Here is a 57,671-nt window from a genome sequence, read left to right as displayed (position 1 = left end):
GGCCTCGACCAGGTGCGGCGCGCAGGCTTCGCCCGCCACCACCAGGTGAGTCAGGCCGGGCAAGGCATCCGGCGACATCACGCTGAGCGCAGAGGGTGGCAGCGTGACGTGCGTAACGCCTTGCTTGGTAATCAGTTCGACCAGGGCGTCGCCGGGCAGCAACTGCTCTTTCGGCGCGAGCACCAGCGTGGCGCCGGCCAGCAGCGCCATGCAGCATTCGGAAAACGCCGCATCAAAGCTGAGCGAGGCAAATTGCAACACGCGGCTGTCGGGCTGCACTTCAAAGCGCTCGATCTGGCCACCTGCTAGGCTGGCGATGCCAGTATGGGTCACCACCACACCCTTGGGTCGCCCGGTGGAGCCAGAGGTATAGATCACGTAGGCTGCGTGCCCGGTGTACAGGTGGCGACGGCGTTGCGCTTGCTGCACATTGGCGGACGGCTGCGCCGCCATGGCTTGGGCTGTCTGCGCCGTATCCATCAGCAAGGCCGGCACATTGTGCTCGGGCAGTTGCTGCAGCGTGGGCTGGTCGGTGATCAACAATTCCGGCTGCGCGTCCTCGAGCATGTAGGCCAGCCGATCCGCCGGATAGGCCGGATCGAGCGGCACATAGGCGGCGCCGGCCTTGAGGATGCCGAGCAACGCCACCGGCATGTCCAGCGAACGCGGCAAGGCCAGCGCAACGCGGTCTTCCGGGCCGATGCCTTGCTCGATCAGCTGATGCGCCAGGCGATTGGCACGCGCATTGAGTTGCGCGTAGGTGAGACTGGTGTCGCCGAAGCGTACTGCCGTGGCAGTTGGCGTGGCGGCGACCTGCTGCTCGAACAGTTCGGGCAACGTGGCCTGGGCATAGTCGCAAGCACTGAGATTCCAGTCCTGCAGTTGCCGCCGCTCATCGGCATCGAGCAGATCGATTTCGCCGATGCGCAGGCTGGGCGTCGTCGTGCAGGCATCGAGCATGGCCACCCAGCGCCGCAACAAGGTTTCCACCGTATCCGCGTCGAACAGGTCGGTGGCGTATTCGATAAAGCCTTTCAAGCCCTGCGGTGTGCCGTCTTCGGCATGGGCGTCGATGATGTTGAACAGCAGGTCGAGCTTGGCGGTAAGGAAGTCGGACGGTTCGGCCGACAGTTTCAAGCCAGGTAGTTCCAGTCGCGCCTGCTCGGTGTTCTGCAGCACGATGCCGACCTGGAACAGCGGATGATGCGCGGTGGAGCGGGTGGGATTGAGCAACTCCACCAGGCGCTCGAACGGCGCATCCTGGTGTGCGTAGGCGGCCAATGCGGTTTCGCGGACCTGTTGCAGCAGGTCGGTAAAGCTTGGATTGCCGGAAGTGTCGGTGCGCAACACCAGCGTGTTGACGAAAAAGCCGATCAGCTCGTCCAGCGCCTGGTCCGTGCGCCCGGCGATGCCGCCGCCGATGGCGATGTCGTTGCCGGCGCCAAGCCGGGTGAACAGGGCGGCCAGGCTGGCATGCAGCAGCATGAACAGGGTGGCCTGGTGCTGCCGGGCAAGTTTCAGCAGGCGATCGTGCAGCGCTGCATCGATTTGCACCGCCACCTGGCGGCCCTGGTAACTGGCCACTGCGGGACGCGGGCGATCAGTGGGCAGGGCGATGCATTCGGGCAGGCCGTCGAGTGCCTGTTTCCAGTACTTAAATTGCGCACGCAGCAGGCTAGCCGGATCGTCTTCGCTACCAAGCAAGGCGTGCTGCCACAAGGTGTAGTCCGCATATTGCACCGGCAGTGGCAACCACTCTGGCGCGCGACCTTCAAGTCGTGACGCATAGGCTTGCGCCACATCGCGCGCCATCGGTGCGAACGAGCCACCGTCGCCGGCGATGTGATGCAGCACCAGCATCAGCACGTGTTCCTGCGCGCCAAGGCGGAACAGGCGGGCGCGCAGCGGAATCTCGTGCGAAAGGTCGAAGCCGTAGCCGGCCGCTTCGGCCAGGGCGGTGGGCAATTGTTCGGCGTCCAGGCTTTCCACTTCGAGCGCCAGACTGACGTCGTGGGCGTCGAGAATCTTCTGCGCAGGTACTCCATCGATCTGCACGAACACCGTGCGCAGGCTTTCGTGACGTTCGATCAGGTCGTGCAACGCCTGCCGCAGGCTGGCCGGATCCAGCGTGCCCGACAGGCGCAGCGGCATGGGAATGTTGTAGGTGGCGCTGCGCCCTTCGAACTGATGGATAAACCACAGCCGGCGCTGGGCATGCGAGAGCGGCAACACGTCCGGGCGTTGTTGCCGGCAAAGTGTGGGGCGTGTCGTCGTGTGCGACAGGCGTGGCGAAAGTTCGGCTACCGTGGGTGATTCGAACAGGGTGCGAATGGCCACTTCCACGCCAAGCCTCGCGCGGATGCGACTGGCCAGTTGGGTGGCCAGCAGCGAGTGGCCGCCCAGTTCGAAGAAGTTGTCATCGATGCCCGCGCAACCGATGCCCAGCACATCGGCGAACAGGGTGCACAGCAGCGCCTCCTGCGCATTGCGCGGTTCGCGCATGGCGCGTGCGGACAGGTCCGGCGCCGGCAGGGCCTTGCGATCCAGCTTGCCATTGGGTGTGAGCGGCAACGCCTCCAGCATCACGAAGGCGTTGGGAAGCATGTAATCGGGCAAGCGTTGGGCGAGTTGTGTGCGCAGCGTGGCGGCATCCAAATCCACGCCCACCACGTACGCCACTAGTTGCTTGTGCCCACGATCCTCACGCACCACCACCGCACGGCGTGGCACGCCGATGGCGCCGAGCGCCGCTTCGATTTCGCCCAGTTCGATGCGGAAGCCGCGCAGCTTCACCTGGTTGTCGACGCGACCCAGGTAATCGAGCGTGCCGTCCTTGCGCCAGCGCACCAGGTCACCGGTGCGGTACATGCGCTCGCCGTATTCGAACGGATGGGCAACGAAACGCTCCGCGCTGAGTGCGGGGCGGCCAAGGTAGCCTCGCGCCAGGCCGGCGCCGGCGATATACAGCTCGCCAGGCACGCCGGTTGGCACCGGTTGCAGGCCGGCGTCCAGGACGTAGATGCGCGTGTTGTCCAGCGGTGCGCCGATGGTGATCGCATCATGACGCTCCACGCGGGCAAGCAATGACCACACTGTGGTTTCGGTCGGCCCGTACATGTTCCACAACTCAGCGGCCGAGGCGTGCAAGTCGGCGGCCAGATCGGGCGGCAGCGCTTCACCACCGCTCAGGATCCGCAACGTCGGCGACGGACGCCAGCCGGAAGCACACAGCATCTGCCAGGTGGCCGGCGTGGCCTGAATCAAGTTGGGTGACACTTCTTCAATGCGTGCACGCAGGAGTTGTGCATCCGTCGCAACGTCGCGAGCCACCAGCTGTACGCAGCCCCCTTGCAGCAGCGGCAAGTACAGCTCAAGTGCCGCGATGTCGAACGAGATCGGCGTCAACGCCAGCAATACGTCGCCGGCAGCCAGGCCAGGCTTGTTGGCCATCGACTGCAGGAAGTTCTCCAGCGCGCGATGCTCGATCGTGACGCCCTTGGGCCGTCCGGTAGAACCGGAGGTATAGATCACGTAGGCCGGATGCTGGGGCCGCAGCAGGCGGCGCCGGTCTTCGTAGTCCGGATTGTGCGCAGGCGCGATGGCGAGGCCATCCTGCCAGGCTTGCGTGTCGATGACGATGCAGCTTTTTGCGGCACCGAAGTTGCGTCCTTGCCACAGCGCTTCTTGCGATGCCAGGGAAATCAACGCGGCCGGCCGCGCATCGTCCAGCATGTAGTGCAGGCGATCGATCGGATAGTCCAGGTCCAGCGGCAGATAGGCCGCGCCAGCCTTCAGCACCCCAAGCAAAGCCACCAGCATGTCGGTCGAACGCGGCAGCGCCACCGCCACACGATCTTCCGGCCCGATGCCACGGGCGATCAGCAAGTGCGCAAAGCGATTGGCGCGCTCGTTCAATTGCGCATAGCTCAGGCGCTGCTGTTCGACCACCAGGGCGATGGCATCCGGCGTAGATGCAACTTGCTGCTCGAATCGCCGCGGCAAGTTGGGGCCTTCCAGCGGGTATTCGGTGTCGTTGCGCTCGCTGAGCAACAGGCTGCGTTCGTCCTGCGTGAGCAGGTCGATGCGGGCGAGCAATTGCATCGGGTCGGCCGCGACGGCTTCCAGCAGTCGCAGCAAGCGTTCGCCCAGCGTTTCGATGCTGGCTCGCTCGAACAGGTCGGTGGCGTAACCGAGACGCCCGTCGATCCCGGCTGCTGCGCCGTCCTGCGCTTGCTGTTCAACGAAGTCGAGGGTGAGATCGAACTTGGCGACCGGCAAGCTCAGCGGGTATTCGCGCGCCTCGATTCCCGCCAGGCGCAGTTGCGGCGTATCGGTGTTATGCAGAGCGAACAGCACCTGGTACAGCGGATGGTGCGAAAGCGAACGGGCCGGGTTGAGTGCTTCCACCAGCTGCTCGAACGGGAGGTCCTGCTGTGCGTAGGCCTGCAAGTTGTTCTCGCGCACGCGCGCCAGCAGTTCGGTAAAGCTTGGCCGTCCTGACAGGTCGGTGCGCAACACCAGGGTGTTGAGGAATAGACCCACCATGCCGTCGAGAGCGGCATCGTTGCGAGCCGCCACCGGCGTGCCTAGCACGATGTCGTCGCCGGCGCCGAGCCGATGCAGCAAGGCGGCCAGTGCGGCATGCAACAGCATATGCAGGCTCGCCCGGTGCTGGCCGGCGAGCTGCTTGAGGCGAGCATGCAACTTGGCCGGGATGCGCAGGGTGACACTGTCGCCGCGCTGGCTGGCCACCGCGGGACGCGGGCGGTCAAGCGGTAGCGCGATTTGCTCGGGAATGCCGGCCAGTCGTTCGCGCCAGTAGGCGATCTGTTGATGCGCGAGGCTGTGCGGATCGGCATCGTTGCCCAGCACCTGATGTTGCCACAAGGTGTAGTCGGCGTATTGCAGCTGGTCGCCCGTCCACTGTGGTGACTGGCCATTGGCGCGCACTGCATACGCGTTAGCCAGATCATCGAGCAGCGGAGCCAGCGAAGCGCCGTCGGCAGCAATGTGATGCAGCAACAGCAACAGCACGTGTTCGTCGTCGCCGAGGCGGAACCACTCTGCGCGTAGCGGCAATTCGTGCGTCAGATCAAAGGCGTGCTGGGCGGCGTTGCGTAGGCTTGTATCCAGCATTACTGCGCTGGTGTCGTGGCGGATCAGCGGCACGTATGCCTTGTCTACGGGCAGCACGTGCTGCGAAGGATTTTCCAGATCTGGGAAGACCGTGCGCAGGCTTTCATGCCGGGTCACCAGATCGTCCAGCGCGGCTTGCAGCGCATCGGCATCCAGCTTTCCATGCAGCCAGGCGGCCGCCGGAATGTTGTAGGTGGCGCTGGGGCCTTCCAGCCGATGCAGGAACAGCAAGCGCCGCTGCGGGTAGGAAAGAGGCAGCTGCACGGGGCGCGGCATGATTCCAAGCGTGGGGCGGACTGCGATGGTTGGTGCCAGGCGTTCTGCCAGCGCCGCGACCGTGCGCGCTTCGAACAGGCTGCGTATCGGCAGTTCGATTTTCAGCCTGGCGCGAAGGCGGCCAGCCAGCCGTGCCGCCAGCAGGGAATGGCCGCCCAGTTCGAAGAAGTCATCATCGATGCCAATGCGTGGCAGGCCGAGCACCTCGGCGAACTGTTCGCACAGTAACGCTTCCTGTGGTGTGCGTGGCTCGCGCTTGCTGGCGGAGGTGAACTCGGGCGCGGGCAAGGCCTTGCGGTCGAGCTTGCCGTTGAGGCTTAGCGGCAGGCTGTCCAGGGCCATGAAGACCGAGGGCAGCATGTAGTCGGGCAAGCGTTCGGCCAGTTGTTCGCGAAGCTTCGCGGTATCCAGCTGCGTTGCGGCGACGTAGGCCACTAGCTGCATCTGGCCATGATGGTCGTTGCGCGCCAGCACGGCGTTCTGCACATAACCCAACTGTGCCAACGCGTGCTCGATTTCACCCAGCTCGATGCGCTGGCCGCGCAGCTTCACTTGGGTGTCGACGCGTCCCAGGTATTCAAGCTGTCCGTCCGCGCGCCAGCGGGCGAGATCGCCGGTGCGATACATGCGCCGGCCGCTATCGAAAGGATTGGCGACGAAGCGTTCGGCGGTCAATCCGGGACGGTGCAAATAGCCGCGCGCCAGTCCGGTTCCGGCCAGATACAGCTCGCCGGTCACCCCGCTGGGCAGGGGACGCAGTGCGGCATCCAGTACATAAGTCTGCGTGTTCCAGATCGGCGCACCGATCGGCACGTTGCTGGCTTGTTCGTCATCGCGGCAGGCCCACGCGGTGACGTCGATCGCCGCCTCGGTGGGGCCGTAGAGATTGTGCAATGGACGATTCAGGCTTGCTTGTGCGCGGCGGCGCAGCTCGCCCGATAGCGCTTCGCCGCTGCACAGAATTCGACGCAGGCTGGTGCAGGCCGCGCTGGCCGGCTCATGCAGGAAGGCCTCCAGCATCGACGGCACGAAGTGCAGCGTGGTGACGCCTTGCTGCTGGATCAGTTTGGCCAAGTAGGCCGGATCGCGATGACCTTCAGGCTTGGCCAGCACCAGTCGCGCGCCTGCCAGCAGCGGCCAGAAGAATTCCCACACCGACACGTCGAAGCTGGCCGGCGTTTTCTGCAGCACCACGTCGTCGGCTTGCAGTCCGTAGGCATGCTGCATCCACTGCAGGCGATTGACGATGCCTTGTTGGGTATTGGGAACACCCTTGGGCTTGCCAGTGGAGCCGGAAGTGTAGATCACGTACGCCGGATGCAGTGCGCGCAACGTTTGATGTCGTTGGGCATCGCTGGGGTTGTGCAGGGCGCTTTGTCCCAGCTGCGCCTGCACACCGATATCGTCCAGCTGCAGTGCCGGTGTTCCTGGCGGCAGCGTGCTCAGCACATCGCTGCGGCTGATCACGCTGGCCGGTTGCGCATCCTCCAGCATGAAGGCGAGGCGTTCGGCCGGATAATCGGTATCCAGCGGCAGGTACGCGGCGCCGGTCTTCAGCACGGCAAGCAGGGCGACGATCAGTTCAAGCGAGCGAGGCAGCGCGACGGCTACCACGCGCTCCGGACCGGCGCCATCGGCGATCAACGAATGCGCCAGGCGATTGGCCTGCTCGTTGAGTTCGGCGTAACGCAGCGATTGTTGCTCGAAGACGGCGGCAATGGCATCGGGTGTGCGCGCCACTTGCTGCTCGATCAGTGCGGGCAGGGTGGTGTCCGGTACCGGATGCGCGGTGGCATTCCAGGCGCGCCATTGTTCGTGCTCGGCCTTGGCCAGCCAATCCATGCGCGCGACCGGACGGGACAGGTCGACCGCCAGCGCTTCGAGTATGCGTTCGTAACGCTCGGCCATCGCCTGGATCTGCGTGGCGACAAACACCTCGGCAAGATAGCCCATGCGCATTTGCAGGTGCTCGCCGGGTACGAACACCAGGCTCAGCGGATAGTGCGTCATGTCGCCGCCATGATGGTCGGCCATGGCAACGCGCAGCCCTTGCTGCTCGTCGAGGACACGGCGATCGGCCGGGTCGAACGGATAGTTCTCGAACACCAGCAAGGTATCGAACAGTTCGCGCTGGCCGCTGGCCGCGAGGATTTCGGTAAGGCCCAGGTGCTGCGCACGGATCAGTGTGGCTTGTTCGTCCTGCAGCTGCGCCAGTAGCGCGCCGAGGCCGACGCGGTGATCGATGCGCAGGCGCAGCGGCACCGTATTGATGAACAGGCCGACCATACGTTCCACGCCGGACAATTCTGGCGGACGTCCGGACACAGTGACGCCAAAGCAGACGTCGGCGTTGCCGGTGGCCTGGCTCAGCAGCAGCGCCCACGCGCCCTGCAACAGCGTATTTAGCGTAAGCCCGTGCCGGCGCGCCTGGTTTTCCAGGGCGCGGCTCAGCTCGTTGGAGAATTCGTGCTGATGCACCAGTGGCATCGACGGCTGGGCGGGCGCCTGCGGCGCAAGCAAGCAGGGTTGCTCCATGCCGTCCAGCGCGTTGCGCCATAGCGCACGCATCTCATCTCGGTCTTGTCTCGCCAGCCAGGCAAGGTAGTCGCGATAGGGGCGTACGTACGGCAGGGCCTGATCGCCGCCCATGTGGTAAATGGCGAACAACTCAGGCAGCAGGATCGGCATCGACCAGCCGTCGAGCAGTACGTGGTGATAGGTGAAAACCAGCCGGTAGCGTTGCGGCGAAAGCTGGATCAGGGTGAAGCGCAACGAGATTTCGGCGGGATCGAAACGATCTTGCCGATCACGTCGCAGATGTTGCTGCAAGGCCGCTTCGCGTCGCGTCTTGGGCAATTCGCTCAGGTCGATGAATTGCCAGCAATCGGGCGTTGCCTGGGGAATCAGTTGCAGGAATTGCTGGCTGTCTTCCTGCTGGACGAAGGCGGCGCATAGCTGCGGGTGTCGCGCCAGCAGGCTGCGCACGGCCGCGTGCAGTCCATCGGGACGCCATCGTCCTTCCAGCGCAAACACCATCTGGGTGAGATAGGCATCGGGGGCGTGGGTGTCGTACAGCGCATGGAACAGCAGGCCTTCCTGCAACGGCGCCAGTGGCAGCACATCGGCCAGCGGACGCGTGTGTTCCAGTTGCTCGATGGCGTGCTGGTCCAGTTGCACCAGCGGCAGATCGGAGGGCGTGAGGCCGCCGGCCGCGTGCAGTGCGAGCGTTTGCAGCAGCGCGAACCAGTGGCGGCCAAGTTGTTCGATCTCGGCCTGTTCGAACAACTGCCCGGCGTAGGACCATTCGGCGCCCAGCTCCGGTCCGCCGGCATGATCCAGCACGGCCGCGTTGAGCGTAATCGCGTGCGATAGCGCGCGCTCTGCCGCGTCGCCGCCGCCCAGTGCTTGCAGGCCACTTTGCGCGGAGACGGTAAAGCGACCCAGGTAATTGAAGGCGACCTGCGAGGCCGGATACGTCTGCAAAGCCGTGCGACCGGTGTCATCCAGATAACGCAGCACGCCATAGCCGAGGCCGTGGTCCGGAATCGCGCGCAGCTGTTCCTTGATGCGTTTGAGTGCACGGCCGAGATGGTCGCCGCTCACATCTTGCTTGAACTCGACGGAGCCCGGATCGAGCGCCACCGGATAGAGGCTGGTGAACCAGCCGACCGTGCGCGATAGATCCACGCCATCGAAGACATCTTCGCGGCCGTGGCCTTCGACGTCGAAGCGCACGACAGCTGAAGCCTGGGCGTCGCGCTGCTTACGCCACGTCGCCAACGCCACGGCAAACGCCGTAAGCAGTACATCCTGGATGCCGGTATGAAAGGCTGCCGGCACGTCCCCCAACAGGCGAGCGGTGATCTCGCTCGGCAGCTGCATGCGTAGTCGCCGCTGTGTCTGCACCGTGTCATGGGCGGCATCGAGTGAGCGAGCCCCCAGTAGTGGATCGGGCGTGGCGGCTATCTCGCGCCATCGCTCAAGTTCCTGCTGACGACGAGGTGCGCGCGCATCCCGTTGTAGCTGTTGCGCCCAACGGCGCAGCGAGGTGACAGGTGGATCCAGTGCGATGGCTTGCCCCTGCGCGGCCGATTCCCACGCCAGTTGCAGGTCGGGCAACAGGATGCGCCACGACACGCCGTCGACGGCGAGATGGTGGATCAGCAACACCAGGCAGCTCGGCTGCTCGGTGCCGCAGTCCCCCCAGATCGCCTGCACCAGCAGGCCGGCGTGCGGATCGAGCCGGGCCAGCGCCGCCTCGGCGGCTTCATCGAGCCGTTGCTGCCGTTCCGCGAGTTCGGCATCCAGCAGGTCGATACGAGTGATACACGCTGCGGCAGAGACCGTGCCGGGCGGCGGAATCGTCGCGACGATCTCGCCCTGTCTGCCGGTCAAGCGCATGCGCAAAGCGTCGTGGCGGTCGAGCAGGGCCTGCAAGGCATCCAGCATGATGCGTTGGGTAGTGCCGGCTGGAACGCTCAGTTGTTGCGATTGATACAGCCGCGACAGCGGGCCGCCGTGCTCGACGAAGGCGCGCATGATCGGCAGCAGCGGCAGTTCACCGGTAGCGTCATCGTTGACCGGCGCCGACGCCGGTGGCGTAACCTGGAAGTTGGCATTGGCTGCCAGCGCTTCCACGCTCGGAAATTTGAAGACATCGCGTGGCGCGATCAGCAGGCCGTGCTTGCGCGCTCGGCTGACCAGGCGAATCGCACCGATGCTGTCGCCGCCGAGCTGGAAGAAACTGTCGTCGATGCCGACCGTCTGCAAACCCAGTACTTCGGCGAACAGTTCGCACAGCAATTGTTCCTGCGCGTTACGCGGTTCGCGCATGCTACCCGCACTGAAATCCGGTGCAGGCAGCGCTCGGCGGTCCAGCTTGCCGTTGGTGGTAAGCGGGAGCGCCGGCAGCGCAACGAACGCAACGGGAATCATGTAGTCGGGCAAGCGCTTGGCGATTTCCCCGCGCAGCGCTGCGGCATCCACGCTATCTGCAACGAAGTAGGCGACCAGTTGCTTCTGTCCTGCATGGTCTTCGCGTGCGATGACGGCGTTCTGCGGCATGCCCAGTTGCGCGAGTGCCGCTTCGATCTCGCCGAGTTCGATGCGGTAGCCGCGGATCTTCACCTGGGTGTCGATGCGGCCTAGGTATTCCAGCTGGCCGTCGGCACGCCATCGCGCCAGGTCACCGGTGCGATACATGCGTTCGCCGTCCACGAACGGATCGGCCACGAAGCGTTCGGCGCTGAGGGCTGGGCGATGCAGATAGCCGCGCGCCAGGCCGCTGCCGGCGATATACAGTTCGCCGGCCACGCCGGTCGGTTGCGGCTGCAATTGCGCGTCGAGCACGTACAGCCGGGTATTCCAGATCGGCCGGCCGATGGCGACGCTGCTGGCTTCGTGCATGTCCTCGACTATTTCATGCGTGCAGCAACCGACCGTAGCTTCGGTGGGGCCGTATTCGTTGATGAGCCGCACGTGCGGGTAGCGTTGCTGCCAAAATGCGAGATCAGCCGGCACCAGGGCTTCGCCACCCAATAGCAAGGTTTCGGCGGGCGCCGGCGCGTCGGCTTCGAGTTGCGCGTTGAGCAGCTTCAAATGCGCTGGCGTGAGCTTGAGCATGTCGTAGCTGCCGGACGGCATGCCGGCGACCAGGCGCGAGAAATCGCCGCCGACTTCAAGCAGGGCAAGCGGCTGTCCCGCGAGCAGGGGGCCGAACAGGGTGGTGGCGCTGCCGTCGAAGGTGGCCGACAAGGTGGTGGCCGAACCGTTGCCGTCCGGGTGGAAGTAGGCGTGTCGACTCCAGGCGAAGTAGTGCGCCACGGAGCGATGCGTCACCACCACGCCCTTGGGCTTGCCGGTGGAGCCGGAGGTGTAGATCACGTAGGCCGGATGCGCCAGGCTTAGTGGCTGACGCCGGTCGGCATCGGTCGGGTTGTCTTGGCGGCTTTGCTCAAGATGCTCCCGTAGCTGCGCATCGTCCAGCAGGCAGCAGGATGCCTCGGCGGGAAATTGTGCGCGGAAGGTTTGCAGCGTGATTACCTGCAACGGCTTGGCGTCGTCAAGCATCAGCGCCAAGCGTTCCGGCGGATAGCCCAGATCGAGCGGCAAATAGGCGGCGCCGCTCTTCAGTACAGCCAGCAGCGCAACAATCAGGTCCAGCGAGGGCGGTAACGCAATGGCGAGCACGCACTCGGGGCCGGCGCCTTGCTCGATCAACCGATGCGCAAGCCGGTTCGCCTGTTGGTTGAGCTGGTCGAAGTCGAGCTGTTGCGCGCCGCAGATGGCGGCGATTGCCGTCGGCGTGCGCGTCACTTGCGCCTCGAACAGGGCGGGAAGTGTGGTTTCGACTACCGCATGCTGCGTGGCATTCCAGCCCTGCAGCAGCTGTTGCCGCTCCGCTGCATCGATCAATGCGATGCTGCCGATCGGTTGGCTGGCATCGTCGGCAACGGCATGCAGCAAGCGCACGAAGCGCTGCGCGACCGCCTCTATCGTCGTCGCATCGAACAAGTCAGTGGCGTATTCTACGAAACCATGCAAGCCGGCCGGGCGGCCATCGTCATGCACGTGCTCGGCAAGCTCGACACTAAGGTCGAACTTGGCGGTGGGTAGCTCGAACAACTGCTCGCTGGCATGCAGATGGGCCAGTTGCAGCGACTTTCCGGCCGCTTTCTGCAATACCAGCATCACTTGATACAGCGGGTGATGCGACAGCGAGCGTTCGGGGCTTAAGGCATCGACCAGATGCTCGAACGGCAGATACTGATGTTCGAAGGCGGCCAGGCCGGTCTGGCGCACGCGCGCCAGCAAGGTGTCGAAGCGCGGATTGCCCGAGGTGTCTGCGCGCAGCACCAGGGTGTTGAGACAAAAGCCGATCAGATCGTCCAGCGCACGCTCTTCGCGTCCCGCCACGGAGCTGCCGATCGGAATGTCGGTGCCCGCGCCGAGGCGGGTGAGCAAGGCTGCCAGCGCGGCATGCAGCATCATGAATAGCGTACAGTCATGCTGCTGCGCCAGGGCCAGCAGGCGGCCATGCAACTCCGCGTCGATATGGAACAGCAGGTGCTGGCCGCGGTAGCTCATGGCGGCGGGACGCGGGCGATCGTACGGCAGGCTCAGTTGTTCGGGTAAATCGGCCAGCGCTTGCCGCCAATAGCCCAGTTCGCGCGCGTGCAGGCTTTGCGGGTCAGCGGGATCACCGAGCAGTGCTTGCTGCCACAAGGTGTAGTCGGCGTATTGCACGGGCAGCGGCAACCAAGCCGGTGCCCGCTGTTGAAGCCGCGCGGCGTAGGCTTGGGCAAGATCGCGTGCCAGGGGAATCAGTGACGCGCCATCTGCGGCGATGTGATGCAGCAAAAGCAGCAACACGTGACGGTCGCGGTCGACGCGGAACAAGCTCGCGCGCAACGGAAGTTCGCGGCTGAGGTCGAAGGCATGCGCTACCGCGGCGTCGAGCGATGCTTGCAAGGTGTCTGCATTGACGTCGAGCACCGTAAGTTCGAGGTCGGCCTGTTCAAGCACCTGCTGGTAAGCCGTATCGCCGCCCGGGAACAGTGTGCGAAGACTGTCGTGGCGACCAACAAGATCGTTCAATGCGGCCCCCAGGGCCGCCACATCCAGCGGGCCATCGAGGCGACTAGCCAAGGGAATGTTGTAGGTGGCGCTAGGTCCCTCCAATTGGTGCATGAACCACAATCGCCGCTGCGCATAGGACAACGGCAGGCGCGCGGGACGCGGCATGGCCGTAAGAATGGGGAGCTGGTTATTGCCCTTCCGCAACTTCTGGGCTAGCAGGGCAACGCTGCGTGCCTCGAACACGTCGCGAATCGATACCTCCGCCCGCATCTGTTCACGGATGCGCGATATCAATCGCGTCGCCAGCAGCGAATGCCCGCCGAGTTCGAAGAAGTTGTCGTCAATGCCGACGCGCTCCATGCCCAGCACTTCGGCAAACAGTTGCGCCAGCACGGTTTCTTCCGGTGTGCGCGGCTCGCGCTGCGTGACAGGCGTGAAGTCGGGCGCAGGCAGGGCCTTGCGATCGAGCTTGCCATTGGGATTGAGCGGCATGGCATCCAGCGCGACGAAAGCGGCCGGCACCATGTAGTCGGGCAGTCGCTTGGCGAGTTGCGCGCGCAGCTGCGCTGCGTCCACTGCTGACGCCACCATGTAGGCAACCAGTTGCAAGGCTTCACCGTGGTCGGCTCGCGCTACGACGACGTTCTGCGTCATGCCCACCTGTGCCAGTACGGACTCGATCTCGCCCAGCTCGATGCGCAGGCCGCGCAGCTTCACCTGATGATCGGTACGGCCCAGGTATTCCAGTTGGCCATCCGCCCGCCAGCGCACGCTGTCGCCGGTGCGATACATGCGCGTGCCCGGTGTGAACGGGTTGGCGATGAAACGCCCGGCGGTAAGGCCGGCGCGATGCAGGTAGCCACGTGCCAGGCCGGCGCCGGCCAGATACAGCTCGCCTGGCGCGCCGATCGGCGTTGGCTGCAAGCTGTCGTCCAAGACGTAGGTTTGCGTGTTCCAGATCGGTGCGCCGATCGGGACTGACTGGCCGGCGGTCTCGTCGCGGCAGGTCCAGGCTGTGACGTCGATGGCAGCTTCGGTCGGGCCATACAGATTATGCAGTGGCCGATTCAGTTGCTGGCGCCAGCGGTCGCGCAAGGCGCCGCTGAGTGCTTCGCCACTGCAGATCACGCGGCGCACGCTGCGACAATGGACGCTGCTCGGCTCCTGCAGGAAGGCTTCCAGCATGGACGGCACGAAGTGCAGGGTGGTGACGCCATGCCAGCGGATGATTTGCGCCAGGTAGGCCGGATCGCGATGGCCGCCCGGCTTGGCGAGCACCAGGCGTGCGCCGTACAGCAGAGGCCAAAAAAATTCCCACACCGATACATCGAAGCTGAAGGGCGTCTTCTGCAGCACCACGTCATCGGACTGCAGGGCGTAGGCATGCTGCATCCAGGCCAGGCGATTGACCAGGCCGGCGTGAGTGTTCGGTGCGCCCTTGGGCTTGCCGGTGGATCCGGAGGTATAGATGACGTAGGCCGGGTGCCGCGGATCGAGGTCTATAACTGGATTGTGCGCAGGTGCATTCGCAAGCGCTGTCTGCACTGAGGCTGCATCCAAATCCATGCGCGGCACGTCACCCGCCGGCACCTCGATATCGCTGCGAGTGATCAGGCGCCGCGGCTTGGCATCGGCGAGCATGAAGGCCATGCGTTCGGCGGGATAGTCGGTATCCAGCGGCAAATAGGCGGCACCGGCTTTGAGTACGGCCAGCAGCGCAACCACCAGTTCGAGCGAACGCGGCAGCGCGATGGCGACGATGCTTTCCGGTCCTGCGCCGTCTTTGATGAGCCGATGGGCGAGGCGATTGGAGCGCGTGTTCAGTTCGGCGTAGCTGAGCGTCTCATCTTCAAAGACAGTGGCGATGGCATCGGGGGTCTGCGCGACTTGCTGCGAGAACAGCGCGTGGACGGTGGCGTCGGCAACAGCATGTCGAGTGGCGTTCCAGTCGTGTACGACCTGCCGGCGTTCCTCCGCATCCAATAATGCGATCTCGCCAATCGGCCGCGACGGATCGGCAATCGCCTGCTCGATGAAGTGCAGCAGACGCCGGGCGTGCAGGGTGACGTCAGCGCTCTCGTAGAGTTCGCGGTTGGCGTCTACGTGCAGTTCGCAGGCGGCTGTGCCGAGTCGGCCTTGCAGCGTAACCGCCAGGTCATGCGTCAGGCCGTTATTGAGCGAATGCGAAGTGATCGGCGTGCCGTCGATGGCGCAGTCATCATCGAAGCCGACGATGTTGATGCGCGGCCCGAAAGTGTGCGAGGCCGCGGCACCGCGCAGTTGCTGGATATCCTTGCCACGGAAATGCTGGTGCTTGAGGTGGCGCAGGATTTCGCTGCCGGCGCGCCGGGCCAGTTCGGTAATGCTCTCGCTGGAGGATATCGCCAGGTTGAACGGCAGTACGTTGGCCAACATGCCGGGGACGTCGCGCGTTTCCTTGCTGCGAGCGGCGACCGGAAAGTCGAACACGCTGATGCGTCCATCGCTGACGCGGAACATGTAGGCCGCCACCATGGCGGTAAGCAACTGCGGCCATTTACCGTTGGTCCGCTCCGCAGCCAGGAAGCGTGCGGCGAGTTCGGCAGGAAAACGCGAGCTATGGCGCCGATAAGCGCTGCTGGTGCTGGGTGGACGGCCGCTGATGCCTTCGGCTTCGCCGAGCTTGCGCACATAGTCCTGCCAGTAGGTGCGGTCGCTGTGATAGCGCGCAGATGCGCGGTAAGCGATGTCGCTTTCGAGCAGCAGGCTGATCGGTGCGCTCGTTGCGGACGGTACCGGCTCGTTGCGCAGTAGCGCAGTGTAAATGGTCGCCACACGACGCGTGGCATGCGGAATGCTGGCGCCATCCATCGCAATGTGGTGATAGCGCTTGTACCACCAATAGCGCTGCGGGCCGAGCTTGAGCAGCGCATAGTGGAAGAGCTTGTCGCCGAGCAGATCGTAGACGCGACTGCCTTCATCGGCCATGGTCGCGTGCGCTGCGGCATGGGGATCCGCTTGATCTGATACATCGATGACCTCAAGCGAGAACGACGAGGCGTCGGCGACAAATTGTCGCGGCCCGTCGTGCGTATCCACGAAGCGCAGGCGCAAGGTTTCTGTTTCGCCAATAAACAGCTTGAGCGCTTGTTCGAATAGGGCTGCATCCAGTGCAACTGGCATATCGACGTAGCCGCGGCTGTCATAAAGCGGATTGTGTGGATCCAGCTGCTGCGCAAACCACATTTCAAGCTGTGGCGCAGACAACGCATGCAAGGCGGCTTTGGCTTCGCACATGGTGATATCCCGTTATTAGGCGCAAGAACCCCTATCCGGCGCCGCGCAACGGCGTCGGATCGATGCTTCGCAAGGAGCGCGAAAGTTTGCTGCTTACTCAGTGCCTATCGGAACGAACGACACGATCGACATGGTGGGGAAAGATCTTGGCGCAAGCGAATTCAGCATGGTGATACATCCAAAATTTGAGTCGATGCCGCAAGGTGAATCGTTCAATCTGGAATCTGCACACAGTGCCCGGATCGGCCTTCTTCTTTTTCCAGGGCGCACGAATCCTCGGCGCTCCATTGGAACGATTAAAACAGGCTTACTTGCTGGAGTGACGCAAAGATATCGCGAACAAAATGACGGGGATGCTTCAATGCTGCAAAAAGGCTGTTGCAGTAACGCAGTGACGGCGCGAGTAGATGGCTCGTCAATTTGCGCACGGAAGGATACAAACCGCATGTGAATTCTTTGTGTGCTTGTCTTGATCGATGTCACTGCAACCTGCGTGACATGAAGTTTTGTGATTGAGTTCGCACGTGCGTATGCGTATGTCATGAGCGCGTACATGTGCGATGTTGATGCGTGCATGCATGACGCAAGTTTTTGCTTGCATCGAGCTTGTATCAACAATGTCACGTGCGTGATGCATGCTTTACGCACACACGAAAGTTTTGCGACACTGATATGTAGCTATGACGTGCAAGACGCGTCATGTCCCGACAACAAGGATCAGTGCTACTCATGAATAGTGGTAACTTGTTGCGTCACTCTGGATTCCTGCGGCTGCTTGCCGGTACCACCGCGACACTGTTGGGCGATCAGTTCACCATGATCGCCATACCCTGGCTGGTTCTTCGACTTACGCACGACAGCATGGTGCTTGGCACGGTGATGGCCTGCGTGGGCTTTCCCAGGGTGTTGCTGCTGATGGTGGCTGGCGTGTTGGTGGATCGCTATTCGCCGCGCAGCAGCTTGATCGCTTCATCTGTGGTCGGATCGGGGGTGCTGATTACTTTCGGCAGCCTGGTGCTGGCCGGTGCGATGAGCTTGCACCTGATGTACGCCTTTGCCGTGGTGATGGGTGTGGTGGGTTCCTTCGCCATTCCCGCGCGCATGTCGATCCTGCCCAGGCTGGTAGAGCCCGCGCAGTTGCAGGCGGCCAATTCCATGATGATGGCCGCCAGTCAGGGCGCCATTCTGCTCGGGCCCATTCTTGCCGGTCTGTTGAGTTCCACCCCCAAGGGTCTGGCGATCGCCTTTCTGGTCGACGGCAGCTGCTTCCTGATCGCTGCCTTCAACGTGCCCCGCCTGACGCTGCCCGCAAAGGCGGAGCAAGAGGCGGATACGCATCTGCTTGCTTCAATTTTCGATGGCATCAAATGGCTGTTCGGCGATCGCACCTTGCGTACGCTGACCTGCTATTGGGCGACCGCGGCGCTGATTGCAAGCGGCCCCGTGCAAGTCGGCTTGCCGGTGCTGGTGCAACAGCAGCTAGGCATGGGCAGCGCGGCATTCGGCATCTTGATTTCGGTGAACGGGTTCGGCCAGCTGGCCGGCGTGGTGATATCCGGGTTGAAGTGGCTCAAAGCCATACCGCTTGGCATCGCCGTGTGCCTGATCGACCTGGCGGCCGGGCTCGCCATGTTCGGCATGGGCGTTAACCACCTGCTGGCAGTGAGTATTGCACTGATGCTCACGCTTGGCGTTGGCATGGGCTTCGTGCAGGTGAGCCTGTACACATGGATCCAGAATCGCATTCCCAAACACCTGCTTGGCCGCATCATCAGCATTCTGACCCTGATCATGACCGGCATCTCGCCTTTGTCCGCCTTGCTCACCGGTGTGCTGACCCATTACATCTCGATGCCGCAGTTGTTTGTGCTCGGCGGCATGCTTTTGTCCAGCTTTGCGCTGGTGTCGGTATTGACCAGCAGGACCATCCGAAGCGTACAGGCGGTGTCATAGCGGGGCAGGGAACAGGGTACTGTTGCATGCTCATCCATCTTAAGAGGACTCGCCGATGAGTGCCTATAAAAATCCGTGGTTCCAGCTAAGGTCGCCGGCGCCGAACGCCGCGCTGCGATTGTTCTGCTTTCCCTACGCCGGCGGCAGCGCCAGCGTCTTCCACGATTGGCCGGAACTGCTCTCGCACGATGTCGAGGTGATTGCGGTGCAGTATCCGGGGCGCGGCTACCGTTTCGGCGAACCCCTGATCGCCAGTTGCGCCAACATGGTGGCGGCCATGGTCCCCAGCATCGTGCCCTGGCTGAGCAAGCCTTATGCGTTTTTCGGGCACAGTAACGGCGGACTGCTCAGTTTCGAACTCGCGCTGACCCTGCAGCGCATGGGTCATCCCGGGCCGGTGCACCATTTCATCTCCGGCAAGTCGCCGGTGCATTTGCCGCGCAGGAGAAAGCCGCTGCACAACCTGACGGAGGAAGCATTCATTCACGAGTTGCGTAACCTCGGTGGCACGCCCAGGGAATTCATCGACGACCCGGAACTGATGCGCTTGTTCCTACCTATCCTGCGCGCCGATTTCGCGCTGGGCGAAACCTATTCCTATGCCTGGCGAGGCAAGCGCCTGAAGACTGCGGTGAGCTATCTCTATGGCAGGCAGGATGAGTCCTACGCTGAGGGCGATGAAGCGGCCTGGTCCGAACTGATCGACGGCGCGGTCGATAGCGTCGGCTACGATGGCGGACATTTCTTCATTCACAGCCATAAGCAAGACGTGATCCGCTATGTCGATGGCAAATTGAGAGGTTGCATCACGGCGGAAAAAGGCCGGCTACGTTACGCCTGAGCGTGTAGGCTGGGATGACAATCCCAGCATTGGGATGCCGTGTGGAAAGCTGGGATTGGCATCCCAGCCTACGCGCTGGCAAAAAACGTGGGGATACTTCAGCCACGGAAGTCGGCTGAATCCGATTCGTGGGGTCGCTGCATCTAAGGGATCAACACCGCCATTTCGGCCGGTGACCCAGAGAGCATCCTCCATGATCGACCGCAGCTCCCTCGTCAGGGCCACGATCCGCGCACTCCGGATCGTTCCCTTGTGCGCCTCCATCCCGCTGTTTTTCGCCACTACCTCGGCCATGGCCACTACGCCCGCGCACACGCAGCTGCCCGATACCCCGTTGGGCCGGCTCGCCGGCGAGCTGATCCGTCATGCCAATGTCGACGGTCCCGCGCGAATCCGGCAATGGGCGCCCACCGTCCTGTCGGCATCCGTCGCTGCCGACGACAAGGCGGCGTTTGTCACGGGCCTGGCCTCGGCGGCACGCGACAGCGGTGGACTGGATGTGTTCGATGTACAAACCGATCCGCACCAGCCGGGCGTGCTTGAAGTCGCGGTCAAAGGGCGGCGTAATGCGCGAGCCGCGCTGTTCTGGTTGACCGCCGACCCGGCACATCCGGACCAGCTCGCGCAGGCGGCGCTGGTCCCGATGGACAATCCGCTTTTTGACCATTGGCCCAAAGGGCCGGTGTCGCATGCGGAACTGGGAAAGCAGATCCGGGCCGTACTGGATCGACTGGTAAGCGGGTCCGACTTCTCCGGTTGCGTGAGCGTTTTCGACGGCGGCCAGACCGTGTTCGACGAGTGCCGTGGCCTGGCCGAACGTAGCTTCCATGTGCCGGTCGATCACCAGACAAAGTTCCACATCGCTTCGGTCGGCAAGATATTCACGGCGGTCGCCATCGCGCAACTGGTCGAGGCCGGCAAGCTGTCGTGGAACGACACGTTGGCGAAGCTGGTTCCGGAATATCCCGACCAGGCGACGGCGAAGAAGATCACCGTGTGGGAACTTCTGCACCATACCTCGGGCCTGGGCGATTTCATGGTGCCGGACTATTTCGAGCACGCCGAACGCTACCTCAACCCGGTGGACTATCTGGGGCTGATCGCCCGCCAGCCCAAGCTGGGCGAGCCGGGCAAAGGCTTGAGCTACAGCAACGCCGGCTACATCCTGCTCGGTCGCATCATCGAGAATGCATCCGGCGAAAGCTACTTCGACTATATCCAGCACCACATCTTCGAACCTGCACGGATGACATCCAGCGGCTTCGACAGTGAGGATGAAATCGTGCCCGGGCTAGCGGTCGGCTACTACCCCGACGATGGGGTGTTCTCCCGAGCGTGGAAGGCCAACTGGGTGCAGGGCATCTACAAGGGCAGCCCCGCGGGCGGCGGTTATTCCACCAATGCCGACCTGTTGCGGTTCGCCGAGGCCTTGCACGGAGGCAAGCTGATCAACGCCGCAACGCTGGCGAAGATGTTCGACGGCGAAGTGCCTAACAACGGCCCTGGTGCCATTGGTGCCGGCATCGACGAACGGGTCTCGCACGGTCGCCACATCCGTGGCCATCAGGGGGGCATCGAAGGCACCACGGCAGACCTGGAAATGGTTTGGGAAACCGGTGCGGCCGTCGTCCTGACCAGCAACGAAGGGCAGTCGGAACACTGGTTGCTCGCCGAGCAGATTGCCGACTTGCTTGCCGCCGAGGGCGCGAAGCGTTGAGCTAGTGCATCGCGCTGCCCCATCATCCTCACCCTGCAAGCTTTCCGCCCCGATACATCATCTGGAACAACACCATGGACTATATTTTCATTCCCCTCATCGTCATGCTGGCACCCGTAAGCATGGTGCTGATCGTGCTGCGCTACCGCGCCCAGCAGACGCAGGCGCGTTACCAAACCTTGTTGCAATTGGCCGACAAGGGCGTGGAGCTGCCGTCCCAACTGCTACTGGAACCGAAGGTGGCCTATTGCGAGCGGCGACGGGGCTTGGTGCTGGTCGGCGTTGGCCTGGGACTGATCGGCATGTTCCTGGCCTTGCCAGGCCACTTCGACGACGGCCTGGGCATCGACCGGTTGTGGGGTATCGGCTTGTTGCCGCTGATGACGGGCTTGGGTTACCTCGCCAGTTGGTGGTTGAACCGGCGAGGCGACATGCGTGGCTGACAGCGCCGCCGAGGCACGCATCGACCAGGCCTTGGTGACGCGCGTACGGCTGGACGGCGACCGTCGTGCATTCGAGCAACTGGTGCGCCGGCACCAAGGCATGGTACGTGCGCAATTGCGCCGGCTGCTGCGCGGCGACGAGGCCGCGGCGGACGATCTGGCGCAGGAAACCTTCATGCTGGCTTGGCGCAAGCTGGACCAGTTCCGCGGCGAGGCACGGTTTTCCAGCTGGCTTTACCGCATTGCCTATACCTGTTTCCTGCAGGCGCACCGCGCTCCCGCGCGACACGAAGGGGTCGATGACGAGACGATGGAGCAGTTGCCGGCACAAGCGCGCGCGATCGATCTTCAACTCGACCTCGATCGCGCCATGCAACGCTTGTCCGCCGCTGAGCAGACAGTATTGCTGCATTGTGTGCAGCTGGGCCTCAGTCATGAGGAAGCCGCTTATGTGCTGGCGATGCCGCTCGGCACTGTGAAGACCCACGCGACGCGCGGCAAGGCAAAATTGAAAACCTGGCTGGCGGAATGGCGCGATGCCGGCACGGAGGAAACATCATGAACCCATCGCACGACGACAGCATCGAAGCACTATTGCGCCGGCAATTCGAGGGGCCGGTTGCCGATAATGGATTCAGCGACCAGGTGATGCAGCGTTTGCCAACGCGTCGGCGCCGCGCGACATGGCCGCTGTGGGTGGGTGTGCTGACCGGGGCTGCGGCATGCTGGATCTGCATGGCCAGCGTGCCGCTGCTTCATGCCGGTTGGCGGGACTGGCGGGCAGGAGAGCCGTCCATGGCGGCCATCGGCATGTGGGTGGCGATGCTTGCGATGTCACTGCTGGCTTTGGTGTGGAGCCTGGCGGAGAGCAGGGAGCGCTGAAAAGGCCCGCTGCATCATCCGGACGCTGATAGCGCGTAGGCTGGGATGGCAATCCCAGCTTTCCACGTAGCGTGTCGAAGCTGGGATTGCCATCCCAGCCTGCGCACTAGTTCCTCTCAGCTTCGCTGAGCAACCAATCGCGAAACGCCATCAGCCTTGGCAAGGTCGATGCCTCGCTGCGGTAGACCATGTAGTAAGCGAATGGCGATGCGAAATCGACTTTCGGGAACAAGCGGACCAGGCGTCCCGCTGCCAGGTCATCACGTGCCATCACGCTGCGGGCAAGCGCGATGCCATGACCGTCTATGGCCGCTTGTAGGACCGCGGCGGAGTTGTTGATTTTCATGCCGCGCTTGGTGGCAACGCCTGTTGCACCGGCTTTTTGCAGCCAGCTGTCCCAGGTGGGGGAGCCGGTGTGGCTATCCATCGTCAAGTCGTGGATCAAGGTTTCCCGCGCCAGATCCTGCGGCTTTTGCAAACGCTTGTGCTCGCGCAACCATTGGGGCGAGCACACCGGATACACCTCCTCGTCCATCAGCTTTTCCGCCACCAGTCCCGGCCAGCTTCCCAGGCCGTAGCGCACGCCGATATCGATTCTTTGCGCAACGAAATCCACCGGCTTTTGACTGGTATCCAGGCGCACGTCCAGATCGGGCCACTCGGTCTGGAAACGATCAATGCGCGGCAGCAGCCATTTGGCGGCAAAGGCGGGGCTGATGGTCACCGTGAGCACGCCGCTGGTGGAGTCTTCCTTGAGCCGTTCCAAGCCCAGCCCTAGCCGGTCAAAGCCTGCACGAATATCCGGCAGCGCACGTTCCGCTGCTTCGGTGGGCACAAGTCGCGCCCGCCCGCTACTACTTCGTTGAAACAGCGGCGTGCCCAGCCAGTCTTCCAGCGCACGCACGAGTTGACCGACCGCGGCGGGAGTGACGTGCAGTTCAGCCGCCGCCGCGGAAAAGCTCTGATGGCGGGCGCTGGCCTCGAAGGCGCGCAACGCATTGAGGTGTACCGGCGTTTTCACATGGATAGTTTTTCTTTCAGTGATTGACACTTTAAATCGTTTGTCGACCCAAGGGAATCGGCAAAGAATTCATTCCATGGTGAATGCAACGGGTGGCCAAAAAGAAGGACACCGCTGGCGGTTAAAAGCTTTTCTTTCAGCCCGCCAAGTGTAGGGCAGCCTCGGTTCGCCCCCTTTTGTTTAGAACCCACTCTTCAACAGATTCAGAGAATTCGTCATGAGCAATACATTCCAAGGCAAGAAGCTGCTGGTGGTCGGCGGCACCAGCGGCATGGGGCTGGAAACAGCCCGGATGGTTCTGCAGGAAGGCGGTAGCACGGTCATCGTGGGCCAACGCCCGGACAAGACCGAGGCGGCGCGCAAGGAGCTGGCCACGCTGGGGCAGGTGACTGCGCTGACGACCAATCTGTCCAGTGGCGAAGGAGTCGCTGCGCTGCTTGAAGCTATCGACACCCATTCGGACATCGACCTGCTTGTCAACGCCGCCGGTGTGTACTTCCCCAAACCGTTCCTGGAGCACCAGGAAGCGGACTACGACCAGTACATGCAGTTAAACAAGGCGTTCTTCTTCGTCACGCGGAAGATTGCGGCCAACATGATTGCCAATAAGCGTCCCGGTGCGATCGTCAACATCGGTTCGATGTGGGCCAAGCAGGCCATCGCGGCAACCCCGTCGTCGGCTTATTCCATGGCCAAAGCCGGCTTGCATTCGCTGACCAGGAACCTTGCGATGGAACTCGCCCCCGAGCAGATCCGCGTCAATGCGGTGTCCGTCGCCGTGGTGCAGACGCCCATCTATGAGCGCTTCATCCCCAAGGCCGACGTTCATGGCGCCATGCAGGGCTTCAATGGCTTTCATCCCATCGGCCGTTTCGGCACGCCACAGGATGTCGCCGAAGTAGTCACCTTCCTGCTTTCAGACAAAGCCAGCTGGGTAACCGGCGCGATCTGGGATGTGGATGGCGGCGTCATGGCTGGCCGCAACTGACAAATTTTTTAGGAGTAAAGACGATGGCCTATTTGCAGATCACCTTGAAGATCGCCGCTGCCGACCGGGCTGCCGCTGCCGGCGTGTACCAGAAATACAAGGCCGCCTTCCTCAACACGATCGCGGGTGCGAAGTCCAAAGAGCTACTGGTTCGTGACGAAGACGTGCAAGTGCTGCATGGCTTCGACAGCGTGCAAAGCGCCAAAGCATATCTTGAGAGCGATCTTTTCAGCGCGGACGTCGTGGCTGGGCTGAAGCCTCTGCTGACAGCAGCGCCGGACGTACGCATCTATCAAGTCGCCTGATATTCCATCGCCATGTGCCACTCAGGCACCCGGCAACCTCCACTTGACCTGGATAAAACCCCATGATGAACGACTGGAATGCTTACCGTGATTCGTTGCTGGCACGCGTCGGCGACTACGCCGCCCTCAGCCCCGATGTCCTGCACGGCCTGAAGACGATGGAAGGCTCGGCTACCAAAACCGGCCACCTTGAGCCCAAAGTCCATGAATTGATTGCGCTGTCCGTGGCGGTCACCACGCGCTGTGACGGCTGCATTTCCGTGCACACCAAGAAGGCTGCTGAGCATGGCGCCACCCGGGAAGAAATCGCCGAGGCGCTGGGTGTTGCCATTGCGCTGAATGCAGGCGCCGCGCTGACTTATTCGGCACGCGTGCTTGAAGCACATGCTCAGCTTCCTGCCGCCTGAAGCCGTTCCCTCGCCTACCTGCGGTAGGGGAGGGAGCCGTACATCGCCCAGCTTGCATCCCTGGATACCCGTCCATGCTCATCAACGCAGACTTCTCCCGCCGCGCAACCGTCACGCCCGATCAATACCAGTGGGTTGCGTCGCCGCAAGTTGGTGTTGAACGGGTCATGCTGGATCGGCTGGGCGGGGAGAAGGTGCGCTCGACTAGCATCGTCAGGTACGCGCCGCAGTCCACTTTTCCGCGACACCAGCATCCGGGAGGGGAAGAAATCCTGGTGCTATCCGGAACGTTTTCAGACGAGGCTGCGCATTACCCGGCCGGTTGGTATCTGCGCAATCCACCGGGCTCGTCCCATCATCCGTTCAGCGACCAGGGTGCGATCATTTTCGTCAAGCTCGGACAAATGCCAGCAGACAAAAATCATCGTGTACGCATCGATACACACGATCCGCGTTGCTGGCAGCGCTGGGCGGACCGGGATGTGTGCCCCTTGTTTGCCGATGACAGCGAACAGGTTTCTTTGCAGCGGTTGGATCCAGGCATGGCGCTTTTTGCCAATCCGGTGGAACGTGCCGAGGTGCTGGTGGTGGCCGGCGAAGTTCTGGCCGACACGAGGGCCTGTCCGCGCGGCAGCTGGCTGCGTTGTCCTGCAGGCAACTATCCCGGCATGCTTGCTGGAGCGCAGGGCGCCACGTTCTATCTGAAAACCGGCCGCCTTGGCCGCGCACCCGTGCCGGTGTAACGCCATGTCTACAGCTCGCATTGCCATTGTCGGTGGTGGCTTGAGTGGCCTATATGCGGCCTGCTTGCTCGAGCAGGCCGGCTACCGGGACTATGTGCTGCTGGAAGCGCGTGACGCGCTAGGCGGACGCATCCTGTCCTGCCCCGTCACGCCCATGAGTTCGGATGTTGATCGCTTTGATCTCGGGGCAACCTGGTTCTGGCCGGAATTCCAACCCCAGCTCGATCGCTTGATTCGCGAACTGGGCTTGACCAGTTTCGCGCAATACGAGTCCGGAGACATGCTGATAGATCGCCCGCCCGCAGCGCATCCCATGCGCGCGCGCGGATACGGTCACCGCCCGGTTGCGATGCGCCTTGCTGGCGGCATGGGCGCCCTGGTCGATGCCTTGTACGGTCGCCTGGACCCCGCGCGCATCATGGTGGGTCAGCGAGTTCGCCAACTGCACAGCAGCAAGCGCTACATCGAATTGAAAAGCGAAAATGCGTCGGGGCTCGTCTCAACATGGCACGTGGAGCACGTGTTGCTGGCCGTGCCTCCGCGCCTGGTGGAAGACAGTATTGCGTTCTCCCCAGGGTTGCCTCGGAGGCTGTCACAGTCTTGGCGTGCAACGACAACCTGGATGGCGCCGCATGCCAAGTATTTCGCCATCTACCAGCTCCCGTTCTGGCGCGAGCAGGGATTGTCTGGGGAAGCCCGCAGCACGCAGGGGCCGCTGGGCGAAATCCACGACGTGTCGATGCCGGATGGCAGCGCGGCTTTGTTCGGTTTCTTCAGTGTGCCGGCCGAGGTTCGCCAGGGCATTCCCGACGACGCGCTGAAAACCCGTTGCCGCGTACAACTCTCGCAGCTGTTCGGTCCACAAGCGGCAACGCCGGTAGCAGAGTTCGTCAAGGACTGGGCCCTTGATCCGTATACGGCAACGTCCGCCGATTTGCAGGGTGTCGGTGAACATGTCGCGACACCGCCGGTTTCCGCGTTGTCCGGTCCCTGGTCCGGACGTGTGGCAGGCATCGCCAGCGAGTGGTCGCCGCAATTCCCTGGCTATGTAGCAGGTGCCATCGATGCGGCGACCCTCGGGGTGAAGGCATGGCTGGCGTCCGAGCAACCATGGATGAAAGAGGAAAGGTCATGAAAACAGCCTATCGCGCCATGCAAATTAGCTCACCCGGCAGCTTGGAACTGGTGGAGCGCCCGGTCCCGCAACCCGGCCATGGCGAAGTGCTGATCGAAGTGGAAGCCTGTGGTATCTGCGGTGCCGACGCCTCCGATATCGAAGGGGCCGATCCAGGTTTGCGGCCACCGCGTGTGCCCGGCCATGAAGTGGTTGGCCGTATCGTTGCTGTCGGTGCCGGCGTCGCCTCGATCTGGAAAACAGGACAGCGTGTCGGCGTCGGCCGCCTGGCCGGTCATTGCAACGAATGCGTGCAATGTCGTCGCGGCCACTTCGAACTCTGCCAGAACCAGCCTTCGGTCGGCGTCGGCTGGGACGGCGGTTACGCCGAAATGATGCTGGCCCGCGGTACCGGGTTGGTCTCGATTCCAGACGAACTGGCTTCCGAGGAGGCGGCACCGATCCTTTGCGCCGGGCTGGCCACCTTCAATGCCTTGAAGAAATCCGCTGCGCAGGCTGGCGATACCGTGGTCGTATTGGGTATCGGCGGCCTGGGCCACATGGCTTTGCAATACGCACGGAAAATGGGCTTTCGCGTGGTTGCCGTGGGCCGTGGCAGCGACATCGCCGAGGACGCGCTCGCGCTTGGCGCGCACCATTACATCGACACCCACCAGCAGGATGCCGCGGCCAAGCTGCAAACCATGGGCGGTGCGCAAGTCATTTTGACGACCATCGGCCACGCAGAAACCGTAGCCTCCCTGATGAAGGGCTTGGCGCCGCAGGGCAGGCTAGTGGTGCTGGGCGTCGGCAAGGATCCTTTGCCGGTGTCGCGCGGTCACCTTGTCGGCGGCGAGCGCAGCGTACTGGGCTCGCTTACGGGTACGCCCTATGACAACGAGCGGACGCTGGATTTCAGCGTGCTGGCCGGTGTGCGCCCGCTAATCGAAACCATGCCGTTGGAACAGGCCAATGAGGCTTACCAGCGCATGAAGTCCGGCCAGGTCAAATTCCGCATGGTTCTCACCATGGATCGCAGCGGGAAACCTGCGTGAGAACCATCCATGCGGATGTTGCGGTGATCGGCGCGGGCACGGCTGGCTTGGCGGCTTACCGGGCCGCGAAAGCCGAAGGTGCGCGCACTCTGCTGATCGAAGGCGGGCTGCATGGCACGACCTGCGCACGGGTTGGATGCATGCCGTCGAAACTGCTCATCGCTGCCGCGGATGCTGCGCACGCTGTGATGCACGCCGCCGCTTTTGGCGTTCATGCCAGGGAGGCGTGCATCGATGGGCACGAAGTCATGGCGCGCGTGAAACATGAACGCGACCGCTTCGTAAGTTTTGTCATTGACAGTGTTGAAGCCATAGCGGATGACGACCGTCTTTCCGGCCATGCCCGTTTCATCGACGATGGACGGCTGCGAATTGGCGATGACATGCGAGTCCATGCAGCGAGTGTCGTCATTGCAACTGGCTCGGCGCCCGTCATTCCGGACGTGCTGCTTGGCCTTGGCGACCGGCTGGTGGTGAACGACGATGTGTTCAGCTGGAACACTTTGCCCAAGAGCGTGGCTGTCGTCGGCGCCGGCGTCATCGGCCTCGAACTGGGCCAGGCGCTGGCACGCTTAGGCGTCAAAGTAAGCGTATTGGGCTCCCATGGTCGTGTTGGTCCGTTGACCGATCCGGCCATCATCGCGGAAGCGAAAAACCGGCTCGCTACAGAATTCCACCTGGAACCGCAAGGTAGCGTAGTCAGCGCGATACGCATCGGCAGCGGCGTCCTGCTGCGCTACCGGCGGACGGATGGCAGCCTGCACGAAGGCTGTTACGAATACGTGCTGGCAGCCTGCGGACGGCAGCCCAACGTCACGCGAATCGGCCTTAAAAACACCTCGATCGAAACGGATGCCAGGGGCGTGCCTCACTTCGATGCGCAGACACTGCAGGCCGGCGCGCTGCCGGTTTTCATGGCCGGCGACGTGAATGGCAAGTTGCAAATTCTGCATGAAGCCGCGGACGAAGGGCGAGTCGCCGGGCGTAACGCAGCTCGCCTCGCCAAAAACGGCGAGGCAACATCACTAGTGCGCCGTGCACCGCTTGCCGTGGTGTTTACCGATCCGCAGATGGCGCTGGTCGGCCAGCGCTTCGGCGATTTACCGGGCGGCAGCTTCGTGGTCGGGGAGGTCAGCTTCGTCGATCAAGGCCGCAGCCGGGTGATGCTGAATAACCGCGGACGCCTGCGCGTCTACGCGGAGCGCGGTTCGGGGCGTTTTCTCGGTGCGGAAATGATGGCTCCCGCGGCCGAACATCTTGGGCATTTGCTGGCATGGAGCCTGCAGATGAATCTGACCATCGACGCCATGCTCGCCATGCCGTTCTACCACCCCGTCGTCGAAGAGGGGGTGCGAACGGCACTGCGGGACGCGGCAAAAAACCTAGGCAGGACCGATTGAATGAGCAACGTACGTATTACCCCTTGGCAAGATGGCGATCCAGCACCGGCCAAACTGCTCCAGGGCATGCAGGCGCGGCGACCCAACCGGGAATTGATTGGTATCGACCGTGTCTTGCTGAAGAGCTTTCCTTTGGCGACCGGCTGGAACGAACTGCTGCGCCGCGTACGGGCCGAATTCAGCCTGGAGCTTCAGCATCTGGAACTGATCATGTTGCGCGTGGCCGTTCTCAACGGTGCCGAATTTGAATGGCGTGTGCACCATCCCGTCTATCTAAGTGCCGGTGGTACGCAGGAAAAGTGCAATGCGCTGCGTTGCCATGCCATCCCGCCCGGGCAGTTTGACGAGAACGAGCGCGCGCTGCTCGTTCTGACCGATCAATCTACCCGGCGGGTCGAAGTGGACGCGGGTGTGATCGATGAACTCAAACGGCTGTTTGGCGAAACCAAAACCGTCGAAGCCGTTGCCACCGTGGCAGCCTACAACATGGTCTCCCGATTCCTGGTCGCTCTCGCGATTTAAGCACGTAGGTTGGGATGATAATCCCAGCATCGGGATGCCATGTGGAAAGCTGGGATTAGCATCCCAGCCTACGCGCCGATCCTAAGCCGGGATTCTGCGATCAATGGTCAACCTATCGACTGGCCAACATGTCACGCTGCAGGCGATTCACTGCTCTGGGCCTGTTGCTCGGAGAGACGGGCATATTCCTCATTGAACTCCTTGCGCGTCATCAGGTTGTACGCGAGTGGAGTTTCTAGCGGGGCTTCACTGATTTCGTCGACATGCTGCTGACCGATTTTCCAGACTCCCGCATAATTGGATTTGGCTTCCGCTGCACAATGCATGGCGCCCGAGCGAAGGGAATGAAGTTCCTCCTTTTCCGGTACTTTCTCGACCATGGCAGGCACCGCGGTTCGGAACTGCTCACGCAATCGGTTGAGGGCGACCTTTTTCGTGTCGTTGTAAGGATGCAACCCGATGATGCCTTGGAGCGCCCGTTTCGCAGTATCAAATTGGGCATATAGGCCCCAGTTTATCCGGTCGCGTTCCAGTCCTTTTTCTTCGGAAAGTGCATCTCCGCCACTATAACGATCACCCAATGAGTCAATGAAGTTGTCTTCGATCTTTTTATTGAGTCGCCCGTAGTCATCCCAGGTTTTCTTGGCATGCGTGAGGAAGAATTCGGGCGCCAGCGGGGCTTTGGCCAAGGAACTCCATGGGCCGCTCAGTACCTGCAAGTGGCTAAGGAAGCGAAGCGCTTTCGGGTCCGCGTCCACTTTCTTGTCGTTAATGGTCAGTTTGAACTGCTCCTCGGTCCAATATCCTCCATTAGTTGCCGTACTGGTGACCTTTTTCTCTTCGTTGCGCCTTGCGTCGCTTTCAAAGTGATCTTCTCCAGCCACATTCAATACTGTGGTGGAGATAGCCTTCATTTGTAGAGCCGACTCGTCAGCCATCAGTTGCAGGGCCTGCAGCTGTCTAACCTGGGGGCTGTCGTCGGCCGCTTGCTGGAGTCGCTGCTGGGTAATGGCCACGGGGCGATCGTCGGACATGCCTGGAGCGTGGCTGGTCGTTTTACTGGCGGAGTGGCTGGCCGCTGCCCCGGCTTTGCTTGAGATGACGTCCTGGCTTTGATTTGGCGCTTTCAATGCGGATCCCATCGGCGGTATGTCTGATGCTTGGACCAAGCATAAAGGGGCGGCTTGCTATTCGACCCTTGGACAGGCCGTCATGATGAGACATTTTTTGAGGAATGTCGGTGAATTCGGCTTCACTATTCACATCATTTTCACCGTGCTGCATGATAGCGTCGACGGGCTATCGGGGAATTCGGGATTTCATTTGAGTCGGCCAGGGTTGGTCTAGGCGGCATCCAGAGGTAGCCGTCTGGTTTTCCGACGTGCGTTGAGTGTTTCTATCTGGTTGGCTTGCCTCGCTGGCGTCTTGCTGGTGTGTTTCGTCGTGTTTTTCGTTGGTAATCGGACATGCTTCGATTGCCGCGGAGTCTTGCGCGCTTATTTTTTGTTGCCCGTATGTCGGCCGAGCTTCGACTACGGGCAGGTCGTCGAGAAAAGCTTGTTAGCTGTATCTCTTCAACAAGGAAGGAGCCAGGATGCGCTGCTTGGGGACGATCAAAAGTGACGCCGTTGGCCGCGCGACCGGTGGCTCCATTCAAGCCGATAGCGGCAAACGATCGACGAAGCGCCGTTGCCGAGCCGTGCGGCAGAGCCTAGGTCGGCCCCGGGGAAGAGGGCGCTTGCGTAGCAGCGTTCTGTACTTGTTCCCGCGCGAAATCGATCACGTCGCCCACGCACACCAGTTTCTGGCGCAAGTCTTCCAGCGCGCCATCGAGCGAGATGCCCACTTGCTCCTCGATAAGAAACACCATCTCGATGAAATCCAGCGAATCGATGTGCAGCGACGCGATCGTCGTTGCAGGCGTCAGGGTTTCTACCGGCACATCGAGATAGTCCGCCATCAAATGCAGCAAACGGTCAGTCAGTGCGTCCTGCGGGATGTCGCTCATGATCGGCTGTCATCGGGTGGTGGCACAGACCGGCGATATTGGACTGCAGTGCTGCCGGCTGGCAATGCCTGTCGCGCCTATTTCGAAAACATGCATGACAGGACGCCGCCGGCCTAAACCGTTAAAGGCATTGAACGCACTTTCTTTTCAGACACGAAACTACTGACAGGGGGTTGGCATGGAAACGCTTTTGCAGCCGGAACAGACGGCGGATCTGCTATATGGTTACCTCCCGACATGTTTGCAGCCGGGACAGACTGCGAATCTGCTATATGGTTACCGCCCGACATGGGTGCCCGCCGCGGACTCCACACCGTTCTTCGCGCCGCCGCTCGCAGCGCTCAGGCCAGTCGATGTGCAACCTGTGCTGGAGCCCTATCCGGTCTGGGGCAACACGCCGACGATCACCATCCACGATTCGCCCGAGAGTCTGCTCAATCGACTCTATGCCTATCGTGTGAATCCGATGAGCGGCGATCCGCTGGGCATCAGCGTGCCGGCCGGCCCGTTGGCGCTCGATGATGCCGACGCGGCTAGCGCACTGGCCGCGGTGAGCGCGTTGTTCGGCATCGATTTCAGCAAACCCCGCGGCTACATGCTGGTCACCATGAGCCGCTACAACGCCAGCTGGACGCACCCGTTCAGCGCGTCGCCGTCATCGCTGCATCGTACGGACTACCTGACCGACGCCGCCCTGGCCATCATCGATGCGTTGCCGCCAGCCAAGGCGCCAAGCAAGGGTTCCGTGCTGTACGACTCTCGAATCAGCAAGGCCGATGCCGAGCAATACCTGGCCGCGCAGTATCAACTGGGTAGCCACTTCGTCAGCCAGATCGTCAGTGGTGACGTGCTGTTCCAGGTGTTCGCCTATGATGCCGCCCACTACAAAGTGGTCCAAGGCGCGTTCAAGTCGGATGCTACCGCGCAGCCCGACGGCAGCTTCGCAGTGACAGGCTCTAACGCCACAGGCTGGGCGTATCTCACCTCGGCAGCCGCGCAAGGACGCGGCTTTGTGGCGGAGTATGGCGTGCTTGGCTGCCTCAGCGGCGACCCGGCCTTGGAAGCGGCGGTCGCCAAGGGCGATTGGGCCAGTGACTACGTGCCGGAAGGCACCGCCAGCGTGTTCGCCGCCACGGTCAAGTACAAAGTGATGCTGCCACTGGTGCTGCAGGTACCGGTCGCGCTCACCCTTACGCCGCTGGCCGACCTGATCGATCAGCCGCTGGTGGCCGGTCCCTGGGATCGCCTGGTCAAGGGCGGTCTGCTGCAGAAGTATGGCGATGCGGTGCGTATTCCGCAGGCGCGCGAGATCGACTACGACTGGGCGAAGATCTTTCCCGAGTCGGTGGCCTCGTTCGCCAGCAGCATCATCACGCCCACCGTGGACATCTACCAGGAGCGCGTCGATCTTTCGCAGGTCAACCTGCTTGGCGGTGGCATCGTCGCCCAGAACTTCAAGATGCAGTCGTTCACTTCGTTCTCGCAGGTGCTGCACACCAGCGCCATGCCAGGCGACGGCAGCCTGGCCCTGCCCAGCGACAACGTGACCCTGATCGCGCAGATCATCGACATGAGCCAGGCGCCGCAGACGCCCACGCTCAGCATGAGCGCCACCGCGCTGGACAACCTCACCGTGGTTTGCGACCGCATGTACGGAGCGCTGGTGTTCGAGTCGCAGGACGCCGGCCAGCTGCAACGCAAGGTGGCGTTGGACGGCATCCTGTTCGCGACCGGCGCCCAGGCCGATCCGGCCACCGGCCGCTTCAAGGTCGCTATCGCCGGCGTATTGGAGAGCGGCATCGACGCCTCCACGCTGCCGGCGCTGACCCAGAGCATCCAGTTCTCCCTGGTCGCCGCCGAATCGCTGTTGCATGCGCGCGGACCCAATGCCGATGTGGTGCGCGGACTTGAGGTGAGCTACCTCAATTGGCTGGCCGCGCAGATCCCATCCGACACCAAGGACTACAACCTGGCCGAGGCGCGCGCCCGCGCGCTGTACATCGCCAACAACGTGGCCGAGCTTGACACCGACGTGGTCTACGTGCCGTACGTCACCTACGACTCGTACAACAAGTTCGTCGGCGACATGGTCAGCCAGGCGCAGACCCTCAACGCGCAGATCGCGCAGTACCAGATCCAGATCACCGACACCGTCAACAGCTTCAAGGTGATGGATTCGATCGCGAACTTGAACGACAACATCAAGCAGATCGGCGGTGTGCTTACCCAGTACTTCAAGGTGCTGGCCAACGGCCGCGGCGCGATGGGCAGCTACTACGACTCGGTGCTGGCCCAGCTCACCCGCGAGCAGGAGCAGAACACCAAGGACATCATCGAGCTCGGCAACAAGCTGACTGCGCAGCAGACCGTGATCAGCAACGTCAGTGCGAAAGACCCCGGCATCGTCCAGCGTTTCCAGCAAGACTATACGGACTATGCCAACGACCTGGTGGCGCAGTGCGTGGTGTCTGGGGTGGAAGGGCTGTTCTCGCTGGGCCTGAGCATGGCGGCCATTCCCGGCGAAGCCGCCGGCGGCGTGCTCAAGGCGCTGAAGGCGATCAAGGATGCCTACGACAAGCTGCAGGCGGTGATGAAGGTGCTCAAGAGCCTTTCCGCCGTGCAGAAGGCCGTCGGCAATATCGACAACCTCAATACGCTGTCCAACGACATTGCCGCGGCCAGCGCCGCCGGCACGCTGAACCTGCCCAGCCAGGTCGACTTGCAGGCGCTGTCGGAGAACGTACGCGCTGCGCTGACCAATGTACCGGATAGCGGCAAGCTCAATCAGGACAAGGCTGACTTGATCGCCGCGGTCAACACCCTGGTCACCATCGGCACGGCCCTGCTGACGGCGCAGACGCGCGCCAGCCAGATCGCCATGCAGATCATCAACCAGAATCGCCTGAAGACCATCAACGGCGGCCAGCAGGCGCAGCTGGATGCGCTCACCAACGCGCTGCACTTGAGTGATTCGAGCCGGGCGCCGGATATCAACAGCATCGACCTGATCGGCTTGACCGGCCAGTTGCAGTACCAGCTCAAGCAGGTGCTGTCGGTGCTGGCGCAGACGCTGGGGCTGCAGGACGGCGCGATCCAGTACGAATACTTCGGCCAGCCCACGCCGATCACCTCGTTCAGCCTGATCAGCCTGCAGGCGGTGATCGCCACCCAGGATGCGGCGATCATCTCGGCACTGCAGCAGCTCGACCCGCCGCCGCAGCCGGTGACCAAGCCGATCACCATCCGCATCGACAACGTGCTGGCCTCGCGCCTGTCCGGCGGCAACGTGTTCCAGTTCCCGGTCGCGCTGTGCCGCACCGAGTTCTACAGCTACGACATGGTACGCATCGATCGTGTGGTGCCGCGCATCGTCGGCATCAAGAGTACGCGCAGCGGCAACAGCGAAATCCACTTCGCCTGCCAGGCGCGGCCGTTCCAGGACCGCGATTACCAGCGCGACGCGCATACGTTCGCCAGCTCGCGCCGGGCGTTCGGACCGTATGTCTACAACCTGGCCACCGGCGAGCCGGAGTTCGGCAGCAACACCGGCACGTTCGCCCAGCAGACCACGCACCTGACGCCGTTCTCGGTGTGGGAGATCAGTCTGCCGGCGAATGTCCGCAACAACCAGGACCTTCTGTTCAAAAGCCTGTTCGTCAGCATCGAGGTGGACTTCTACGTCACCGCGCACTACGACGATCCAGCCCTGCTGCGCCGGTCGCGCTTCTTGGCCAAGCTGCCTGCGGGGCTGCCCGCCTCGCTGGCCGCGATGGTGGGCGATCCCACTCAGGGCAGCGCGCCGACCCTGGACAACCTCGAAGCGCAGATGTACCAGAACCAGGCCGTGCTGCAGAAATGGGACGCCGTGTTCAACGTGCTGTCCGGGCCGGTCAATGCCTTCCTGTACCAGCAATTCCAGCAGTACATCCAGAAGATCACCCCCGGCAGCAGCGACAATCTGATGCAGGTGAACGCGTACTACTGCGAGAACGTACAGCAGATCCGCGGTGTGTGGTTCACCAACGTCACCAAGATGAGCATCAAGCTCAGCAACCCGCTGCTGGAGTTCGTGCCCGGCAACGACAGCGTGACGGTGATCCAGAACATCCTTAGCGGCACCATCGTGCTGGGCACGCTGGTGGTGACCCAAAATGGCTTCGACCCCACCGCCTGTCACCTGGTCGACCAGGACGTGAACTTCACCGGCGCGGCGGGCAGCGGCACGTTGGCACTGTCGGTGCAGGGCGTGTTCGAGAACAACATGCAGGTGATGGTGAAGTCCACCGGCACGCTGCCGTCGCCGCTCAAGGCCAGCACCGACTACTGGATCGTCGGCTGGACGCAGAGCGGTGGCAAGACCACCCTGGCGCTGTCCGCTACCGCCGGCGGCACGCCGATCGCGCTTACCGACGCTGGCAGCGGCACACACACCATCTATCCGGACATCGAATGGGGCGATCCCGTCAAAGTGGACGTGTCCAAGAAACCGTACGTCAACGGCAGTGTGGCGCTGGCCAAGATCTCCGGCATCGTCACGCCGCCACCGGGGCAGGGTTCGTCCAGCCAGACGCATACGGTGATCCTGGACTTCCCGCAAGGCGCGTTCACCCTGAGCCAATTCGAGGTCGATCCGCCGAACTGGGATCCCGATCACCACGCGATCCAGATTTCCAACGCGCTCGCCAACTACTACGCGACGAACGAGATCAAGTACCAGGTGCAGACGATCAACTACAGCAATCTCAGCAATGATCCCGCGCTGCAACCGTCCAAGTTCGTGCTGAACGCCACTACCACCAATGCGGGCAACAACATCCTGCAGATCCTGATCGCCACCACCGGCGACATCCAGCACGCCCACACCCTCACGCTGAACGAGCCGATCGCCTACGACCCGAGCAACCCCATTCCCGGCCAGAGCGATTTCTCGGTCAGCCTGATGATCAGCACCAGGCTGATGTTCGAACACATCTTCGTCACCAGCTTCAACCAGGGCGGCACCAACCTGCAGGTGGAGGCGGTCGATCCGGGCAAGGATTTCCAGTCGTGGAGCGCAAGGATCAAGCAGGGCAGCGCCACTGGCACGGTCAATTTCCAGAACCCGTACACGATCCGCGGCACCGACACCAATTTCCGCATGTCTGCCAGCGGCAACGCGCTGACCTGGGACCTGACGAATTCGAAGTTCGAGCGCTCGCCCGCCACGGGCGTCGTGATGAACTATACCAACGGTACCGCCAGCCCACCTAGCGGCGGCACCAACGTCAACTTCCAGTACCAGCGCTACAACCCGCCGGTGTGCGCAGAAGGCGCCTGCAGCCCTGGTTTCTGGGGTGATTGGCAGGACTCCAGCGCTACCGCCTACGTCACCATGACCGGTGCCTATCCGCTGCAGGTGACCGGTAGCGGCGCCGCGCAGGTAGTGCAATTTGCCAACATCCAACCCGAGGTGAAATTCGAGCAGTCGTCCGACCTCAAGCCGACCGGTCCGTGCGAGTGCAACGACAACGACTTGAAGATCGCCTTGCTCAAGAGCCTGGGCGATTCGGTACCGGCCACGCTCAAGCAGTACATGGCCAAGATCAGCTTCAAGCCGATCTCGGTGTTCGCGCTGGAAAACCTGCTGTTCCCGGCCGAGCAGCTGATCACCATGAAGCAGGCGCGCGTGCCGGGCGATCTGCTCGTGGTCGGCAACTTCCTGCCCAAGGTGCGCAAGACGAACACGACGTACAACGTGCTCATCAGCGCGGCCACCGGCGCCCAGGGCGTGTTCGGCACCACGCCCTTCCAGAACGGGAAGGGCACCGGCAGTGCCACGCAGAGCGGACTGCCCAAGCAATTCCAGTTCAAGTACGGGCCGATCAATGCGGCGGTCGGCGGCATGGTCACCTACACCATCGACATCGAGGCCGGCACGGTCACTCCGCCTCTGTTCGTAGTAGTCGACCAGCCCGATCCCGACAAAGACCCCGCCACCGTGATCCTGCTGCCGCCGGGTTTCGGCGGCGCAGGCAACTGAGCCTAAAGGAAGGGAGGACAAGCGATGAATGCCACCAATGTCGCCACCAAGGCGCAGCTGTTCGATGAGATGCACGCGAAGGGCTCGGTGCTCAACGGTTGGGACGCCGTGCTGAACCTCAGCGTGAGCCACCTGGCCAAGCGCATGCACCGGCAATGGCCTGCTGCGCCGGACGGTACGCGTCAGCTCACCTTGCTCAGCGCCCATCCCGCGCAGGTCCAGGCGCAAGGCGCCGCTCAGCGGCGTATCGGCCAGATGCAGATCGAACTCGGCGCGCCGCAGGTCGCGCTGCTCGCGGGACAACCGGTGCTGGCCGTGGATTTCCCCGTGCAGCGCGTGCAGGGACGCTCCGGCGCGTTGACTGGTGCGGCGGGCATGGCCCGTGCTTTGCCAATGTTGTCCGCGCTGGCCAACGATGCGAGCGTGGCCTGGGATACGCCCGCCGCGGTCGACGTGCCGACGCGCCCCGACGCCAAACTGTCGGTCCAACTACCGCTGCGCGTCGTGCGTGCGCCATCGGGATCGGCCAGCGTGCCGCCGGTGTTCGAACTGTTGCTGGATGTGGCCGGCGCGACGGCGGTCGCGCAGCAGCTGCCGGCGGCGGCCGGTGATGGTGGCGCCCTCGCTCGCGAGGCCTTGAACACGCTCGGCGGCACGGATGGCCGCTTGCTGCTGGCAACCGTGGATGGCAGCACGCAGGCCAATTGCCGCGCACTGCAGCCGCACACGGTAGCGTTGCACACGGTAAGCACTGCGTCGGGGCAACAACTGTTGCAAATGCACTTCGCGCTGGGCGACACGCCGGCGCCGCAGGACACCGGCGTGGATCTCGGTGAGCCCGTGCCGATCACCGACGGCATGGACTGGTCGCTGTTGTTCGGCAGCCAGAAGGTGTTCCAGGATCTGGTCGCGCCGGGCTTCAACGCGCGCTCCAAGCATGTGCAGCTGACCGCTGCGCCGCCGCAAGGCGACCAGCGCGCGTGGTTCCTGCAGACCAAGAACCGCATGTATTTCCAGGGCACGGTCGATTGGGGTAACGCCATGCCGCCAGTCGCCCAACAGGCGCAGCTCGGCCTGAACTTCACCGGCTCGCCCAGGCAGGGCCTGCTCGTATCGGCCTTTGCCGATCCCGGTGCCACGGTGAACCTGGAGTTCGGCGTACAGCAGAACTATCCGGTGCAGTGCGCGGGACAAGCCGGGCAGCAGACGGTGGCTTTCGCCGGCTCCACTGCGACGGTGGCCGCGCCGGGCGTGGCGGAGAAAACTTTCAAGCCCTATCTGGACCAGATCCTCAGCCAGGAAATCCGCGGCGACCTCGACGCCACCTCGCTCGAGCCGCTGGCCGCCTTCGCCATCCGCACCATCCGCTTTCCTGGCGACGAGGCGGTGATCGACGCGGTGCAGATTCCCGGTGACCTGGTGATGGTCGGCGACCTTCAGCCGGACAAGGCGGGCTGAGCCGTCTGCCGCGACTTCGCCACCCCAAGGATCAAGGCCCCGTCCATGCCCAACCCCGCAACTTTGAGCAACCTGCTGCAGCAGATGTACCAGAACAAGGAAGTGCTGCAGGGCTGGGATGCCGTGATGAACCTGCTGGAAAGTTCGGTCAACAGCTTCTTCATGGCGCAGTGGAACCGGCAGACCGGCAGCGCCGGCAAGCTGTCCATTGCAGTGCTGTGGTGTGAGGGCGTGTTGCCGGCGCCGGGCCACCAGGGCTGGTTCACCAACGTCACCCAGTTCAAGGCCGACCTCGGCGCGCCACTGTTCCAGTTCATGAGCGGACGCAACGAAGTGACGGTGCGCCAGAACATCCTGGGTGGTTCGACCCGCCTAGGCACCATGTCGGTGCCGGCGAATTTCGATCCCTCCAAGGCCCAGCTTTCGCCCGATGATCCGCGCGTGGACTGGGCCGCTTCGCAGCCGGTGGACATGTCCAAGCATCCTTATCTGTCCGGCACGGTCGGCCTGCAGCAGGTGCAGGGCGTGGTGGGCAATGCGCATTCGCTGGTGCTGAACTTCGCGCAAGGCGCATTCACGCTCAATGCGCTCAGCGTGGTGGGCGTGGACAACACCATGCTGGTCAACCAGCTCAAGAACTGGTTCGCCACTCATCAGATCCGCTACGTGCTGGCCTCGGTGGATTTCCAGAACCTGACCGGCGCCTCCGGGCTCACACCGACCTCGTTCCGCTTCAACGTACTCACCACCAATGCCGGCAATACGGTGGTGCAGTTGATGATCACTACCAACGGCCGTCCGCCGCCGAGCAACGTGATCAACGTCAACGAGCCCATTCCCACCGCCGACAATCTGACCTGCACGCTGATGATCAGCTCGCGTGTGCTGTACCAGGAAGTGCTATGCCGCGGCTTCAACGGTCACGGCGGCAACTTCTCGCTGTATCCGATGGGGCCGAAGTCCGGCTACAACGCGTGGTACGCCACCATCAGCCCGCAGATGCATTTCCAGGGCAGCTTCAGTTACGGCAACTGCTGCAACCGGACCGAGGTGACTTATAGCGTATACCTGGGCGGCGACTACACCGGCACGGCCACCGAAGGCTTCGCGTTGTCGCAGCAGATCCACACGCAGGGCAACGCGCCGGTGGATATCACCGTATCGGCGCGTTATCCGGTGTCGCTGTCCGGCAGCGGCGCAGGACAATCCATTCGCATCAATCCGGGCACACCCTCGGTGACGGTGAGTGGTGGCGCCGAAGGCGAGATGAAATCGCGCCTGCAGGACATCCTCAACAACGATATCCGCAATGCCATGGCCGGCGTCTCGTTTTCCCCGGTAACGTATTTCGCGTTGAAGAACTTGCTATTCCCGGACCAGCTGATCCGCATGAGCCAAGTGCAGGTGCCGGCCGACCTGCTGATCGCCGGCACCTTCATGCCCAACTGAGGTTTGCCGATGGAGCCCATGCCGCAACTCGGCGACAGTGCCAACCTGCTGCTGGGCCTGGCACCAGGATGGCACGGTGGAAGCGGGGCGGTGTTGCCGTACGCGGCGGCACCTAACAAGGCGTTGTGCGGGATCGACACGCCCGCATCACTCCCGACGGGGAACTGGGGTGGGCTGCAATTGAGTTTTCACCCCAGTATCGCCTCACTGATCGACGCCTTGTTCGATTACCGATTGCGACCGCTGCGGGCCATGTCCGGCCAACTCGACCTGCGCGCAAGCAACTTGATGCTGGGCGCCGGGCAGCGTGCGCAGGCCATCGATACGCTGGCCAGCTTGCTGGCGCTCGCTCCTGCGCAATTGGCGGCGGGCCGCCTGGTACTGCTGCAGATGACCCGCATCGACGCGGAGTTGCGCCATCCCTTGGACGAAGGCGGAATAGGGCGTCCGATTCATGTCGAACACTATTGGACGCGCGAAGGGCGTCACGCCATCGGCCGGCTACGAGTGGCGAGGCAGCCAATCGTCAATGACGATGTTGAGCATGCGCTCATAGGTCGCCACGAAGCAGGACGCTACTTCGATTACCTGTACGACTACGGCAGCCACTTCATTTCCTGCCTGCGGATGGGCGACAAGTACTTCCAGGTGCTGGCTTGTCAGCCACAGCGTTATGACTTATTGCAGAAGCTGTGGCTGCCGTTGATCGGGCAGGGTGATGCAGGTCCAGCTTTGCAAGGGCTGGTCAACTACCTGGGTGGCGACTGGATCACCGCCACGGGGCGCGTTGCCAGCGCCTCGAATCATGTCTTCGACGGCGATGCCTGGCATGTGCCCAACCTGCCTACCGGCCATAGCCTGCTCGCGCCGCTGCTGCGCCAGGCTGAGGCACTGCCGGCCGGATGGAGCGTGCCCATCGGCATCGAGTTCAGCCCGCACAGCCCTTATATGGAACGCCAGCGAGCCATCGCATGGCAGCAGGTGTATCAGGGTGCCATGCTGCAACGCTTTGGTGATGGCGCCTCATGGAGCAACGGAATCGCCAAACTCGCATCGCCATCGCGCATCCATTCGGAACACGCCAGCGCGCAGGGCGGTGATATCAGTGAGCTGGTGGGCATCCATCCCAGCCACGACACCTTTCATGGTGATCTGTTCGCCTCGCGGCTGCCTGTGCACGGCGAAATGTCATGGACCGTACAAGCCGGCGCGAGCCTGTTGGCGCTGACCATGGATGCACAAGCGGCTGATGGCTGCGTTCCACGTATGCGTTTGCGCGGTAGCGTATCGTCGGAATGTCAGGTTTTTACCGGCAAGCTGCGCGGCGCGCTGCTGATCGAACTGGCCGACGGCCGCCTGGAAGCCTTGTTCGCCGGCTTGCGTTTTGCCGCAGGTACACAAGGACGGCCGACAGTGTCGGCCGAGCTTTCTCGCCCGGATTCGGCAACCCTGATCCGTCTGCGCCTACCGCTGCTGGTGTTGCTGACAGATGCCGAAGCGCGTTGGACGCGCGCATCGGCCGATCGGGATCCTGCGGAGGCCCATGCCATACGCGGTGAAATAGCGTGGTTGCTGCGCGCTGTGCTGGAAAGCGGTGTGATGCATGCCGACGCCACCCAGCATGCGTTCTGGATTGCCTTTTGCAAGCGCGCAGCCTTGCTGGCCCATTGCGGCCCCGGCCAAGCCGTTGCCCCAGCGTCGACTGCCAACATGGAATGGATGCAGGCGGCCAACGTACTCTTGTTCCGGTTGCGCCTGGATCAGCCCAGCGGCTTGCCCGCATCGGAACTTGCCAGCATCGACCAGGCACTGCTGCGCTTGCTGGAACAGGCAAGGCCAGACGCGGCGGCGCCAGACAAGGCTACGATCGACAAACTGGATGCCTGCCTGCAACAGCTTGAGCAGGTTCGCCATCAAATCGCACTCGCTAGCCAAGCCCTGCTGCAACGGGCGGAGCCTATTGAAGATGCCGAGGCGGCTCGGTTGTTGACCCAGCTGATCCCGTCACGGGAAGACTCCGTGCGCCCGCCACTCACGCCCACCAGTCATGGCGATGAAGGCCTCGCGCAGGTGACGACCTTGCTCGGCAGGGCAGAGCGCGACTACCAATTGGGGCGGTTGCTAAGCGAACTCGCCCATGACGCCGTCGGGGTGGCCATTGATGCGCCGCTGGCTTTGCTCGAAGGCGCCGACCCTGCCGGCCTCACCCAAACGCAATGGCGCGAGCTGCCAGCCGAGGCCTGGAGGGTGCTCGAAGCCGCGATGCAGGTCGACACCAAAGCCGTTGAAGCCTTGCGCGTAGGCCTAAAGGCGTACGGCGCACAGGGCAGCGTACTGGTTATGTTGATCGCCAGCCTGACAAGGCAATGGCACGCCTATCATCGTGCGCGTTGGTCGCACGATTTCGGTGAGCCGACCTCCCTCCTTCAGCGCATCCAGCTGAGTGCTTCCCGCCTCGATAGCCTGCTGGCGGACATGATCTTCAACCAAGCGCCGGCCGCCATGGACGCGACGATCGACACGATGACCTGGCGCTGTGCGAACCAGGACACAAGGGCAGGGCCAGATCTTCCGCCTCCCGGCCTGTAACCGAGATGGCCCGGCCTGCGAATAAACGGTAGCAATCCGTATCGTGGCGCCCATGAACAAGATCTCTCTCCTGAGCAAATACGCCATTTCTCCCATCGCGCTTCCTTTTCAGTGGTATGCACTTCCCTTGCGCCTGATGGTGGGCGGCGGCTTCATCGAGCATGGCTACGCAAAACTGGCCCGTGGCCCTGAGGCATTCATCGGCATCCTCCATGCCATGGGCATGCCATTTGCCGATCTGCTTGGCTGGGCGACCATCGCGATCGAAGTGTTGGGTGGCCTGATGGTGCTGCTGGGAGCCTTGGTGCCGGTGATGTCGGTCCCGATGATCGTGGTCCTGCTGGTCGCCACGCTTACGGTCCACCTGCCCAATGGATTCAGCTCCATCAAGCTGCTGTCGTACGACGCGGCGGGTGCACATTTTGGTCAGCCGGGTTACGAGACGGATATGCTCTACCTGGCCGGATTGCTGGCGCTATGCGTCGGCGGCGCAGGTCCTCTGTCGCTGGATGGATGGCTGAGCAAACGCCGAAAGGGCGGCGACTAAAACAGCGCTGTGAAGTCTTGCCCGTGGGCATCCAGCGTCCAAGATGACGGTGGGCCGCTATCTATGTGCTGGATCGCCGCATCGAGAAAGGCGTCTTCGCCCAATACGTTTCGATAAAAAGGCCGGGCCCGAGGCCTGGCATGCTGCCACGAAGGGGCAAAAAAGAGGCCGCTGTGGGGCTGCGGATCGCCCACGGCCGTACGGCGCGCGCCAGCGGGGCCTCCTCGACGACCGGCGATCGCTTCTCAGCGCTGCCATGGCGGCCTAAACTCCTCTCCCACGTGACCGATACAGTTCCTGAGTATCTGGGGTAGGGCCGTGGCGGATGACTGCGCGGGGCATACGGTAGGGTAAGTCAACCACGACTACGGTCATCAGGACAAGGGTGATACGTAGTGCGAATTGCAAGTTCATTTCTCAAGACGCCGGCCCTATTCATCTTTTCGGGAATAGTGATCACGCTCGCCACGACCAGCGTGATGGTCTTCTCGCTGTATCAGATGCGCCAGGACGCGATGTTGCAGGCCCGCAATGCAACGACGAACCTGGCCAATTCCCTTGAAAAGGAAACCGAGCGCAATCTCGACGTCTTCCAGCTGGCGATGCGTGAGCTTGCGACGAGCATCAACACGCCTGCGCTCCAGCGCCTTCCCTTGCATGTCCGGGAGCTTGTCGCATTCGGCGCGATTACCGACGCCAAGGAACTGGGCACCTTGTATGCCACCGATGCCGGGGGAAATTTAATCTTCGACTCGCGCTCTCCAGTGCCGCGTAAGGTCAATGTAAGCGATCGGGATTACTTCCTGGCTCAGCAGCAAAGCAGGGATGCCGGGCTTTATCTGAGCAAGCCTTTCCTGCCGAAGGAAGGTGATACCCAAAAGCCGACGATTGCACTGAGTCTGCGGCTGGACCGGGACAATGGGCAGTTCGCCGGCATTGTCGCCAGCACGCTTCGCCTCGACTACTTCCACGAAATGTTCAAGGACGCGATCCTGGGCCAGCACGGCACCATCACGCTGCTGCGAACCGATGGGACCGTCTTGATGCGGCAGCCGTACCATCCGGCCGACGTGGGCAACACGCTCGCCGGCGGCCACTCGTTCCCGCCGCTCGTCCAGGCGGAGCAGGGCAACTACGTCGATATCGCGGTGCTCGACCACATCGAGCGACTCTACAGCTTCAAGCGCATTGGCAACTATCCGCTGGTTGTCGTAGTTGGCTTTGCGACTGAGGACATCTACGCGGGCTGGCACAGGCGCGCGGTCGCGATTGGCACCGTCACCGTCGTGATCGATGTGCTTTCCATCTGGTTGTCGATGATGTTCGCCAGGCTGCTGCGCCGCCGGCTGGAAATGGAAAGCCAGTTGCAGCAACTGGCCTGGTTCGATTCGTTGACCGGCCTCCCCAACCGTATACAGCTGCAGCGGGAGGCCCTTCGTGTCCTCGCCCATGCGAAGCAGAGTGCTTCGAATTTCGCGACGTTGTTCATCGATCTGGACCGTTTCAAGCGCGTGAACGACACCCAGGGTCATGCCGTAGGAGACGAAGTGCTGCGCGAAATCGCAGAGCGGCTACGCGAATTCATCCACCCTGGAGACTCGATCAGTCGTCTGGGCGGCGATGAGTTCCTCGTCATTCTGCAAAATTGCGACGTGATAAAGGCCATGCATATCGCTGGGCGCATTCTGCAGACGGTCCGTCAGCCGCTTGCCCTCGACTCCAAACGCGGCACCCATATCACCATCACCGCCAGCATCGGCATCGCCATTTACCCCTATGACGGGCAGAGCACCGATGTCCTGCTGCGCAATGCGGATATGGCTATGTATCAGGCCAAAAGTGGCGGGCGCAATCGTATCCACTTCTATTCGCCGGAATACGAGCGCAAGGCCCGGGAACATCTTGAGCTGGAGATCGCCCTGCAGCATGACCTCAAGGCAGAGGCGCTCAGCGTCGTTTATCAGCCAAGGGTCGACGCGAAGGGCGTGCTGTACGGAGCCGAGGCGCTGGTGCGTTGGTACAACGACAAAATGGGTTTCATTCCCCCGGATTGTTTCATTCCCATCGCCGAAGAAAGCGGACTGATAGCGGAATTGGACGATTGGGTGCTCGACGTGGCCTGTCGCCAGCTTGCCGCCTGGAGGGCCTTGGGGTTGGCCCCGCCAAACATCTCGGTGAACGTTTGCGCCATGGACCTCAAGCGCTCGGACTATCCGAACTTTGTCGCACGCACGTTAGCGGCTCACGGCCTCGCACCGGAAGACCTGATCCTGGAGATGACCGAACGCGCCATCTTCGACGAGGCGGCCGAAGACATCCGCACCTCGATCGAACAGATCCATGCCCTGGGTGTCATGCTCGCCATCGACGACTTCGGCACCGGCTACTCGTCGCTAAACTACCTGCAACGGTTCCCCATCAAGGAACTGAAGATCGACAAAAGCTTCATCCAGGGCATTGGCGACCATGCCAGTTCCGAGTCGCTTGCGCAAACCATCATCAACATCGGCAAGACCTTGAAACTTACCGTCGTTGCCGAAGGTGTGGAAACGCAGGCGCAGAGAGACTTTTTGAGTCGGCATGATTGCGATCTATATCAAGGTCATCTCATCTCGCCGCCATTGCCGCCGGACGACTTTGCGCTATGGATGGTTGGGCACCGTCATGTTGCGTCGGCTCGGACGATGGCGGTGGAAATCGATGCTGGCCACAAAGCCAAAAAAATACGGGATGCTTAGTGTCTGCATGGATCAATGGCTCAGCCAAGCGACTGCTTCGATCTCCACCAGGAACTCAGGACGAAAGAGGGCTGATACCTGAACCAGGCTGCTGGCAGGAGGGTTTTCGACCATGGCCTCGGCGAGGTATCGATCCCTTATGTCCCGTATGGCTGGACGGTCTGCCATGTCGGTTACGAACATCGTGAACTTGATGATGTCTTTTAAGGTTCCTCCACGAGACTCGATCGCCGCGCTGAGGTTTCGAAACACTTGATCGGCCTGTTTGGAGATGTCTCCCTCACCGACCACTAGCCCATCTTTGTCGAGGGCTACCTGGCCTGCCACAAAGACGAGCCTGCCATCGGCCACTTCCACAACCTGGCTATAACCCGGCGGGGGCGGAAGCGTAGGAGGATTGCTAAATACGGGTTCTGACATGGCGCTGCTCCTTCTGAGGTGGACGAAGCTTGCGCCTGGGTAGGCCGCTCGGACAATATAGGTAATATCGGACAGCCTGTACGAAAATGCGAACACCCTTGCGTGCCGAAACCGACCTTGACCTCTTTGTGGCGATCGCTCGGGAGGGAGGGCTAAGGCGTGCTTCAGCCAAGCACAACATTGCCGTTTCGCGATTGAGTGATCGCCTGCGCGCCCTCGAAGAACAGATGCAGGTGAGATTATTTCACCGCACGACACGCAGCATGACCTTAACGGAGGCAGGGTCGGTGCTGCTCATGCAGGTAGAGCCGGCACTCGCCGCATTGGATGCGGCGGTAGTAGCGACCAGGCTTGAAGGCGAACCGGTTGGAACCTTGAAGGTCAATGCCGCTCCTCCCGCAGCTGAATTGGTGTTGGCGCCTCATCTTCCTGGATTTCTGAGGAAGTATCCGCGTGTTGAGCTTCAACTGACCGTTGAGGATGCCTTGGTCGACATCGTGCGGGCTGGATTCGACCTGGGAATTCGTTATGCCGAACATCTATCGGCTGACATGATCAGCGTACCTATTGGAGGGATGCAACGGTATGCTCTCGTGGCAGCCCCGGAGCTGCTCAAGAAAACGGGCATGCCGTCACGCGTCGAAGATCTCTCGGGCGTTCCTGCCATCCGTCATCGATTCCCTAGCGGCGCGCTTCTTCCGTGGGAGTTTTCGTCGAAGAGGCGATCGATCATCGTCGAGCCGAAAAACAGACTCATCACCGACAATTTTCAGGTGGCCATTTCAGCCGCACTGGGTGGTGCAGGCTATCTGCTAATCTTCGAGGATCGAGTGGCGCCTTGGGTCAGCAAGGGTAAGTTGGTTTCATTGATGCGCAACTGGCTGCCTGCATTCAGTGGTCCAGTCATTTACTACTATTCGCGAAAGCATGTACCGCCCGCTATGCGGGCCTTTATCGACTATATGAAGGCCGCCACGGCCTCCTGATGCTCCCGGTGATGGGTGATTGAGGCATAAATTGGATCGGAGGTCGTTGAGCCAGCAAAGACCTTTGCCGTACCGATGGCGGACTGCCGTGCGGCGGCATCTCCCCTGGTTCTTGATTGATCTGGGTATGGCTGAAAAGGGCCTGGACTGCGAAAAGGCGGGCGGTACGCACGTTTGGTATAACCGGGATGACGTCAGTAGTGGTTGCTACCACTGCAAAGTTGTCCGGGCCGGTCGCTTGTGGGAAGGGGCACACGTCTCTACGGATGCCTAATAAACGCATGGCGGATTTCGGAGAGCGCTTTCCGAATAATGTACTTCGACCCCTGATTCGACCACCCCTGATTCGACCCCTGATTCGTCAGCAGGAAATCTATGCAGGTGAAATCCAATCGTGCTTACCTACTGTTCCGGGCCGCGTCGGGATTGGCCTTCATGTTCATTGGCCTGGCGTTCCCGATCTCTATCTACAAAGAATACGGGTTCTCCTACGGAAACGTCTACGACCACGGAAGTCATGTTGTGGGTCAGGTTAGGTACATTTGGGCGGGTCTTGGACTTGGGTGCCTGAGCTTCGTTGCGGGCTTGATCCAATTTTTACTGGCCAAATTCCATCTAAAATATGATCGATGAAGTGGTGTCACTTAGGAGCCCGGCGTGATTGACATTCAACGGAGGATTGCCGCCAGCTTCGCCGCACAAGCGCTGATGGACACCCTCGGTGCAAAGCTGGCCCTGGTGGCGGATGGCGAAGTGCATATTGCGCTGCCGTTTTCCACGCATCTTTCCCAGCAACATGGTTTCGTGCATGCAGGCGCCATCACCAGCGCCGTCGACAGTGCTTGCGGCTATGCGGCCCTGACGAAAGCACCGCAGGGATACGAAGTCGTGACCGCCGAGTTCAAGATCAACTTTCTACGTCCGGCGTTGGGCGAACGCTTCCTGGCAATTGGGAACGTGCAGAATGCGGGAAAATTGCTCACCGTTTGTACTGGCGAAGTGCGGGCATTTATGGCGGACGAACCAGCTTATAAAGTGATTGCGCTCATGCAGGCCACCATTGCCAAGGTCCAAAGCGAAAAAATATAAACAGTTACTGGAATGTGCGGGGCTTGGACTGCTTCAAACAACAACCCAAAGCGGATGCGCCGAAAGCAGCTTCGCATTCCCCTGGCCGGGCGTCTGGGCGATTTGATGATGCCGACGACGAGGGCGGCGGCGCTCTTGCGTGACACCTTAAACCTGGCCCTTGACACCTTAGGTAAGTGGCGGCTAACGTAAGCCATGACTTACGAATCTGCCTTGGCAGCCCTTTCCGACCCCATGCGCCGAACTATCTTGGAACGGGTTGCGGCAACGCCGCGTTCGGTCGGCGAGATCGCTCAGGACTTGCCGATCAGCCGGCCGGCCGTTTCGCAGCATCTGAAAGTGCTGAAGGAAGCTGAGCTAGTACGAGAGGAGCGGGTGGGTACTCGCCGGATCTATCACGCTGATAGTGCGGCACTGGGGGAGCTGCGGGCCTATGTCGACCATATGTGGCGGACGGCGCTGGGGGCCTTCTCTGACGCTGTTGCTGAGGAGAATCAGAAAAAGTGAGCGCCACGATCAAACTGATTCCCATCCCGCCGATAGTGAAGACTCTAACTGTGCGGTGCTCGCCTGAGACAGCCTTCCGCGTGTTCACTGCCGATATGGGCCGCTGGTATCCACTCTCGATCTATTCGATCAAGCCGGCCGTCGATTGTCGTCTTGAACCTCATATTGGCGGCAGGCTCTACGAAATCGGTGCTGACGGCCAGGAAACCCTCTGGGGCCATGTGCTCGAATGGGACCCACCGCATGCGCTTGCACTCTCTTGGCAGGCAAGAGTTAGCGAGGAGGAAGCGCAGCGCATCGACGTTTCCTTCCGCGCGATTCCCGAAGGCACCGAGGTGCGGCTCGTCCACGCGGGCTGGGAGAGAGTCAAGGTCGATGGCGCTGAGTGGCGCGACAAATACGACGGCGGCTGGGTCGAGATATTCGAGCGGCGTTTCAAGGCCTTCGCCGACAAGTCCATCTGAAGTAACGGGAATTTACACAGGAGATAGCCATGAGCGTCAAACTTTACGGGATGGCGGGCAGCCCCAACGTGCGCGGCGCAATGCTGGGCTTGGCAGAGAAGGGCGTCGACTACGAGCTGGTCACCGTCCTTCCACCCTTCAAGGATGCTGAACACCTAGCACGCAACCCGTTCGGACGCATTCCGGCGTTCGAGCATGACGGCTTCATGCTCTACGAAACGCAGGCCATTCTGCGCTACGTGGACCAGACTTTTTCGGGACCGGTTCTGCGGCCATCGGATGCGCGTGAAGTGGCCCGGATGAACCAGATCCTCGGCATCATCGATTGCTATTTGTTCAAGTCCTGGAGCTGCGACATCGGCTTTGAACGCATCATCGCGCCGAATTATTTTGGACGGCCGAGCAAGCTTGAAACGATCGAAGCTGCCATCCCGATGGCGCGCTGCTGCGCCGAAGCACTCGAGGATCTGATTTCGGCGCCCTATCTCACGGGCGAAACATACAGCCTCGCCGACATCCGCCTCATGCCGCATTTCGACTGGCTGCGGCAAACACCCGAGGGCGAGGCGATCCTGGCCGACAAGAGCAAGCTTGGCCAATGGTTCCGGAATGTCAGCGATCGTCCGATCGTCAAACAAGTACTGCTGCAATAATTCGGCCGTATGCACAGTTTCTGACTACGCGCTTCATCTATATGCTCAAGTTAGGCGCAAAGGTTCGATGTTATGCGCACGATTTGGCTGGCTGCCAGCGCAGCACTTTCCTTCATGGCCTTGGGGGCATGTGATCGGTTAACCGGTACAGCATCACATGGCGCGGAATCGATGGCGGGATATGCGCCCCTGACGAAAGCACCGCAGGGATACGAAGTCGTGACCGCCGAGTTCAAGATCAACTTTCTGCGGCCGGCGCTGGGCGAACGCTTCCTGGCGATTGGGAAAGTGCAGAATGCGGGAAAATTGCTCACCGTTTGCACCGGCGAAGTGCGGGCATTTGTGGGGGACGAGTCGGCCTACGACGGTTCCAGGCTCTCTGCACTGTTACGGCGAGCGGGCGTTGCGATCGGTTCCCCGGTAGCGAAGCCGATCGCAAAAGCATCCTCGAAGGCCGGCTTGATTCCGTGCATTTGGCTGGGTTACGTCGGTCTAACGATGCTCGACCTGTGCGCGAGTGGCTAGCGCAGGCGGAACTTTGGCTGCGCGGAAGGATGGCCACAAGACGCTCAGCTGCCCCAGGACCAGCATGATCAATGCGCTGGCCAGGATATAGACCTGCGGCATGCGCGCCATGGCAAAGTGCTCCACCGCCAGTACATTGGTGGCATCACCCAGGATGATGCCGGCGATGGCGCCCGCGCCCACCACCAGGAAGTTCTCGGTGTGGAAATAGCGCAGGATATCTACCTGCCGGGCACCCAGCGCGCGTCGAATGCCGATTTGCCGGCTGCGTTGGCTAACCCAGTAGGTGGTCAAGCCAACGATGCCCAGGCAAGTAATGATCAGCAGCAGGGTGCATACGCTGCTCAGGATCAGCACCATGGCCCGGAATGGGCGATAGGCGTCCGCGCGCGTTTGCACAAAGGGATTGATATTGCCAATGACACGGGCGCGGCTGATCCGGGCCAGCGCGGGCGGAATGGCGGCGGCTACCGATTTGTATTGCCCGGGCTTGGTACGCACGACATAGAGCGTGGTGGAGCCCTCCCACTGGAATGGGACGAGTATTGAATACTCCATCAGGTCGCTTGCCATCGATACGTGCGCCGCTTGCATGCGATCGACAATGCCGATGATGGTCGAAGGCTTGGTGCCCAGATAGATCGGCTTGCCCAGCGCGTCGCCATGCGGAAACAGGCGATCGGCCAGCGCGTGTGTCACCAGTACCACCGGCGCCAAGGTGGGGTCTTCATGCTCGGCGGTCAGGTCAGCGATTTCGTCGCTGGTAAAGCCGCGGCCGGCGCGAAGTTGCAACCCGAAGGCCGCCATGCCGTGCGAATCCACCGGGTACACGGCCGAGTCGGTGATGCCCTTGGTATCGGTGGGCGTGAGCGCAACGGAAAGGTTGTAGCCGCCGCCGCGCAACGGCAAGCCCAGGGTTGCCGTTGCGTCATCCACGCCGGGCAAGCTGCGCAGCGTGGCGAGATCGGTTTGCACACGGGATTTGAAGTCGCCGGATTGAGTGCTCCATACGTTGTAGAACGTGAGGATATTCGCTTCATCGATGCCGGTGGGGCGGTTCATTCGCTGCAACTGCTGAGCGACGACGAAGGAGGCATTGCACATCACCGCCATCGTTACGGCGATTTGCAAGGCGATCAGCAGAGCACCTACGGGATTGCGTCGAATGGCCGAGAAAATGGGGAGGATTTCCATGCTGGCTCCTTGCTTACATTTTCAGTTGCAGTGCGGGTTGGATGCGGCTGGCGCGCCATGCCGGGTAAAGCCCGGCGCAAATCGTGGCGATTTCGGCGAGCAACAGGGTGATGAGCACAAGCACGAGATCGACGTGTATGACTTTGGCCAGACTTTCCGAGACTACGTTGCGTTCGGCGGCTACCGCCAGCAGCGTCAGCGCGAGCCCGGCCACGCCGCTCAGCAAGCCGACCAGCGCGCTCTCGGCAAGGCATTGCACGACGACATCGCGCTTGGAGGCGCCCAACGCACGGCGGACGCCAAGATCGGAGGTGCGGCCATTGAACTTGGCCAGCATCAGGCCAATGGCATTGATCAGGCATACCAGTAGAAAACTGAAGCCGACCGCCATGACCGCGCGGATTTCATCCGGAATGACATGCTTGTAGATCAGCCATTCACGCACGTTGCGCAGGCGTGTCAGCGCCGGCCAACCGAATCGGCCCGCGCGTTGCTGGTCGGTGGCGTACTGTTGCAGGAATTGCCGGTAGTTGTCCGCGTCGCCAGCCGTTGGTAGTTCCACCCAGTATTGGAGCCATGCGCAGTTGGAAGAAAGCAGGCCCTGCCAGCCTTGCGCCGGATCCGGCATGATGGCGCAGAACTTATGACCGATCGACGCCATCTGGTGATCGATAGCCGTCGTAAAAGGGATGTAGACGGCGTCGGATTGTGCCAGCGCATCGCCGCTCAGATCGTAGAAGCGGGGCGAAGGATTCCATGGCTTGAGTACGCCCACGATACGGTAATCGCGCTGGTTCAGCGTGATCGCCTTGCCCAGCGGATTTTCGCCATGAAAGAGCCGGTCCGCCAAGCCTGCGGCGAGTACGGCCACGTTGGCGCGTTGCTGTTCATCAGCCTTGCTCCAATAGGTGCCGAGTGCAAAGGGCGTGTCGAACATGCTGAAGAAGCCGGCGCCGGACGCACGAGCCGAAACCGCAAAGGGAAGTTGGTTGGGATCGGCGGGAGCAACGGTCAGCTGGATCTGATACATGGCTGCCTGGTGTAACGCGGGGCGCGCGTTTTGCAAGGCGATGGCATCCTGGTAACTCAGCAGGTCGGACGGCTCACCGCTCTTGCTGCGTACGGTCGGGCCGAGGCTGTCGATTTGCGGTACGAACAATTCCGATGACTTCCACGGTATCGGATCGCCCGACATGACGTGGTAAATCGTATAGGTGCTCATCGACGCACCGATGCCGATGGCGATGGTTGCGATGGTCAAGCAGGAAAGCGCCAGGTTTTTGCGCAAGCTGTTGAAGGCCAATTTGAAATAGTAAGCAAGCATGAAGGTGGTCCTTGCCTGGAATGCAGAAGGGTGCCGCGGAAATCTGTTAGAACTCCATGGTCTTGCAGCCGTGCAATCGCTCCGATTGTATGCCGTGTTCGCGGCAGCGCTGCACGAACTCGTTCGACTCGACGATTTGCTTGCTTTCTTCGGTGTATTGAAGTCCGGCCACATACTTGAGCCATGGCTCCTGTCCTAGCGCATAGACATGCGCCGTCTTGCAGCCAATTTCCTTTGCGATGCTCCACGCGTGCTCGGCATCGGAGCCGGAAAGGCGCCTGGATTCGTCCTCCTTCCTGCCGATGGGATTGCTGAGGTAGGGGTTGTACAGCCAGGTCAGTGGCGCGCCGTCGCACTCCATGCCAATGAACAGATGATCGATCTTGCCCAGGCGCGCGGCGATGCGCCGGTAAAGCACCGGGTCCTTACCATCGGAATCCGCTACAAACAGGAAGCTTCGCCCCTTGAGGCTTATATGCATGGCATGCTTGCTGCTGATGCTGAGGTCGGCATGCTCACCGTAAAAGGGCAGGCTGGTGATGGCTCCATCGACAACATTCACGCTGCCCATCGGATCCATGATCTGCACGTGGGGAAAGCCCAGTCTGCGCAGCGCCAGATGCATCGAAGGGTCGGAGATGTTGTATGGGTTGTTGCGAGGGACAAGGATGCAGCCGATGCGCTTGCGCAATTGCAGCAGCGTTTCCGGGCAGAAATGATCCTGATGATTGTGTGTCAGAAAGACGTAGTCGATGAAGTCCGGCAGGTCATGAAAGGTCAGGCGCGATCCGGCTTCGTCCTGATCCCAGGTAACGAACGGGTCGATCAGGATCGATACTCTCCGGGTCTGCAGCAATACGCAGGCATGGCCGAAGTAGCGGACGCGTACATCGTCGCCCTCGTAGCTTGGCCGATTGCGTTGCGGCGCTTGTGTAGTGAAGTAGGCTTCGAAGCGATCGCGATCGCCTTCCTGCACGTTCAGGGCGCTGGCCAATTCATCTACCGGCACCGCATCGACACGGCTCAGTGCGAGCAGGTCCAGGCGCTTGTCGTCGAACGAAATAGGCACGGACATGCGCTCCATACCGTCGAGCCTGGGAGTATTGAGAAAGAAATTGCGCGCTTCGTCGCGCGTGGTGCAAAACGAGATCTTCTGGTCGGCGTCCAGATCCAACGCCGTTCCGTACAGGAGTTCCTCGATGATCCGTGGCGCCGGATGGTTGTTCATGTCGTAGGCCACTTCCGTCAGGCCGGCGAGGGGTTCGGGCAGGGTCTGGTAAAGATGATCGAGGCTAAGCCCCGTGTTGCATTTCTGCATGACACGATCGAGTTTCACGTACTCCTCGGCAAAGCGGATGGCGGCGGCATCCTTGTGCAGCATGTGTTTGAGCAAGGCCTGCGCCGCCGGTACGTCCTTGCGGCCCAGCTCCAGAAATGTTCCGCCGTAAAGAGCCGGATTTTTGGAGGCGGATTCGTGCACGCCGGGATTGGCCACGAACGAGCGCAGCATGGGAATCTGCCGGAACGCTATGTTCAAGGCCCGTTGCGCTGGCGAAATCAGGTGCCCCCATGCATACCAGCACGACACCAGTGGTTCGAGCTTGGTGTCTTGTTTCAAATAAACCGCCTGCATCCGCCGCGTTGTGGGCGCCGGCCCGGCGGATGCCTGCGCGTTGTGAACCTGCTCTAACAATGATGCGTTCATGCGTGTTGATCCTTGCCTCAAGGGTCAGTTCTGTTCTTCTTCCGGGATCAGGCTGGCAGGGTGGGGGTGCTCCGGCGCTGCGCTGCTGGTTTGCAGTGCGACGCCAAGCAGCTTCCCGATGTTGGCGCGGAACGGTGCGTCCAACATGCCGAAGTGGTCGCTGTCGATATCGTGGACGTCGATCCGCCCGCGCACGTACGCGGCCCAGCGTTCAACTGGCATGGCCGTCATGCCTTCGGGAACGATGGTGGCACGCAAGAACAGCAGGTTGCCGCGATATGTGCCCGGTACGAACGAGCCGGCCAGATCGGAACTCAGGTCGAAGTGACGTTTCATTCGCACAATGGTGTCGCGGTCTGCCGCCGCTACGACGCCGGCGCGGATGAGGCCATCAAGCATCGCCTCGGCCCCACCCTGCGCGGTGAGCGCATCGGGCATGGTGACACCTAGGCCTTTGAGCACGATCGACAGAACCTGCAGCTCGCTGCCGCGATGCGCTTCCTTGCGCTGCCGGAACAGACTGCGGCGCTTGGGCATCGGATACGCATCCAGCAGCGCAAGCATCGGCACCTCTTCGCCGCGCTCCTGCAGCTGCGTCGCTATCGCATGCGCAAGCAATCCGCCTATCGACCAGCCGAGCAGGCGATAAGGACCGTGCGGCTGAATTTTGCGGATCTCCGCGATGTAATGTGCGACATGCTGTTCGACCGCTGTCAGAGGGGCGCCATCGGCGTCCTCCGGAGCGCTCAAGCCGTAGATCGGGCAATCGGCTTCGACGTGGTTGACCAGGGATGCATAGCACCACGGCAGACTGCCGGCGGGAGGCAGGCAGAACAGCGGTGCTTGGCGGCCCTTCGAGCGCAATAGCGCCGTACTTGGCAATGAGCGATAGCGCAGCTGCGTTCTCAGCGCATCAGCCAGGCCCATGACCGTCGGTGCTTCGAATAGCAAGCGCAACGGCAAGTCCGCAGCCAGGGTTTCGCGAATGCGGTTGGCCAGGCGCGTGGCGAGCAGCGAATGGCCGCCCAGGTCGAAGAAATTGTCGTCGATGCTCACCGCTGGCACGCCCAGAGTTTCGGCAAACAGCCTGGCGAGCATTTCTTCCTGCGGCGTGCGCGGCGCCTGCCATCCGGCCCCCGGCAGATCCGGGGCAGGCAGAGCTTGGCGATCGAGCTTGCCGTTGCGGGTAAGTGGCAAGGCATCGAGCGTCACCAAAGCTGCCGGCATCATGTAGTCGGGCAATTGATCGGCGAGCTTGCGACGCAGGTCGTGCGTATCCAGCACGTGATCGCGTTTGGCTACCACATAGCCGACCAGTTGCTGATGTCCGGGCTGATTTTCGCGCAATAGCACGGCCGCTTGGGCCACGCCGGCTTGATGCAACAGCGCGTTTTCGATCTCGCCCGGTTCGATGCGGAAACCGCGCAGCTTGATCTGGTGATCGACACGGCCCAGGAAATCGAGCTGGCTGTCCGGCAACCAGCGCACCAGGTCGCCGCTGCGATACATGCGGCTGCCGGGTGTGCCGAAGGGATTGGCGACGAAACGTTCGGCGCTGAGTGCGGGGCGATGGAGATAACCGCGGGCCAGGCCGTCACCGGCGATGTATAGCTCGCCGGCTACGCCGACCGGCACCGGCTGCAGCGCGGCATCCAGTACGTAGACCTGTACATTGTCGATCGGGCGACCGATGGTTGGCGGCCGATCGCCTGCTAAGGCGGCAGTAGCTGTAGAGCAGCCGGTAGCTTCGGTCGGTCCGTACGCATTGGTCATGCGGCAATGCTTCGACCAGCGCGCGACGATGGTTTGCGGGCAAGCCTCAGCGCCGGTGATCAGCGTTTGCAGGCTTGCCGGAAGCGCCTCCGTTTCCAGCGTCGCCAGTACGCTCGGCAGCAACAAGGCGTGCGTGATGCGTGCCTGATCCAACATCGCGGCGAGCGGCTTGCCGAGCAATATGCCCTGGCGGGGCAATACCAGGCAGGCACCGGCCGCCCAGGCCATCAAGTACTCCATCACTGACGCGTCGAAGCTGGCGGATGCGAACTGCAGTACGCGCGCATTCGCATGCAACCCGAAGCGCTCGACCTGGCTGAAGGCGAGATTGCACACGCTGGCATGCGCGACCACCACGCCCTTGGGTTTGCCGGTGGAGCCGGAGGTATAGATGACATAGGCCGGGTGCATCGGCTGCAAGGGACGTACGCGTTGTGCATCGTCCAGGTCCTGCGCATCCTGCTGCGCCAGTTGCGCGATCAGCGCTGCCTCATCCAGAGGCAGCACGCAGGGTGCGGTCACGGACAGCGTCACGTCATGCTGCGTGATCAGCGCCGCGGCGCGTG

At 62.0% G+C, this 57,671-nt stretch carries 37 protein-coding genes (1 of these 37 running past the window's edge); 27 read left to right on the top strand and 10 right to left on the bottom strand.

All coding sequences use genetic code 11. The features are described 5' to 3' along the window. Positions 1–16,266, bottom strand: partial view of a non-ribosomal peptide synthase/polyketide synthase gene (locus QQJ96_RS06770; RefSeq protein ID WP_284331210.1) — the 5' portion only. It extends 11,334 nt beyond the left edge of the window; 16,266 of the gene's 27,600 nt are visible here — the first part of the coding sequence; it begins with the start codon at positions 16,264–16,266; its stop codon lies off the left edge, out of view. A gap of 130 nt (positions 16,267–16,396) precedes the next feature. On the opposite strand from QQJ96_RS06770, the gene QQJ96_RS06765 reads away from it, so the two are divergent. The 7 genes from QQJ96_RS06765 (at position 16,397) to QQJ96_RS06735 (ending at position 22,102) form a co-directional block, all read left to right on the top strand. After that, complete coding sequence (locus tag QQJ96_RS06765) at positions 16,397–16,717, top strand: hypothetical protein (protein ID WP_284331209.1); 321 nt, start codon at positions 16,397–16,399, stop codon at positions 16,715–16,717. 278 nt (positions 16,718–16,995) lie between these two features. Further along, positions 16,996–18,219: an MFS transporter gene (locus tag QQJ96_RS06760; RefSeq protein ID WP_284331208.1), complete on the top strand. Its 1,224-nt coding sequence runs from the start codon at positions 16,996–16,998 to the stop codon at positions 18,217–18,219. A gap of 55 nt (positions 18,220–18,274) precedes the next feature. After that, positions 18,275–19,060 (top strand): thioesterase II family protein, encoded by a 786-nt coding sequence (locus QQJ96_RS06755; RefSeq protein ID WP_284331207.1) that lies wholly within the window; start codon positions 18,275–18,277, stop codon positions 19,058–19,060. Positions 19,061–19,310: 250 nt separating this feature from the next. Next, the gene (locus QQJ96_RS06750) at positions 19,311–20,777 is read left to right on the top strand and encodes a serine hydrolase (protein ID WP_284331206.1); all 1,467 of its coding nucleotides are present in this window, start codon (positions 19,311–19,313) and stop codon (positions 20,775–20,777) included. A 74-nt stretch (positions 20,778–20,851) separates the two neighbouring features. After that, positions 20,852–21,220 (top strand): DUF6249 domain-containing protein, encoded by a 369-nt coding sequence (locus QQJ96_RS06745; protein WP_284331205.1) that lies wholly within the window; start codon positions 20,852–20,854, stop codon positions 21,218–21,220. Further along, on the top strand, positions 21,213–21,782 hold the full coding sequence (locus QQJ96_RS06740; protein WP_284331204.1) for an RNA polymerase sigma factor: 570 nt from the start codon (positions 21,213–21,215) through the stop codon (positions 21,780–21,782). Before QQJ96_RS06745 ends, QQJ96_RS06740 begins: the two co-directional genes overlap by 8 nt. After that, positions 21,779–22,102 (top strand): DUF5056 domain-containing protein, encoded by a 324-nt coding sequence (locus tag QQJ96_RS06735; protein ID WP_284331203.1) that lies wholly within the window; start codon positions 21,779–21,781, stop codon positions 22,100–22,102. Before QQJ96_RS06740 ends, QQJ96_RS06735 begins: the two co-directional genes overlap by 4 nt. Positions 22,103–22,208: 106 nt before the next feature. Here the strand turns inward: QQJ96_RS06735 and gcvA are convergent, their stop codons facing one another. Next, positions 22,209–23,123, bottom strand: coding sequence for a transcriptional regulator GcvA (gene gcvA / locus QQJ96_RS06730; protein WP_284331202.1), 915 nt, complete (start codon positions 23,121–23,123; stop codon positions 22,209–22,211). Between the two features lie 217 nt (positions 23,124–23,340). Between gcvA and QQJ96_RS06725 the strand changes: the two genes are divergently transcribed. The 8 genes from QQJ96_RS06725 to QQJ96_RS06690 all read left to right on the top strand — a co-directional run bounded on the left by QQJ96_RS06725 (position 23,341) and on the right by QQJ96_RS06690 (position 29,657). Next, positions 23,341–24,111: an SDR family NAD(P)-dependent oxidoreductase gene (locus QQJ96_RS06725; protein ID WP_284331201.1), complete on the top strand. Its 771-nt coding sequence runs from the start codon at positions 23,341–23,343 to the stop codon at positions 24,109–24,111. A 23-nt stretch (positions 24,112–24,134) separates the two neighbouring features. Further along, the gene (locus tag QQJ96_RS06720; RefSeq protein WP_284331200.1) at positions 24,135–24,416 is read left to right on the top strand and encodes a hypothetical protein; all 282 of its coding nucleotides are present in this window, start codon (positions 24,135–24,137) and stop codon (positions 24,414–24,416) included. 65 nt (positions 24,417–24,481) lie between these two features. After that, the gene (locus QQJ96_RS06715) at positions 24,482–24,823 is read left to right on the top strand and encodes a carboxymuconolactone decarboxylase family protein (RefSeq protein ID WP_284331348.1); all 342 of its coding nucleotides are present in this window, start codon (positions 24,482–24,484) and stop codon (positions 24,821–24,823) included. A gap of 74 nt (positions 24,824–24,897) precedes the next feature. Beyond that, positions 24,898–25,566, top strand: coding sequence for a cupin domain-containing protein (locus QQJ96_RS06710; RefSeq protein ID WP_284331199.1), 669 nt, complete (start codon positions 24,898–24,900; stop codon positions 25,564–25,566). Between the two features lie 4 nt (positions 25,567–25,570). Continuing rightward, positions 25,571–26,701 carry a flavin monoamine oxidase family protein gene (locus tag QQJ96_RS06705; protein ID WP_284331198.1) on the top strand — a complete coding sequence of 377 codons (1,131 nt, stop codon included), beginning with the start codon at positions 25,571–25,573 and terminating at the stop codon, positions 26,699–26,701. Further along, a complete protein-coding gene (locus QQJ96_RS06700; RefSeq protein WP_284331197.1) occupies positions 26,698–27,735 on the top strand; it encodes an alcohol dehydrogenase in 1,038 nt (345 codons plus the stop codon). Before QQJ96_RS06705 ends, QQJ96_RS06700 begins: the two co-directional genes overlap by 4 nt. Next, positions 27,732–29,135 (top strand): dihydrolipoyl dehydrogenase, encoded by a 1,404-nt coding sequence (locus QQJ96_RS06695; RefSeq protein WP_284331196.1) that lies wholly within the window; start codon positions 27,732–27,734, stop codon positions 29,133–29,135. Before QQJ96_RS06700 ends, QQJ96_RS06695 begins: the two co-directional genes overlap by 4 nt. Beyond that, positions 29,136–29,657 carry a carboxymuconolactone decarboxylase family protein gene (locus QQJ96_RS06690; protein ID WP_284331195.1) on the top strand — a complete coding sequence of 174 codons (522 nt, stop codon included), beginning with the start codon at positions 29,136–29,138 and terminating at the stop codon, positions 29,655–29,657. 131 nt (positions 29,658–29,788) lie between these two features. On the opposite strand, the gene QQJ96_RS06685 is transcribed toward QQJ96_RS06690, so the two are convergent. The 3 genes from QQJ96_RS06685 to QQJ96_RS06675 all read right to left on the bottom strand — a co-directional run bounded on the left by QQJ96_RS06685 (position 29,789) and on the right by QQJ96_RS06675 (position 31,665). Beyond that, positions 29,789–30,691, bottom strand: coding sequence for a hypothetical protein (locus QQJ96_RS06685; protein ID WP_284331194.1), 903 nt, complete (start codon positions 30,689–30,691; stop codon positions 29,789–29,791). Positions 30,692–30,713: 22 nt separating this feature from the next. Beyond that, positions 30,714–30,941 carry a hypothetical protein gene (locus QQJ96_RS06680; protein ID WP_284331193.1) on the bottom strand — a complete coding sequence of 76 codons (228 nt, stop codon included), beginning with the start codon at positions 30,939–30,941 and terminating at the stop codon, positions 30,714–30,716. Between the two features lie 427 nt (positions 30,942–31,368). Continuing rightward, positions 31,369–31,665 (bottom strand): acyl carrier protein, encoded by a 297-nt coding sequence (locus QQJ96_RS06675; protein ID WP_284331192.1) that lies wholly within the window; start codon positions 31,663–31,665, stop codon positions 31,369–31,371. 178 nt (positions 31,666–31,843) lie between these two features. Between QQJ96_RS06675 and QQJ96_RS06670 the strand changes: the two genes are divergently transcribed. The 6 genes from QQJ96_RS06670 to QQJ96_RS06645 all read left to right on the top strand — a co-directional run bounded on the left by QQJ96_RS06670 (position 31,844) and on the right by QQJ96_RS06645 (position 46,465). Further along, entirely contained in the window at positions 31,844–37,684 is a 5,841-nt protein-coding gene (locus QQJ96_RS06670) for a hypothetical protein (protein ID WP_284331191.1), read from the top strand. 24 nt (positions 37,685–37,708) lie between these two features. Further along, positions 37,709–39,142 (top strand): hypothetical protein, encoded by a 1,434-nt coding sequence (locus QQJ96_RS06665; protein ID WP_284331190.1) that lies wholly within the window; start codon positions 37,709–37,711, stop codon positions 39,140–39,142. Between the two features lie 45 nt (positions 39,143–39,187). Further along, positions 39,188–40,591, top strand: coding sequence for a hypothetical protein (locus QQJ96_RS06660; protein ID WP_284331189.1), 1,404 nt, complete (start codon positions 39,188–39,190; stop codon positions 40,589–40,591). An 18-nt stretch (positions 40,592–40,609) separates the two neighbouring features. Further along, a complete protein-coding gene (locus QQJ96_RS06655; RefSeq protein ID WP_284331188.1) occupies positions 40,610–43,180 on the top strand; it encodes a hypothetical protein in 2,571 nt (856 codons plus the stop codon). A gap of 52 nt (positions 43,181–43,232) precedes the next feature. Continuing rightward, positions 43,233–43,727, top strand: a complete 495-nt coding sequence (locus QQJ96_RS06650; RefSeq protein ID WP_284331187.1) for a DoxX family protein — start codon at positions 43,233–43,235, stop codon at positions 43,725–43,727. Positions 43,728–44,179: 452 nt separating this feature from the next. Further along, positions 44,180–46,465: a bifunctional diguanylate cyclase/phosphodiesterase gene (locus QQJ96_RS06645; RefSeq protein WP_284331186.1), complete on the top strand. Its 2,286-nt coding sequence runs from the start codon at positions 44,180–44,182 to the stop codon at positions 46,463–46,465. 12 nt (positions 46,466–46,477) lie between these two features. Here the strand turns inward: QQJ96_RS06645 and QQJ96_RS06640 are convergent, their stop codons facing one another. Then, positions 46,478–46,885 carry a RidA family protein gene (locus tag QQJ96_RS06640; RefSeq protein WP_284331185.1) on the bottom strand — a complete coding sequence of 136 codons (408 nt, stop codon included), beginning with the start codon at positions 46,883–46,885 and terminating at the stop codon, positions 46,478–46,480. 98 nt (positions 46,886–46,983) lie between these two features. Between QQJ96_RS06640 and QQJ96_RS06635 the strand changes: the two genes are divergently transcribed. The 6 genes from QQJ96_RS06635 to QQJ96_RS06610 all read left to right on the top strand — a co-directional run bounded on the left by QQJ96_RS06635 (position 46,984) and on the right by QQJ96_RS06610 (position 51,109). Further along, positions 46,984–47,871 carry a LysR family transcriptional regulator gene (locus QQJ96_RS06635; RefSeq protein WP_284331184.1) on the top strand — a complete coding sequence of 296 codons (888 nt, stop codon included), beginning with the start codon at positions 46,984–46,986 and terminating at the stop codon, positions 47,869–47,871. Positions 47,872–48,528: 657 nt separating this feature from the next. Continuing rightward, complete coding sequence (locus tag QQJ96_RS06630) at positions 48,529–48,960, top strand: PaaI family thioesterase (RefSeq protein WP_284331183.1); 432 nt, start codon at positions 48,529–48,531, stop codon at positions 48,958–48,960. Between the two features lie 195 nt (positions 48,961–49,155). After that, positions 49,156–49,467, top strand: a complete 312-nt coding sequence (locus QQJ96_RS06625) for an ArsR/SmtB family transcription factor (protein ID WP_284331182.1) — start codon at positions 49,156–49,158, stop codon at positions 49,465–49,467. Beyond that, on the top strand, positions 49,464–49,931 hold the full coding sequence (locus QQJ96_RS06620) for an SRPBCC domain-containing protein (protein ID WP_284331181.1): 468 nt from the start codon (positions 49,464–49,466) through the stop codon (positions 49,929–49,931). Before QQJ96_RS06625 ends, QQJ96_RS06620 begins: the two co-directional genes overlap by 4 nt. A 29-nt stretch (positions 49,932–49,960) precedes the next feature. Further along, positions 49,961–50,584 carry a glutathione S-transferase family protein gene (locus QQJ96_RS06615; protein WP_284331180.1) on the top strand — a complete coding sequence of 208 codons (624 nt, stop codon included), beginning with the start codon at positions 49,961–49,963 and terminating at the stop codon, positions 50,582–50,584. A 72-nt stretch (positions 50,585–50,656) separates the two neighbouring features. Next, entirely contained in the window at positions 50,657–51,109 is a 453-nt protein-coding gene (locus QQJ96_RS06610) for a PaaI family thioesterase (protein ID WP_284331179.1), read from the top strand. Here the strand turns inward: QQJ96_RS06610 and QQJ96_RS06605 are convergent. The 4 genes from QQJ96_RS06605 to QQJ96_RS06590 form a co-directional block, all read right to left on the bottom strand. Continuing rightward, positions 51,077–52,303, bottom strand: coding sequence for an ABC transporter permease (locus QQJ96_RS06605; protein ID WP_284331178.1), 1,227 nt, complete (start codon positions 52,301–52,303; stop codon positions 51,077–51,079). The genes QQJ96_RS06610 and QQJ96_RS06605 overlap by 33 nt on opposite strands. A gap of 13 nt (positions 52,304–52,316) precedes the next feature. Continuing rightward, a complete protein-coding gene (locus QQJ96_RS06600) occupies positions 52,317–53,627 on the bottom strand; it encodes an ABC transporter permease (protein WP_284331177.1) in 1,311 nt (436 codons plus the stop codon). A gap of 46 nt (positions 53,628–53,673) precedes the next feature. Then, positions 53,674–55,332, bottom strand: coding sequence for an MBL fold metallo-hydrolase (locus QQJ96_RS06595; RefSeq protein WP_284331176.1), 1,659 nt, complete (start codon positions 55,330–55,332; stop codon positions 53,674–53,676). A 24-nt stretch (positions 55,333–55,356) separates the two neighbouring features. Then, a partial coding sequence (locus QQJ96_RS06590; protein WP_284331175.1) for an amino acid adenylation domain-containing protein occupies positions 55,357–57,671 on the bottom strand: 2,315 nt, incomplete at its 5' end.

It is taken from the genome of Dyella flagellata (assembly GCF_030160275.1).
Lineage (GTDB): Bacteria > Pseudomonadota > Gammaproteobacteria > Xanthomonadales > Rhodanobacteraceae > Dyella_B > Dyella_B flagellata.
The sequence above is the reverse complement of the archived record's forward strand: the minus strand, read 5'-3'. Positions and strand labels throughout refer to the sequence as shown.

Coding starts and splice junctions, on each gene's coding strand:
- QQJ96_RS06765 (WP_284331209.1), top strand. CDS start 16,397: ATGGTGGGGAAAGATCTTGGCGCAAGCGAATTCAGCATGGTGATACAT.
- QQJ96_RS06760 (WP_284331208.1), top strand. CDS start 16,996: ATGAATAGTGGTAACTTGTTGCGTCACTCTGGATTCCTGCGGCTGCTT.
- QQJ96_RS06755 (WP_284331207.1), top strand. CDS start 18,275: ATGAGTGCCTATAAAAATCCGTGGTTCCAGCTAAGGTCGCCGGCGCCG.
- QQJ96_RS06745 (WP_284331205.1), top strand. CDS start 20,852: ATGGACTATATTTTCATTCCCCTCATCGTCATGCTGGCACCCGTAAGC.
- QQJ96_RS06735 (WP_284331203.1), top strand. CDS start 21,779: ATGAACCCATCGCACGACGACAGCATCGAAGCACTATTGCGCCGGCAA.
- QQJ96_RS06725 (WP_284331201.1), top strand. CDS start 23,341: ATGAGCAATACATTCCAAGGCAAGAAGCTGCTGGTGGTCGGCGGCACC.
- QQJ96_RS06720 (WP_284331200.1), top strand. CDS start 24,135: ATGGCCTATTTGCAGATCACCTTGAAGATCGCCGCTGCCGACCGGGCT.
- QQJ96_RS06715 (WP_284331348.1), top strand. CDS start 24,482: ATGAACGACTGGAATGCTTACCGTGATTCGTTGCTGGCACGCGTCGGC.
- QQJ96_RS06710 (WP_284331199.1), top strand. CDS start 24,898: ATGCTCATCAACGCAGACTTCTCCCGCCGCGCAACCGTCACGCCCGAT.
- QQJ96_RS06705 (WP_284331198.1), top strand. CDS start 25,571: ATGTCTACAGCTCGCATTGCCATTGTCGGTGGTGGCTTGAGTGGCCTA.
- QQJ96_RS06700 (WP_284331197.1), top strand. CDS start 26,698: ATGAAAACAGCCTATCGCGCCATGCAAATTAGCTCACCCGGCAGCTTG.
- QQJ96_RS06690 (WP_284331195.1), top strand. CDS start 29,136: ATGAGCAACGTACGTATTACCCCTTGGCAAGATGGCGATCCAGCACCG.
- QQJ96_RS06685 (WP_284331194.1), bottom strand. CDS start 30,691: ATGTCCGACGATCGCCCCGTGGCCATTACCCAGCAGCGACTCCAGCAA.
- QQJ96_RS06680 (WP_284331193.1), bottom strand. CDS start 30,941: ATGCAGCACGGTGAAAATGATGTGAATAGTGAAGCCGAATTCACCGAC.
- QQJ96_RS06675 (WP_284331192.1), bottom strand. CDS start 31,665: ATGAGCGACATCCCGCAGGACGCACTGACTGACCGTTTGCTGCATTTG.
- QQJ96_RS06670 (WP_284331191.1), top strand. CDS start 31,844: ATGGAAACGCTTTTGCAGCCGGAACAGACGGCGGATCTGCTATATGGT.
- QQJ96_RS06665 (WP_284331190.1), top strand. CDS start 37,709: ATGAATGCCACCAATGTCGCCACCAAGGCGCAGCTGTTCGATGAGATG.
- QQJ96_RS06660 (WP_284331189.1), top strand. CDS start 39,188: ATGCCCAACCCCGCAACTTTGAGCAACCTGCTGCAGCAGATGTACCAG.
- QQJ96_RS06655 (WP_284331188.1), top strand. CDS start 40,610: ATGCCGCAACTCGGCGACAGTGCCAACCTGCTGCTGGGCCTGGCACCA.
- QQJ96_RS06650 (WP_284331187.1), top strand. CDS start 43,233: ATGAACAAGATCTCTCTCCTGAGCAAATACGCCATTTCTCCCATCGCG.
- QQJ96_RS06640 (WP_284331185.1), bottom strand. CDS start 46,885: ATGTCAGAACCCGTATTTAGCAATCCTCCTACGCTTCCGCCCCCGCCG.
- QQJ96_RS06625 (WP_284331182.1), top strand. CDS start 49,156: ATGACTTACGAATCTGCCTTGGCAGCCCTTTCCGACCCCATGCGCCGA.
- QQJ96_RS06615 (WP_284331180.1), top strand. CDS start 49,961: ATGAGCGTCAAACTTTACGGGATGGCGGGCAGCCCCAACGTGCGCGGC.
- QQJ96_RS06610 (WP_284331179.1), top strand. CDS start 50,657: ATGCGCACGATTTGGCTGGCTGCCAGCGCAGCACTTTCCTTCATGGCC.
- QQJ96_RS06605 (WP_284331178.1), bottom strand. CDS start 52,303: ATGGAAATCCTCCCCATTTTCTCGGCCATTCGACGCAATCCCGTAGGT.
- QQJ96_RS06600 (WP_284331177.1), bottom strand. CDS start 53,627: ATGCTTGCTTACTATTTCAAATTGGCCTTCAACAGCTTGCGCAAAAAC.
- QQJ96_RS06595 (WP_284331176.1), bottom strand. CDS start 55,332: ATGAACGCATCATTGTTAGAGCAGGTTCACAACGCGCAGGCATCCGCC.